At 73.7% G+C, this 57,671-nt stretch carries 43 protein-coding genes, 1 rRNA gene and 1 pseudogene (1 of these 45 running past the window's edge); 25 read left to right on the top strand and 20 right to left on the bottom strand.

Features of this window, described 5'->3' with window-relative positions:
- A 16S ribosomal RNA gene (locus ACZ4Z1_RS00005) occupies positions 1-90 on the bottom strand; the annotation flags it as partial.
- 594 nt (positions 91-684) lie between these two features.
- Between ACZ4Z1_RS00005 and ACZ4Z1_RS00010 the strand changes: the two genes are divergently transcribed.
- A complete protein-coding gene (locus ACZ4Z1_RS00010; protein ID WP_468484276.1) occupies positions 685-1,134 on the top strand; it encodes a PTS sugar transporter subunit IIA in 450 nt (149 codons plus the stop codon).
- A 77-nt stretch (positions 1,135-1,211) separates the two neighbouring features.
- Entirely contained in the window at positions 1,212-2,882 is a 1,671-nt protein-coding gene (gene ptsP / locus ACZ4Z1_RS00015) for a phosphoenolpyruvate--protein phosphotransferase (RefSeq protein ID WP_468484277.1), read from the top strand.
- A 183-nt stretch (positions 2,883-3,065) separates the two neighbouring features.
- On the opposite strand, the gene ACZ4Z1_RS00020 is transcribed toward ptsP, so the two are convergent.
- The gene (locus tag ACZ4Z1_RS00020) at positions 3,066-3,998 is read right to left on the bottom strand and encodes a hypothetical protein (RefSeq protein ID WP_468484278.1); all 933 of its coding nucleotides are present in this window, start codon (positions 3,996-3,998) and stop codon (positions 3,066-3,068) included.
- Between the two features lie 176 nt (positions 3,999-4,174).
- Entirely contained in the window at positions 4,175-6,199 is a 2,025-nt protein-coding gene (locus tag ACZ4Z1_RS00025; protein ID WP_468484279.1) for an acetoacetate--CoA ligase, read from the bottom strand.
- Between ACZ4Z1_RS00025 and ACZ4Z1_RS00030 the strand changes: the two genes are divergently transcribed.
- The 10 genes from ACZ4Z1_RS00030 to glpK all read left to right on the top strand — a co-directional run bounded on the left by ACZ4Z1_RS00030 (position 6,198) and on the right by glpK (position 18,569).
- Positions 6,198-6,320 (top strand): hypothetical protein, encoded by a 123-nt coding sequence (locus ACZ4Z1_RS00030; protein WP_468484280.1) that lies wholly within the window; start codon positions 6,198-6,200, stop codon positions 6,318-6,320. The genes ACZ4Z1_RS00025 and ACZ4Z1_RS00030 overlap by 2 nt on opposite strands.
- Before the next feature lie 228 nt (positions 6,321-6,548).
- Entirely contained in the window at positions 6,549-9,014 is a 2,466-nt protein-coding gene (locus ACZ4Z1_RS00035; RefSeq protein ID WP_468484281.1) for a glycoside hydrolase family 31 protein, read from the top strand.
- A gap of 78 nt (positions 9,015-9,092) precedes the next feature.
- Complete coding sequence (locus ACZ4Z1_RS00040) at positions 9,093-10,097, top strand: methyltransferase (protein WP_468484282.1); 1,005 nt, start codon at positions 9,093-9,095, stop codon at positions 10,095-10,097.
- Between the two features lie 384 nt (positions 10,098-10,481).
- Complete coding sequence (locus ACZ4Z1_RS00045) at positions 10,482-11,234, top strand: bacteriocin fulvocin C-related protein (protein WP_468484283.1); 753 nt, start codon at positions 10,482-10,484, stop codon at positions 11,232-11,234.
- Between the two features lie 67 nt (positions 11,235-11,301).
- On the top strand, positions 11,302-12,162 hold the full coding sequence (locus ACZ4Z1_RS00050) for a M15 family metallopeptidase (RefSeq protein WP_468484284.1): 861 nt from the start codon (positions 11,302-11,304) through the stop codon (positions 12,160-12,162).
- A 282-nt stretch (positions 12,163-12,444) separates the two neighbouring features.
- Positions 12,445-12,927: a Zn-ribbon domain-containing OB-fold protein gene (locus tag ACZ4Z1_RS00055; protein ID WP_468484285.1), complete on the top strand. Its 483-nt coding sequence runs from the start codon at positions 12,445-12,447 to the stop codon at positions 12,925-12,927.
- Positions 12,917-14,143, top strand: a complete 1,227-nt coding sequence (locus ACZ4Z1_RS00060) for a lipid-transfer protein (protein ID WP_468484286.1) — start codon at positions 12,917-12,919, stop codon at positions 14,141-14,143. Before ACZ4Z1_RS00055 ends, ACZ4Z1_RS00060 begins: the two co-directional genes overlap by 11 nt.
- 108 nt (positions 14,144-14,251) lie before the next feature.
- Positions 14,252-15,937: an EAL domain-containing protein gene (locus tag ACZ4Z1_RS00065; protein WP_468484287.1), complete on the top strand. Its 1,686-nt coding sequence runs from the start codon at positions 14,252-14,254 to the stop codon at positions 15,935-15,937.
- Between the two features lie 274 nt (positions 15,938-16,211).
- Positions 16,212-16,979, top strand: a complete 768-nt coding sequence (locus tag ACZ4Z1_RS00070) for an MIP/aquaporin family protein (protein WP_468484288.1) — start codon at positions 16,212-16,214, stop codon at positions 16,977-16,979.
- Positions 16,980-17,036: 57 nt separating this feature from the next.
- Positions 17,037-18,569, top strand: a complete 1,533-nt coding sequence (gene glpK, locus ACZ4Z1_RS00075) for a glycerol kinase GlpK (protein ID WP_468484289.1) — start codon at positions 17,037-17,039, stop codon at positions 18,567-18,569.
- A gap of 124 nt (positions 18,570-18,693) precedes the next feature.
- Here glpK and ACZ4Z1_RS00080 read toward each other — a convergent pair whose 3' ends face one another.
- From ACZ4Z1_RS00080 to ACZ4Z1_RS00095, 4 genes are all read right to left on the bottom strand, one after another.
- Positions 18,694-19,305, bottom strand: coding sequence for a GTP-binding protein (locus ACZ4Z1_RS00080; protein ID WP_468484290.1), 612 nt, complete (start codon positions 19,303-19,305; stop codon positions 18,694-18,696).
- A gap of 116 nt (positions 19,306-19,421) precedes the next feature.
- A complete protein-coding gene (locus ACZ4Z1_RS00085) occupies positions 19,422-19,832 on the bottom strand; it encodes a DUF742 domain-containing protein (protein ID WP_468484291.1) in 411 nt (136 codons plus the stop codon).
- Between the two features lie 26 nt (positions 19,833-19,858).
- Entirely contained in the window at positions 19,859-20,308 is a 450-nt protein-coding gene (locus ACZ4Z1_RS00090) for a roadblock/LC7 domain-containing protein (protein WP_365847488.1), read from the bottom strand.
- The gene (locus ACZ4Z1_RS00095) at positions 20,305-23,049 is read right to left on the bottom strand and encodes a sensor histidine kinase (RefSeq protein WP_468484292.1); all 2,745 of its coding nucleotides are present in this window, start codon (positions 23,047-23,049) and stop codon (positions 20,305-20,307) included. The genes ACZ4Z1_RS00090 and ACZ4Z1_RS00095 overlap by 4 nt, the downstream gene beginning before the upstream one ends.
- A gap of 299 nt (positions 23,050-23,348) precedes the next feature.
- Between ACZ4Z1_RS00095 and ACZ4Z1_RS00100 the strand changes: the two genes are divergently transcribed.
- A complete protein-coding gene (locus tag ACZ4Z1_RS00100) occupies positions 23,349-23,837 on the top strand; it encodes a hypothetical protein (RefSeq protein WP_468484293.1) in 489 nt (162 codons plus the stop codon).
- Here ACZ4Z1_RS00100 and ACZ4Z1_RS00105 read toward each other — a convergent pair.
- Together ACZ4Z1_RS00105 and ACZ4Z1_RS00110 are read right to left on the bottom strand one after the other, a co-directional pair.
- Positions 23,746-24,972: an NAD(P)/FAD-dependent oxidoreductase gene (locus tag ACZ4Z1_RS00105; protein WP_468484294.1), complete on the bottom strand. Its 1,227-nt coding sequence runs from the start codon at positions 24,970-24,972 to the stop codon at positions 23,746-23,748. The genes ACZ4Z1_RS00100 and ACZ4Z1_RS00105 overlap by 92 nt on opposite strands.
- On the bottom strand, positions 24,969-25,313 hold the full coding sequence (locus tag ACZ4Z1_RS00110) for a bifunctional 3-phenylpropionate/cinnamic acid dioxygenase ferredoxin subunit (RefSeq protein WP_468484295.1): 345 nt from the start codon (positions 25,311-25,313) through the stop codon (positions 24,969-24,971). The genes ACZ4Z1_RS00105 and ACZ4Z1_RS00110 overlap by 4 nt, the downstream gene beginning before the upstream one ends.
- Positions 25,314-25,485: 172 nt before the next feature.
- Between ACZ4Z1_RS00110 and ACZ4Z1_RS00115 the strand changes: the two genes are divergently transcribed.
- From ACZ4Z1_RS00115 to ACZ4Z1_RS00135, 5 genes and pseudogenes are all read left to right on the top strand, one after another.
- Entirely contained in the window at positions 25,486-26,292 is an 807-nt protein-coding gene (locus tag ACZ4Z1_RS00115; RefSeq protein ID WP_468484296.1) for an IclR family transcriptional regulator, read from the top strand.
- Positions 26,293-26,563: 271 nt separating this feature from the next.
- Positions 26,564-27,649: an S-(hydroxymethyl)mycothiol dehydrogenase gene (locus ACZ4Z1_RS00120; protein WP_468484297.1), complete on the top strand. Its 1,086-nt coding sequence runs from the start codon at positions 26,564-26,566 to the stop codon at positions 27,647-27,649.
- Positions 27,646-30,117, top strand: coding sequence for a GcvT family protein (locus ACZ4Z1_RS00125; protein WP_468484298.1), 2,472 nt, complete (start codon positions 27,646-27,648; stop codon positions 30,115-30,117). The genes ACZ4Z1_RS00120 and ACZ4Z1_RS00125 overlap by 4 nt, the downstream gene beginning before the upstream one ends.
- Before the next feature lie 46 nt (positions 30,118-30,163).
- Positions 30,164-31,369 (top strand): N-methyl-L-tryptophan oxidase, encoded by a 1,206-nt coding sequence (gene solA / locus ACZ4Z1_RS00130; protein WP_468484299.1) that lies wholly within the window; start codon positions 30,164-30,166, stop codon positions 31,367-31,369.
- Positions 31,366-32,514, top strand: a pseudogene (locus ACZ4Z1_RS00135) (aromatic ring-hydroxylating oxygenase subunit alpha); the annotation flags it as partial. The gene solA and the pseudogene ACZ4Z1_RS00135, both read left to right, overlap by 4 nt.
- Here the strand turns inward: ACZ4Z1_RS00135 and ACZ4Z1_RS00140 are convergent.
- From ACZ4Z1_RS00140 to ACZ4Z1_RS00170, 7 genes are all read right to left on the bottom strand, one after another.
- The gene (locus ACZ4Z1_RS00140; protein WP_468484300.1) at positions 32,501-37,252 is read right to left on the bottom strand and encodes a coiled-coil domain-containing protein; all 4,752 of its coding nucleotides are present in this window, start codon (positions 37,250-37,252) and stop codon (positions 32,501-32,503) included. The pseudogene ACZ4Z1_RS00135 and the gene ACZ4Z1_RS00140 sit on opposite strands and share 14 nt — an antisense overlap.
- Before the next feature lie 89 nt (positions 37,253-37,341).
- The gene (locus tag ACZ4Z1_RS00145) at positions 37,342-38,295 is read right to left on the bottom strand and encodes a hypothetical protein (RefSeq protein WP_468484301.1); all 954 of its coding nucleotides are present in this window, start codon (positions 38,293-38,295) and stop codon (positions 37,342-37,344) included.
- A gap of 76 nt (positions 38,296-38,371) precedes the next feature.
- Positions 38,372-39,916 (bottom strand): hypothetical protein, encoded by a 1,545-nt coding sequence (locus ACZ4Z1_RS00150; protein ID WP_468484302.1) that lies wholly within the window; start codon positions 39,914-39,916, stop codon positions 38,372-38,374.
- Positions 39,917-39,972: 56 nt separating this feature from the next.
- Positions 39,973-40,626, bottom strand: a complete 654-nt coding sequence (gene pcp, locus ACZ4Z1_RS00155) for a pyroglutamyl-peptidase I (protein ID WP_468484303.1) — start codon at positions 40,624-40,626, stop codon at positions 39,973-39,975.
- 76 nt (positions 40,627-40,702) lie between these two features.
- A complete protein-coding gene (locus ACZ4Z1_RS00160; protein ID WP_468484304.1) occupies positions 40,703-41,671 on the bottom strand; it encodes a DUF979 domain-containing protein in 969 nt (322 codons plus the stop codon).
- On the bottom strand, positions 41,668-42,375 hold the full coding sequence (locus ACZ4Z1_RS00165; protein WP_468484305.1) for a DUF969 domain-containing protein: 708 nt from the start codon (positions 42,373-42,375) through the stop codon (positions 41,668-41,670). Before ACZ4Z1_RS00165 ends, ACZ4Z1_RS00160 begins: the two co-directional genes overlap by 4 nt.
- Positions 42,376-42,497: 122 nt before the next feature.
- The gene (locus tag ACZ4Z1_RS00170; RefSeq protein ID WP_468484306.1) at positions 42,498-43,223 is read right to left on the bottom strand and encodes a GntR family transcriptional regulator; all 726 of its coding nucleotides are present in this window, start codon (positions 43,221-43,223) and stop codon (positions 42,498-42,500) included.
- Positions 43,224-43,489: 266 nt separating this feature from the next.
- Between ACZ4Z1_RS00170 and ACZ4Z1_RS00175 the strand changes: the two genes are divergently transcribed.
- From ACZ4Z1_RS00175 to ACZ4Z1_RS00185, 3 genes are read left to right on the top strand one after another with little or no spacing between them, the layout of a single operon-like run.
- Positions 43,490-44,266 carry a LamB/YcsF family protein gene (locus tag ACZ4Z1_RS00175; RefSeq protein ID WP_468484307.1) on the top strand — a complete coding sequence of 259 codons (777 nt, stop codon included), beginning with the start codon at positions 43,490-43,492 and terminating at the stop codon, positions 44,264-44,266.
- 50 nt (positions 44,267-44,316) lie between these two features.
- Entirely contained in the window at positions 44,317-44,952 is a 636-nt protein-coding gene (gene pxpB, locus ACZ4Z1_RS00180; RefSeq protein ID WP_468484831.1) for a 5-oxoprolinase subunit PxpB, read from the top strand.
- Positions 44,949-45,839: a 5-oxoprolinase subunit C family protein gene (locus ACZ4Z1_RS00185; RefSeq protein ID WP_468484308.1), complete on the top strand. Its 891-nt coding sequence runs from the start codon at positions 44,949-44,951 to the stop codon at positions 45,837-45,839. The genes pxpB and ACZ4Z1_RS00185 overlap by 4 nt, the downstream gene beginning before the upstream one ends.
- Here ACZ4Z1_RS00185 and ACZ4Z1_RS00190 read toward each other — a convergent pair.
- Positions 45,813-49,451: a hydantoinase B/oxoprolinase family protein gene (locus ACZ4Z1_RS00190; RefSeq protein WP_468484309.1), complete on the bottom strand. Its 3,639-nt coding sequence runs from the start codon at positions 49,449-49,451 to the stop codon at positions 45,813-45,815. The two genes, ACZ4Z1_RS00185 and ACZ4Z1_RS00190, sit on opposite strands and share 27 nt — an antisense overlap.
- Before the next feature lie 333 nt (positions 49,452-49,784).
- Between ACZ4Z1_RS00190 and ACZ4Z1_RS00195 the strand changes: the two genes are divergently transcribed.
- From ACZ4Z1_RS00195 to ACZ4Z1_RS00205, 3 genes are read left to right on the top strand one after another with little or no spacing between them, the layout of a single operon-like run.
- Positions 49,785-50,648 (top strand): isocitrate lyase/PEP mutase family protein, encoded by an 864-nt coding sequence (locus ACZ4Z1_RS00195; protein WP_468484310.1) that lies wholly within the window; start codon positions 49,785-49,787, stop codon positions 50,646-50,648.
- A 14-nt stretch (positions 50,649-50,662) separates the two neighbouring features.
- On the top strand, positions 50,663-51,112 hold the full coding sequence (locus ACZ4Z1_RS00200) for a hypothetical protein (protein WP_468484311.1): 450 nt from the start codon (positions 50,663-50,665) through the stop codon (positions 51,110-51,112).
- Positions 51,105-52,160: a bile acid:sodium symporter family protein gene (locus ACZ4Z1_RS00205; RefSeq protein ID WP_468484312.1), complete on the top strand. Its 1,056-nt coding sequence runs from the start codon at positions 51,105-51,107 to the stop codon at positions 52,158-52,160. The genes ACZ4Z1_RS00200 and ACZ4Z1_RS00205 overlap by 8 nt, the downstream gene beginning before the upstream one ends.
- Here ACZ4Z1_RS00205 and ACZ4Z1_RS00210 read toward each other — a convergent pair.
- From ACZ4Z1_RS00210 to ACZ4Z1_RS00220, 3 genes are all read right to left on the bottom strand, one after another.
- Positions 52,079-53,356, bottom strand: a complete 1,278-nt coding sequence (locus ACZ4Z1_RS00210; RefSeq protein ID WP_468484313.1) for a glycosyltransferase — start codon at positions 53,354-53,356, stop codon at positions 52,079-52,081. The genes ACZ4Z1_RS00205 and ACZ4Z1_RS00210 overlap by 82 nt on opposite strands.
- Positions 53,353-54,480, bottom strand: coding sequence for a glycosyltransferase family 4 protein (locus ACZ4Z1_RS00215; RefSeq protein WP_468484314.1), 1,128 nt, complete (start codon positions 54,478-54,480; stop codon positions 53,353-53,355). Before ACZ4Z1_RS00215 ends, ACZ4Z1_RS00210 begins: the two co-directional genes overlap by 4 nt.
- A 135-nt stretch (positions 54,481-54,615) precedes the next feature.
- Positions 54,616-56,040, bottom strand: coding sequence for a HEAT repeat domain-containing protein (locus ACZ4Z1_RS00220; protein ID WP_468484315.1), 1,425 nt, complete (start codon positions 56,038-56,040; stop codon positions 54,616-54,618).
- Positions 56,041-56,363: 323 nt separating this feature from the next.
- Between ACZ4Z1_RS00220 and ACZ4Z1_RS00225 the strand changes: the two genes are divergently transcribed.
- Positions 56,364-57,671, top strand: the 5' portion of a protein-coding gene (locus ACZ4Z1_RS00225) for a PP2C family protein-serine/threonine phosphatase (RefSeq protein WP_468484316.1). It continues 165 nt past the right edge of the window; only the first 1,308 of its 1,473 coding nucleotides appear in the window; its start codon is at positions 56,364-56,366; its stop codon lies off the right edge, out of view.

Genomic DNA, 57,671 nt, shown 5'->3' on the forward strand with positions numbered 1-57,671 from the left:
TCCCCTCCCGAAGGAGGTTCATCGTTCGACTTGCATGTGTTAAGCACGCCGCCAGCGTTCGTCCTGAGCCAGGATCAAACTCTCCGTGAATGTTTACCCGTGATCGGGTCAACACACACGAGAGCGGAACAGGAAGCGGAATAGGCTTCCCGTTCACAGCGTCCTCGCTGTGTGTGCCACCCGCACCGTGGTGCTGGTGGGCTTTTCAAAGGAACCTCATCCTCCGGCGTGGTGCCGGTGGACGGGGTATCAACATATCTGGCGTTGACTTTTGGCACGCTGTTGAGTTCTCAAGGAACGGACGCTTCCTTTGTGCCTGTTTCACCAGGCTCTCCGGGCGCTTCCCTTCGGTGTTCCACCACTCTATCAGGCCTTTTCGGGCTTCCGGACCACCGTGTTTTCCGCAGACATGCAGAAACGAGGTCGAAAATCTCGATCAGTTCTGAAGGAGTGCCACCCGCCGTCCGCACCGCGATGTGATCGCGTTCTGTTGAACCGGGGCAGGTGTCAGACAGTACAGGGCCCGCCCGGGCGGGGCAAATCGATTCCCCCGGGGCGGCTGCTCCGGGGGTGGTGTTGCGCGTGCGGAACCCTCACTTCTTATGACTTACGCTCTGATCGGCACGCCGTCCAGGACAGGTAGTGACGGCGGCCTGAAAGATCTCCACCCCTGGGAGGACTCCCATGACCACCGTGACGTCCCCGCTTGCTGGACGCGCCATCGGACTCGCGGCCGTGCCCGACCCGGTGTTCTCCGGCGCGATGGTGGGTCCCGGTACCGCCATCGACCCGATCCGCGAGCCCTCCGAGGCCGTTTCGCCCGTTGACGGTGTCATCGTCTCGCTGCACCCGCACGCGTTCGTCGTCGTCGACGGCGAGGGCCACGGCGTGCTGACGCACCTCGGTATCGACACCGTGCAGCTCAACGGCGAGGGCTTCGAGCTGCTCGTCAACAAGGGCGACACCGTCACCCGCGGCCAGGCCGTCGTGCGCTGGAACCCGGCCGCCGTCGAGGAGGCCGGCAAGTCGCCGGTCTGCCCCGTCGTCGCGCTGGAGGCGACCGCCGACTCCCTCGGCGAGGTCGTCGAGGACGGCGAGGTCAAGGCCGGCGGGCAGCTCTTCAGCTGGCAGTAGCCGCGCCGCCGTCCTGACGGCACGTACGACAACCACCGCGGCGGCAGTGACCGCCGCACCAATCGGAGACGGGTGAGATGGAGACAACGCTGCGAGGCGTCGGCGTGAGCCACGGTGTGGCGATCGGCGAGGTGCGGCACATGGGTACGGCGGTCCTGGAACCGCCGGCCAAGCAGATTCCGGCCGAGGAAGCGGAGCGCGAACAGGGGCGTGCCCGCAAGGCCGTGGAAGCTGTGGCCGCCGACCTGATCGCGCGGGGCAACCTGGCGGGCGGCGAGGCGCAGGCCGTGCTGGAGGCCCAGGCCATGATGGCCCAGGACCCCGAGCTGATGGCCGACGTCGAACGGCGCATCGCCGTGGGCAGCACCGCCGAGCGCGGGGTGTACGACGCGTTCGCCGCCTACCGGGCGCTGCTCGCGGGGGCCGGCGAGTACCTGGCCGGGCGGGTCGCGGACCTCGACGACGTGCGGAACCGTATCGTCGCGCGGCTGCTGGGCGTACCGATGCCGGGTGTGCCGGACAGCGACGAGCCGTACGTGCTGATCGCGCGGGACCTGGCGCCGGCCGACACGGCGCTGCTGGACCCGACGCTGGTGCTCGGCTTCGTGACCGAGGAGGGCGGGCCGACCAGCCACAGCGCGATCCTCGCGCGGGCGCTGGGCGTACCGGCTGTGGTCGCGCTGCCGGGCGCGGGCGAGCTGGTCGAGGGCACGGTCGTCGCCGTCGACGGCAGCACCGGCGAGATCTTCGTGAACCCGAGCGCCGAGAAGCGCGCCGAGCTGGAGCAGGCCGCCGAGGCCCGTAAGGCCGCGCTGGCGGCCTCGACCGGTCCGGGTGCCACGTCGGACGGGCACAAGGTGCCGCTGCTCGCGAACGTCGGCGGTCCTTCGGACGTGCCGGCGGCCGTGGAGGCGGGCGCCGAGGGCGTCGGGCTGTTCCGCACCGAGTTCCTCTTCCTGGACGACAGCAAGAAGGCGCCGTCGCAGGAGAAGCAGGCCGAGGCGTACCGCAAGGTGCTGGAGGCCTTCCCCGAGGGCCGGGTCGTCGTGCGGGTCCTGGACGCGGGCGCGGACAAGCCGCTGGACTTCCTGACGCCGGGCGACGAGCCGAACCCGGCGCTGGGCGTGCGGGGTCTGCGGACGCTGCTGGACCACCCCGAGGTGCTCCGTACGCAGCTGGCCGCGCTGGCCCAGGCCGCCGAAGGGCTGCCGGTCTACCTTGAGGTCATGGCGCCGATGGTGGCCGACCGAACGGACGCCAAGGCGTTCGCGGACGCGTGCCGCGAGGCGGGGCTGCAGGCCAAGTTCGGCGCGATGGTGGAGATTCCGTCCGCCGCGCTGCGCGCCCGGTCGATCCTGCAGGAGGTCGAGTTCCTGTCGCTGGGGACCAACGACCTGGCGCAGTACACCTTCGCCGCCGACCGGCAGGTCGGTGCGGTCTCGCGCCTGCAGGACCCGTGGCAGCCGGCGCTGCTCGACCTGGTGGCGCTGTCGGCCGAGTCGGCGAAGGCCGAGGGCAAGAGCTGTGGTGTCTGTGGTGAGGCGGCCTCCGATCCGCTGCTGGCCTGTGTGCTGACGGGTCTGGGTGTGACGAGCCTGTCCATGGGCGCGGCGTCGATTCCGTACGTGCGCGCGACGCTGGCGAAGCACACGCTCGCTCAGTGTGAGCGTGCCGCCGCCGCGGCGCGGGCCGCGGACACCGCCGAGGACGCGCGCGCCGCCGCGCAGGCGGTGCTCTCCGGGGAGTGATCCCCGGTGGGGTCCGGCCCGGGAGTGACCGGCCGGACCTCGCCGAGCGGACAGGACGACGCTGGTACGGACGGCCGTCCCGCCCTTGTGGCGGGACGGCCGTCCGGCGTTTGCGGCGGAGCGGTCGCTTCGGCGTCCGCGGCCGAGCGGCCGTCCTGCCTTTGCCGCGGGGCGGCCGCCGTGTCAGTGGTGGCTGTGGTCGTGCCCGTCCGTCGGTGGCGGGTCGGGCAGGGCGAGGCCCGAGTGGTAGTCGACGCCGGGCTCGGGTGGGACGGGCTCGCCGGTGTCGGCGTCCGTGCAGTAGGCCGTGAAGACTTCCGCGGCGCTGAGCGGGTGCAGCCAGGCGTCCCGCAGGACCCAGCCGCGGACCGTGTCACGCCCGGCGGTCTCGGCCGTACGCGAGACGATGCCGCCGGGGCTGCGCAGGGCGACGCCGGCGGCGAGGACCGTGCAGAAGACGAGGGTGGCGGCCTCGGACAGCTCCAGCCGCCCGTCGTCACGGGAGTCGGCGTGCAGCACGGCGAGGAGCGGGGTGCCGCTCGCCGGGACGCTGCACACCAGGTGGTGGGTGCCGTCGCCGAGGGTGTCCAGCAGGCTGGTGACCGCGCGGGAGGCGCGGGCGAAGGCGGCCCGCGCGAGGTCCTCGCCGCAGTCCGCGCAGGCTCCCGTACGGGCGAGGAGTGCCGTGGCGCGGTCCCAGGTCGCCTGGCGTTCCGCCTCGTCGATGAGCACGGGCAGCAGCCGGGACAGGGATTCGCCCGTGTACGGCAGGGTGGCGCCGGTGCAGGCCAGCTCGGCCGTGTAGCGGGAGCGGCTGTCGGGGCGGTCGGGGTCCAGGTCGGTGTCCGTGCAGAACGTCTCGTACGCGACGGGGTCGAAGAGGGCGACGGTGGTGTGGATGCCCTGGGCGGTCAGTGAGCGCAGCAGGGTCTCCATCTGCTGGAGGTAGGCGGTGTGGTCGTCGAACGGGAAGGTGCGGTAGCGGCGCATGGCCGCGAAGTCCTGGGCGTCCGCCAGGACGGCGGCGGTGCTCGGGATCTCGCGGCGCAGCATGCGGCGTGCGGCGGCGGGCCCGCTCGGGGCGGTGTGCGCGGTGCGTCGGGACGGTGTGGTCATGATTCCCCCTCGGTCGGTGTGCTGCTCGCTGCACGAGCTGCACTTGTGACTGAGAGTAATCGGAGGGTCTGACAACGGCCGTCCGCGACGGACCGCCCCGCTACCTCACACCGCTGCCCCGCCCGTCAGCTGCGCCTCCCACCGCCACCTCGCTCCGTCGCCTCCCCCTCCCGCCGCTACCGCGCGCGCTCGGCCGCGGCGCGCTCGGCCGCGATCCGCTCATAGAACCGCAGGAGTCCGAGGTCGTCGACCGAGCCCGGGTTGACGGCCTTCTCCAGCGGCGTGCCCTGGAGGAGGCGCTTGACCGGGACCTCGATCCGCTTGCCCGTGAGGGTGTGCGGTACGCCGGGGGCTTCGATGATCTCGTCGGGGACGTGGCGCGGGGAGCACTGTGTCCGGATGGTCCGCTTGATGCGGTCGCGCAGCGCGTCGTCGAGGGTCGCGCCGGGGGCGAGATGGACGAAGAGCGGCATCCAGTAGCCGCCGTCGGGCAGTTCGAGGCCGATGACGAGGGATTCCCGGATCTCCGGGAGGCGTTCGACGGCCTCGTAGATGTCCGCGGAGCCCATCCGTACGCCCTGGCGGTTGAGGGTGGAGTCGGAGCGGCCGTGGATGACGACGGTGCCGCGCGCGGTACGGGTGATCCAGTCGCCGTGCCGCCAGACGCCGGGGTAGGTGTCGAAGTAGCTGTCGTGGTAGCGGCTGCCGTCGGGGTCGTTCCAGAAGCGGATGGGCATGGACGGCATGGGGTTGGTGACGACGAGTTCGCCGACCTCGTCGGTCAGCGGCTTGCCCTGCGGGTCCCATGCCTGGAGGTCGGTGCCGAGGCAGGGGGCCTGGAGTTCGCCGATGTGGACGGGCAGGGTCGGCGCGGCGCCGGCGAAGCAGCTGCAGACGTCCGTGCCGCCGCTGACGGAGGCGATCCACAGGTCGGCGGCGACCTCGTCGTGCAGCCAGCGGAAGCCGTCGGGCGGCAGCGGGGAGCCGGTGGTCGCGACGCATGTGACGGTGGACAGGTCGAGGTCGCGTCCGGGGTGCACGCCGGCCTTGCGGCAGGCCATCACGTACGCGGCGGAGGTGCCGAAGAGGGTGGTGCCGGTGCGTTCGGCGATCCGCCACTGGGCGGCGGTGTCCGGGTGTCCCGGGCTGCCGTCGTAGAGCACGATCGTGGAGCCCGCGAGGAGGCCGGCGACGAGGAAGTTCCACATCATCCAGCCGGTGGAGGTGTACCAGAAGAAGCGGTCGTCGGGGCCGAGGTCGCAGTGCAGGCCGGTCTGCTTGAGGTGTTCGAGGAGGATGCCGCCCTGGGACTGGACGATGGCCTTGGGCAGGCCGGTCGTACCGGAGGAGTACAGGACCCACAGGGGGTGGTCGAACGGGACCTGTTCGAAGACCGGTTCGGTTGCGGCGGAGATCAGGTCGGACCATTCCAGGGCGCCTTCGGGGGCGGGGGTGCCCAGGAGGGGGATGTGGACGACGGCCCGGAGGGTGGGCAGTTCGCGGCGGAGTTCGGCGACGGTGTCGCGCCGGTCGTGTTCCTTGCCGCCGTAGCGGTATCCGTCGACCGTGAACAGCACGACCGGTTCGACCTGCTGGAAGCGGTCCAGGACGCTGCGGGCGCCGAAGTCGGGGGCGCAGGACGTCCAGACGGCGCCGACGGCGGCGGTGGCCAGGAGGGCGACGACGGCCTGCGGGACGTTGGGGACGTAGCCGCTGACGCGGTCGCCGGGGCGTACGCCGAGGTGGCGCAGTTCGGCGGCCAGCGAGCCGACCTGGGCGCGCAGCGCGGCCCAGGTGACGGGGGTGGGGTCGTGGGTCTCGTCGACGTACAGCAGGGCGGGCGCGTCGGCGCGGGCCGGGTCCTCGGCGGCGCGCAGCGCGTGTTCCGCGTAGTTGAGGGTGGCGCCGGGGAACCAGCGGGCGCCGGGCATCGCGGGGTCGGCGAGGACGGTCTCGTACGGCGTGCTGAAGCGGACGTCGAACCAGGCGGCGACGGCCTGCCAGAAGCGGGGCAGGTCGGTCACGGACCAGTGGTGCAGCGCGGCGTAGTCCGCCACCGGGTCGCCTGCGGTGCGGGCGGGGGCGCCGTGGTGGGCGGCCGCCCAGTCGTGGAACCGGGTGAGCTGGGCGCCGGCGATGCGGTCCGGGCCGGGCTGCCACAGGGGTTCCGGGTGCGGGACGGACTGCGGTGCGGTGGTCATGATCGGCTCCCGGCTGGACGCGGCGTTGCGTGGACGCGGTGTGGGCGTGCGGTACGCGGTGTGCGTGGTCCCCGTACGGCTGGGGGTCGCCCCGGCGCAGCGCGGGGGCGCGTGCGTGTGACACGGCTGGGCAGGACGATGCCACGTGATCGACTTGTGCGCCAGGGTCGGCCCCACATTCGGGACGGGTGGGGGCGCCGGGGCGGGCCTCGTGTCCACAGCGGACGCGGTCTCCGGAGCGGTGGCGCGGCCGCCACCGGTGTGCCGCGTGTGAGGTCCTGGTTCTCCCCAAGTGAACGGCGGCTGAACGGCGCCCCCGCCGCGGGCCGTCGATGGCAGGCTGAGCAGCATGGACGGGCGTGATCAAGAGCGGTCGGCGCGGTGGCCGCGGTGGGACGGGGCGGCCGGTGCGGTCCGGGCCGTCAGAGCACTCGGATCGGTACGGGGGCTGCGGACGTGGCGGTGGGCGTGGCGGCGGCGCCGCGCGGACGCGCTGGGGCTGCCGCGGGGCGGTCGGGAGCGGGCGCGGACACCGGGGGCGGCGGTGCGCGCGGAGCCGCAGCCGGGCGGCGGGGTGGTGCATTTCGCGCGCTCGTCGCTGCGGGTGCGGGTGGCGTCGGGCGGCGCGGTGTTCTGCGGCTGGGACGGTGCGGCGCCGGAGCCGTCGTACGCGCTGGCCGGGGCGTGCCCGGAGCCGGACGCGCGTGCGGTGCTGGAGCCCGCCACGGAGGGCGGCTGGCGGGTGGTCTCGGAGCGGGTGACGGTGACGGTGTCCCGGCACGGTGCGGTGGAGGTACGCACACCGGGCGGCGTGATGCTGCGGCGGGAGCTGCCACCGCGGTGGTGGGACCGGGCGCCCGGGGACGGGAGCGGGGCGTCCGGGGGCGGGGCGCCTGGTGGTGAAGGCGGTGGGCCCGGGGAGCGGGCCGGGGACTCGCGCTGGGTGCAGCGTTCCGAGGTGGCGGCCGACGCGCGGTTCTTCGGGCTGGGCGGCCGGTCGGCCGGGCCGCGGCTGCGCGCGGGCACGTACCGGCTGTGGAACACCGATCCGGGCGGCGCGTTCGTGCCGGGCGACGACCCGCTGTCGGTCACGATGCCGGTGCAGTTCGTGGTGGCGGACGCCGGTACGCACCTGGTCTTCCACGACAACTCGTGGGACGGCGCGGTGACCTTGCGCGAAGGTGCGGAGGGCGCGGGTTCCGGGCACGACCGGCCGGGCTGCTCCGAACTGCGCGTGGACGGCGGCCCGTTGCGGTACTGGGTTCTGGTCGGCACGCCCGCCCGCGTCCTGCTCGGCTGGACGGCGCTGACCGGGGCCCCCGCGCTGCCGCCCCGCTGGGCGCTGGGCCCGCAGCACGCCCGGTGGGGTTTCGGCAGCCAGGCGGAGGTGCGGCGGGTCGTCTCCGGCTATCAGGAGCGCGGGCTGCCGTTGTCCGCCGTGCATCTGGACATCGACCATTACGACGGCCACCGCGTCTTCACCGTCGACCGTACGGCCTTTCCCGACCTGCCCGGCCTGGCCCGGGAGCTGCGCGAGGAGGGGGTGCGGCTGGTGTCGATCGTCGATCCGGGGGTGAAGGCCGAGCCGGGCAACGCGGTGTACGAGGGCGGGGCCGCGGCGGACGCGTACGTACGGGATGTGCGGGGCCGGGAGGTGCGCGGGGTGGTGTGGCCGGGCGAGGCGGTGTTCCCGGACTTCACGGACGCGCGGGTGCGCAAGTGGTGGGGCGGCCTGTACGCGGAGCGGCTGGCGCAGGGCTTCTCCGGGGTGTGGCACGACATGAACGAGCCGGTGTCCTTCGCGGCGTTCGGCGACCCGTCGCTGCCGCGTTCGGCGCGGCACGCGCTGGAGGGCCGGGGCGGCGACCACCGGGAGGCGCACAACGTGTACGGGCTGGCGATGGCGCGCGCCGGATACGACGGGCTGCTGGAACTCCGCCCCGAGGAGCGTCCTTTCCTGTTCTCGCGCTCGGGGTGGGCGGGGATGCAGCGGTACGGGGGGACGTGGTCGGGGGACGTGGCGACCGGGTGGCCGGGCCTGCGGGCCTCGTTGTCGCTGGTGGTGGGCATGGGGCTGTGCGGCGTCCCGTACAGCGGGCCGGACGTCGGCGGGTTCTCCGGGGTGCCGTCGCCGGAGCTGTATCTGCGCTGGTTCCAGACGGCCGCTTATCTGCCGCTGTTCCGTACGCACTCGGCGATGACCGCGGGACGGCGGGAGCCGTGGGAGTACGGGCCCGACGTGCTGGAGCACGCGCGGGCGGCGCTGCTGGAACGGGCACGCCTGCTGCCCTACTTCGTGACGCTCGCCCAGTTGGCGTGCCTCTCCGGGGCGCCGTACGTGCGCCCCGTCTGGTGGAACACCCCCTGCGACCGGAAGCTGCGCGACTGCGAGGACGCCTTCCTCCTGGGCGACGCGCTGCTGGTGGCGCCCGTACTGGGCCCCGGAGTGACGCGGCGGGCGGTACGGCTGCCGCGCGGGCGCTGGTACGACACGGCGGACGGGCGGGCGTACGACGGTCCGGGGCAGGTGCTGATCGACGCGCCGCTGTCGCGGATCCCGGTACTGGCGCGGGCCGGTGCGGTACTGCCGGTGGCGGGCGCGGACGGCACGACGGAGTTGGAGGTCTGGGCACCGAAGGACGGCCGCAGCGGTGGCGGCCTGGTCGTACCGGACGCAGGCGACGGCTGGCAGCGCCCGGCGGTCGAGCGCTTCGAGACGCGGCTGGAGGACGGGCGGGTGGTCGTGGAGCGGCAAGGGGGCGGGGACGTCGGGTACCGGGTGCGGGTGCGTGGACTGCCGGGCGGCGACATATAGGCGGGTGGCAGCGGATTGCGTAGATTGGCCCGTTCGTGCAGCGGCAGCGGGATACGACGCGCAGAGAGGACGGACGCGATGGCAGACGGGGACGGTACGGGGATCTGGGCGATCGCGGATCTGGTGACGCCGATGGCGGTGCGGGTCGTGGCGACGCTGCGGGTGGCCGATCATCTCGCGGACGGCGTGCGGACCGCGCGGGAACTGGCCGCGGCCACGGGGGCCGACGCCGGAGTGCTGGAGCGGGTGCTGCGGCACCTGGTGACGGTGGAGGTCTTCAGCCGTGACGAGGAGGGCCGCTACGGGCTGCTGCCGCGCGGCGAGGAACTGCGCGACGGCCATCCGTCCGGCGCGCGGCGGATGCTGGACGTGGAGAGCGCCATCGGCCGGGCCGACCTGGCGTTCGTGGCGCTCCCCCACTCCGTACGGACGGGCGAGGCGGCCTTTCCGCGGCAGTTCGGGCAGCCCTTCTGGGAGGACTTGAAGGCGTCGCCGGAACGGACCGCCGATTACGACGCGCAGATGGGCGTCGACGTCACACGGTGGGCCGAGGCCGTCGTACCCGCCTTCGACTGGGGCTCGCTGGGGCGGATCGTGGACGTCGGCGGGGGCAACGGCACGTTCCTCGCGGCGTTGCTCGCCGCGCATCCCGGGCTGCGGGGCACCGTGTTCGACCAGCCGGGGACCGTACGGGCGGCACGTGCCACGCTGGCGGCGGCCGGGCTGGCCGACCGTGCGGACGCGGTGGCGGGCGACTTCTTCGAGGCGCTGCCCGCCGGGGCGGACGGCTATGTCCTCTGCGCGGTCCTGCACGACTGGGACGACGACGCGGCACGGGCGATCCTGCGCCGGTGCGCCGAGGCGGCGGGCGCCCGGGGCCGGGTGCTGGTCATCGAGCGGGTCGGCACGGACGGCGAGTCGGTGCACACGGGCATGGACCTGCGGGTGCTGGTGTACTTCGGGGCGCGTGAGCGCGGCGTGGCCGAGTTGACGGCACTGGCGGACGGGGCCGGGCTGCGGGTGGCGAGGGTGCACCGGGCGCGGGACCTGGCGGTGGTGGAGATGGTGGCTGCCCGAGGGTGAACGCGCGCGGCCGGCAACCCGGTTCGTTCGGGTCACCGTTCGACGCCGGGCGGCGGAAAGCCGGGTCGCTCTTCTCTTCGTGTTCTATTGCCGCCCATTTTCCCGGTGCGCTACTTTTGCCGGAGATTCCTTCCGTAAAAAAGCGGATGAGGGGCGAAATGAGCGATCCGGCGACGCGGTGGGTGTTGGCCTTCGACGCCTCGTGCGAGCGGTGCAGGAAAGTCTCCGAAGCGGTCGAGCACGCTTGCGGGGGAAAAGTCGAACTGTTGTCGCTCATGAACCGGGATGTGCATCGATGGCGCACGGAAAGCCTCGGTGAACAAGCCCCTTGGGCGCCGACGCTTTTGCGGGTAGGGCCGGGTACGTGCCTGGGTCGGCCCGGGGATGGCCGTGGCCCTCGTCCGCAGGCTGGGGCTGCGTGCGACGCTCCGTACGGTCGGCGCCCTCGACGGCCTGCGCCGGGCGCCCCGGACGGACGGCGATCCGGGGCGCAAGCAGTTCCTCCGGCTCGCCGGCGGCGCCGCGGTCACGGCAGGTCTGCTCATCGGGGCGGGGAGGGCGACGGCGAGCGCGGCGTCCACCGCCGGGAGCGACGAGGCCCAGTTGTGGGTCGAGGCGCATCGCGGCAGCCTCCCGCAGGACTACGACGCGCTGATCGCCCGTCCCATGCACTACCGTCAGGCCATCTGGGCCGCTCTGCCGCCCGCGGCCCGCAGCCGGCTCTGGGTGGAACAACTCGCGCGCTACCGCCGGGCCCACCCCGGCCTCTCCCCCGAGCAGAGCGACGTACTCGAAAAGGTGCACCGCATCGCCGAACAGGAAGCCAGTTTCGCTTTCGGCCGGGTCGAGGACCCGGGGCCGGGCGAACGGCCCCTCCGCGAGTCCGCCGTACGGCATTTCGGGCACGAGGAGGCGAATTCACTGTTCGCGACCCTCGGGCCTGCCGAGCCTGCCGGCCGGCGCGGAGCCAAGGCCCTGAACTGCAATTGCAGCGTCGAATCCAACTACTGTTCCAGCAGCGCCTGCCACGACAACCAGTGCATGAAGGGCCGGTGCAGTTGCCGGGTCTTCCAGCGGTCGTGCGGTTACCTCTGGCGCTATCCCTGCGACGGCTTCTGCGCTTGCAGTTCCTGCTGAGCTTCCTGTCCGGCATTCGGCACCGGAGCCCTTACGCGTGACGCGGCGGCGGTGATAGACGAGTGCCATGCCGAGACTCGCTGCCGCACTGCGCGGCCTCGCCGTGGCCGCCGCTGCCCTCGCCCTGACCACTGCCGCCGCCCCGCCCGGAGGAGCCGCCGAGCCGCGGCCCTCCGGCGGCACCACTGCCACGACCGGTACGACGGCAGCAGGAACGGCGACGGCGCCCAGGGAATTCGTCGCGTTGCGCGACGTCGACCCGACGATCCGCCAGGAGATGCGCTACTTCACGCCGCACAACTTCATGGGCGTACCGGTCACCGGCTACCGGCAGCCGGTGTGCATCCTGACCCGGGACGCGGCGCGGGCGCTGCACCGGGCCCAGCTCTCCTTCCTGCGGCGCGGCTACACGCTCAAGGTTTATGACTGCTACCGGCCGCAGCGCGCCGTGAACCACTTCGTGGACTGGGCCGAGGACCTGGGCGACCAGCGGATGAAGGGCGAGTTCTATCCACGGATCGACAAGTCGACACTCTTCCGTGACGGCTACATCGCCGAGAAGTCGGGCCACAGCCGGGGCAGCACCGTCGACCTGACGCTCGTACGGCTGCCGGGTCTGCCCACCCGGCCGTACATCCCCGGGGAGCCCCTGACGAAGTGCTACGCGCCGAAGGCGGAGCGCTTCCCGGACAACTCGCTCGACATGGGGACGGGGTTCGACTGCTTCGACACCCTCGCGCACACTCTCGATCCGCGGGTGCAGGGACAGCAGCGGGCGAACCGGTTGCGGCTGAAGGAGGGGCTGGAGCGGGCCGGGTTCCGCAACTACGACAAGGAGTGGTGGCACTACACCTTCACGCCGGAGACGTTCCCGGACACGTACTTCGACTTTCCGGTGTCGCGGCGGACGCTGAGCGGCGGACGCTGAGCGGCGGACGCTGAGCGGCCGCGGCTGAGCACCCGCCGCCGCACGGCCGCGGACCGGAGCGCGGAACCACCCCCGTGGATCCCGCGCCCCGGTCCTGCCTTGGTGGACGCCGTGCGGCCGTATCCGGTTCAGCCGGTTTCGCGGAGAACCGCGTGATCCTTTCCGTTCGGCGGGAGCGGTCGCGCCGTGCGGGGTTCCGCCGGGTGCTTGTCGCGTGCCAGACTCCTGACGGGTCGTCAGGTGGCGGCCCGGGCTCGTCTGTTGCGGGTTTCGGGAGGGGGCGTGGCGCGTACGCGTAAGCCGGTGGTGCCGGGGTGGTTCACCGATCCGGACACCGGTGCGGACTTCCGGCTCCTGGGGACCCGGTGCGGTGCCTGCGGGGCCGTCTTCTTTCCGCGTGAGGACTTCTTCTGCCGCGATCCCGGTTGTGACGGGACCGAGCTGGCGGAGGTGCCGCTGTCGTCGCGCGGCACGGTGTGGTCGTACACGGACGGGCGCTACCGGCCGCCGCCGCCCTACGTCTCGGACCCCGGGGTGCCGTGGCAGCCGCGCACCCTGGTCGCGGTGGAGCTGGCGACGGAGCGGATGGTGGTGCTGGGGCAGGCCGCGCCGGGGGTGACCGTTGCCGGTCTGCGGGTCGGTATGGCCGTCGAGCTGGTGCCCGGGGTGCTGGGTGAGGACGCGGAGACCGTGTGGACGACGTGGTGGTGGCGGCCCGTGGAACCGGCCGGGACGAACGGGGCGGGAGGCGGACATGGCCGGTGACATCGCCGTGCTGGGGGCCGGGATGCACGCCTGGGGGAAGTGGGGGCGCGGCTTCGTCGAGTACGGGACGGTCGCGGCGCGGGCGGCGCTGGCCGACGCGGGGCTCAAGTGGGCCGACGTCCGGTCGGTGGTCGGTGCGGACACCGTGCGCGGCGGGTACCCGGGGTACGTGACGGGCGCGACGTTCGCGCGGGCGCTGGGGTGGCAGGGCGCGCAGGTGACGAGCGTCTACGCGGCCTGTGCCTCCGGGGCGCAGGCCATCGCGACGGCGCGTGCGCAGATCCTCGCGGGGCTGGCGGAGGTGGTGCTGGTGGTGGGTGCGGACGCGGCGCCGAAAGGGTTCTTCGCCCCGGCGGGCGGTGACCGGCCCGACGATCCGGACTGGCTGCGGTTCCGGCTGCTGGGTGCGACCAATCCCGCCTACTTCGGGCTGTACGCGCGGCGCCGGATGGCCTTGTACGGGGACACCGCCGACGACTTCGCGCAGGTCAAGGTGAAGAACGCGGCGGCGGGCGCGCTCAATCCGTACGCGCGCTACCGCAAGCCGGTGACGGCGGCGGAGGTCGCCGCGTCGCCCGTGGTCGCCGATCCGCTGCGGCTGCTGGACATCTGCGCGACGTCCGACGGCGCGGCGGCGCTGGTCCTGTGCGGCCTGGAGTACGCGCGCCGGCGTGGCGTACCGGACCCCGTCCGTATCCGGGCGGTCTCCACCGCGACGCCCCGGTATCCCCGTACGGAACTGGACCTGCCGGACATCGCGACCGACTCCGCGGCGGGCATGACCGAACCGCCGGCCGCACCGGAACCGTCAGCCGCACCGGAACCACCGGTCGCCTTCCGGCCTTCCCTCGCCGCGGCCGCCTACGAGGAGGCGGGGCTGGGGCCGGAGGAGCTGTCGCTGGCGGAGGTGTACGACCTGTCCACCGCGCTGGAGCTCCAGTGGTACGAGGATCTCGGCCTGTGCGCAGCGGGCGGGGGCGCGAAGCTGCTGCGCGACGGGACGACAGCGCTCGGCGGGCGGCTGCCGGTGAACGCGAGCGGCGGGCTGGCGTCGTTCGGGGAGGCGGTGCCCGCGCAGGCGATCGCGCAGGTCTGCGAACTGACCTGGCAGTTGCGCGGGCGGGCCGGGGCGCGACAGGTGCCGGGCGCCCGCGCGGGGATCGCCGCGAACCAGGGGCTGTTCGGACACGGCTCGGCGGTGGTCGCGGTGCGGTGAGGCTCGCCCGGAACGCTTGCGCGGGCACCCGTTCGAGTGCGCCGGAAGGGTGCGTGAACAGTGCGTGAATCACGCACCGTCCGTGCTCCGAGTGGGCATTCTGCTGCCGTGCCTGCCTGGACGGACCAGCTCCGATTCGCCTTCCAGCCCGTCGTGAACCTGGCGACCGGTTCGGTCGCCGCCCTGGAGATACTCGCCCGCCCCGAACGCGGCGACGTGCTGACGGCGGCGCGGCGCTCCGCCGACCTGGACGCCGAGCTGGCCGGGCTCGCCGTGCGGTCCGCCGCGCGACGGGAGACGCTGCTGCCGCTGCACGTGAACGTGTTCGCGGCGACACTCGCCGAGCTGCCGGGCCTGACCGCGCTGCGCAAGGCCGTGCACGACGTGGGCCGCCGGCCGTGGGAGATCACCATCGATGTCGGCGGACCCTTCACGCACGTACCGCGGCGGGCGCTGCTGGAGGCGGTGGCGGGGCTGCGGCAGGACGGGTACCGCGTCGGCGCCGACGGGGTCGGCGACGGGGACCTGCCGTTGCGGCTGCTCGGTGACCTCGCCCCCGACCTGGTGAAGCTGGACGCCTCGCTGTGCGCGGGGCTGGACGACGACCGGGGCGGGCGGGCCGCCGTGGCCGCGATGCGGCAGCTGTGCGAGGTGCTGGGCAGCGTGCTGGCGGTGGAGGGCGTGGAGACGGAGCGGCAGTACGCGGCGGTGCGGGCGGCGGGGGCGCAGCTGGCGCAGGGGTTCCTGTTCGCGCCGCCCGCGCGGCGTCCGGCGGCCGACGTGTATCTGCCGGAGCCGCGCGACGGATACGGGCCGGTGGCGAGCGGTTACGCCGGGGGCGTCCCGTCCGGTACGGGGCTGCCGCCGGCCGGGCCGCCCGTGACGCGGTTCCTGCAGCCCGCCGCGCTGCTGCCGATGTCCGCTTCGGCGGGCTCCGTACGCAGTCATCTGACGGGGTTCCCGGGGGTCTCGGGGGTGCTGCTGGTGGATCCGGACGGCGTTCCCGTACGGGCCATCGACCGGGATCGCTTCCTGCTGTCGCTGTCCGGCCGGTACGGGCACGCGCTGTACGCCGACCGCCCGGCGCTGCGGCTGGCCGACCGGCCGCTGACGGTGAGCGCCGACGCCACCGCCTGGGAGGTGCTGGACGTGGTCACCGGCGGCGACCGGGACCGGACCGGCGACGATGTGGCGGTGGTGGACGAGCAGGGCCGCTGCATGGGTGTCGTCCACCTGGCCGACATCCTGCGGGCGCTGGCCGAGAGCCGGGTGGAGGAGGCGGCGCGGCTCAATCCGCTGACCCGGCTGCCGGGTTCGGACGCGGTCAACGCCGAGGTGGACCGGTGGATCGCGGACGGCCGGGCGTTCGCGCTGTGCTGGCTGGACGTGGACGGGTTCAAGCAGGTCAACGACGGGGCGGGTTTCGCGGCGGGGGATGTGCTGATCCGTGCCGTGGGGCAGGCGCTGGCCCGTACGGCGGCGGGGCTGCCCGCGGCGCGGGTGGGGCACATCGGCGGGGACGACTTCCTGGTGCTGGCCGCGCCGGACGATCTGGAGCCGTTCGCCGCGGCCTTGCTGGACACGCCGTGGTCGGCGGGCGGGCTGCCGGTGACGCTGTCGCTGGCGACGGTGGTGTGCGCGCCGGGCAGCGTGACCGGTCACGCGCAGGCCGCGGCGGCGCTGGCACCGTTGAAGAAGGCGGCAAAGTCGCTTACCGGCGCCAGCAGTTGGGTGCTGGGGGTGCCCGGCAGCCCGGGGCACGAGGTGCGCCGGGGGCGGCGGCGCGGGGACTGAGCGCCGTACCCTCCTGGCACCTTGACGCCCCGTCACCTGCGGTGAACACTTCCGGGTGTCCGTCGGCACCGCCACAGCCGGGCGACCCGGCCGCGTGGCAGCGGTAGACGCTGCCCGACTCCCCAGGGGCGGTTCCGGCGCACCGGCACGCTCGACGCGGACGCCGCGCGGGGCGCGGCGGCCGAGCTCCCGCCGCCCTCCTTGTGGCACGGGAAGCACGCACCCTGCACGGAGGACCGGGGCCACTCCCCCGGGCCAGGGACAAGGAGCCGCCATGTATTCCAACGGGGACATTTTCGTCGGTGAGGTCATCGGCACCGCCCTGCTGATCCTCTTCGGTGCCGGCGTGTGCGCCGCCGTCACCCTGCACCACTCCAAGGCGAAGGCAGCGGGCTGGGTCGTCGTCGCGTTCGGCTGGGGTCTGGGCGTGCTCGCCGGGGCCTACACCGCCGCGCCGCTGTCCGGCGGGCACCTGAACCCGGCGGTGACGCTGGGGTCGGCGGTCGCGGACGGCACGCCGTGGCCGAAGGTGCCGCTGTACTTCGCCGCGCAGATGGTGGGGGCGCTGCTCGGCGCCGTACTGGCGTGGGCGCTGTACCACGCGCAGTTCGCGGCCAACAAGGAGGCCGACAAGGCGCAGCCGACGCTGACGATCTTCTCGACCGCTCCCGAGGTCCGCAGCCCGGCGGCGAACCTCGTCACCGAGATCATCGCCACCGTGGCGCTGGTGCTGCCGCTGCTGTTCTTCGGCAAGAACGAGGGCATCGGGATCGGGCAGGTGCCGGGCGCCGACGCCGGTGTCTACGGGTCCGGGATCAACGTCCTGCTCGTCGCGCTGCTGGTCGTCGGCATCGGTCTCTCCCTCGGCGGGCCCACCGGTTACGCCATCAACCCGGCCCGCGACCTGGGGCCGCGCATCGCCCACGCACTGCTTCCCATCCCCAACAAGGGCACCTCCGACTGGTCCTACGCCTGGATTCCGGTGGCCGGCCCGCTGATCGGCGCGGTCCTCTCCGGCCTGGTGTTCACCGCGGTCTTCTGACCGGCGGCGACGGTACGGCAGCCGGACCCGACCAGTTACGAGGAGTCAGGAGACGTCATGACGGACGGCACCACGGACAGGTATGTCGCCGCGATCGACCAGGGCACCACCTCCAGCCGCTGCATCATCTTCAACCAGGACGGCGCGACCGTCGCCGTGGACCAGCGCGAGCACCGGCAGATCTTCCCGAAGCCGGGCTGGGTGGAGCACGACGCCGAGGAGATCTGGGCCAAGGTGCAGGCGGTGGTGGCGGGCGCGCTCGCCAAGGCGGGGCTGCGCGCCGACCAGCTCGCCGCGCTGGGCATCACCAACCAGCGCGAGACCACGGTGCTGTGGGACCGCTCCACCGGCAAGCCGGTGCACAACGCGGTCGTCTGGCAGGACACCCGTACCGCGCAACTCTGCCACGAGCTGGGCGGCGCGGACGGCCAGGACCGCTTCCGGGAGGCCACCGGGCTGCCGCTGGCCAGCTACTTCTCGGGGCCGAAGGTGGCCTGGCTGCTGGACAACGTGCCGGGGCTGCGGGCGCGGGCCGAGGGCGGGGAGATCGCCTTCGGGACGGTCGACTCGTGGCTGATCTGGAAGCTGACGGGCGGTACGGACGGCGGGGTGCACGTCACGGACGTCACCAATGCCGGGCGCACGATGCTGATGAATCTGCACACGCTCCAGTGGGACACCGCGATCCTGTCGGCGATGCGGGTGCCGGAGGCGATGCTGCCGGAGATCCGGTCCTCGGCGGAGGTGTACGGGACGGCGGTGGGCCAGTTGCGCGGGGTGCCGGTGGCCGCGGCGCTGGGTGACCAGCAGGCGGCGGTGTTCGGGCAGACCTGCTACCGGGTCGGCGAGGCCAAGAACACGTACGGCACCGGCTCGTTCCTGCTGCTCAACACCGGGCAGCGGCCGGTGCCCTCCAAGAGCGGGCTGCTGACGACGCTGGGCTACCAGCTCGGCGGGGAGGCGCCGGTCTACTGCCTGGAGGGCTCGATCGCCATCACCGGCGCGCTGGTGCAGTGGTTCCGGGATCAGCTGGGCATCATCGACTCGGCCGACGAGATAGAGGAGCTGGCGGCGCGGGTCCCGGACAACGGCGGCGCGTACATCGTCCCGGCGTTCTCCGGGCTGTTCGCGCCGTACTGGCGCTCGGACGCGCGCGGCGTGATCACGGGCCTGACGGGTTACGTCACCAAGGCGCACCTGGCGCGTGCGGTGCTGGAGGCCACCAGCTGGCAGACGCGCGAGGTGGTGGACGCGATGTACCAGGACTCCGGTGTGCAGATCACCGCGCTGAAGGTGGACGGCGGCATGACCGCCAACAATCTGCTGATGCAGCACCAGGCGGACGTGCTGGGCGTTCCGGTGATCCGGCCGGTGGTCGCGGAGACGACGTGCCTGGGCGCGGCGTACGCGGCCGGGCTGGCGACGGGCGTGTGGCAGGACCTGGACGAGCTGACGGCGCACTGGAAGCGGGACACCGAGTGGACGCCGCGGATGGACGGGGCGACGCGGGAGCGCGAGTACGGCAACTGGCGCCGGGCGGTGGAGCGGAGCTTCGGGTGGCACGAGGCAGGGGACGGCGGCGGCGCGTAGGCGCACCCGGCGGACGGCAGGCGTACGGGCCCGGCGTTCCGGAGAAGACGGCCTGACCGCCCCGGCAGGCGTACGGCCCGCACCCCGGACGGCGGGGTGCGGGCCGTACTTCCGTCCGCGCGCCTCAGGGGAGCGCGGGCTCCCGTCGCCGGGCGCTGACGTGCATCGCGTGTTCGACGACCGCGATCAGTACGTCCCTGGCGGAGTCCTTCTCGCGTGCGTCGCAGAGCATCACCGGTACCTCGGGGTCCAGGTCCAGCGCGTCGCGAACCGTTTCCGCAGGGTAGCGGTCCGCGCCGTCGAAGCAGTTGACGGCCACCATGAACGGGATGCCGCGGCGCTCGAAGTAGTCGACGGCGGCGAAGGAGTCCTCCAGGCGCCGGGTGTCGGCCAGCACGACCGAGCCGAGCGCGCCGCGGGCCAGCTCGTCCCACAGGAACCAGAAGCGGTCCTGCCCCGGCGTGCCGAAGAGGTAGAGGACCAGGTCCTCGCGGAGCGTGATCCTCCCGAAATCCATGGCGACGGTGGTGGTCCGCTTGCCCTCCACACCGGCGAGGTCGTCGACCGGCCGGCCCGCCTCGGTCAGCCGTTCCTCGGTACGCAGCGGTTTGATCTCGCTGACCGCGCCCACCAGGGTCGTCTTGCCCACCCCGAAGCCGCCCGCCACCAGGATCTTGAGGGTGACGGGGTCGGGGGCGTCCTGCTTGCGGCGGCGTTCAGAGCGCCCGAAGACCATGGCCGTCTTCTCCCGGTCCGCCGCTGGTGCTGTTCTCTCGCATTCCTCGGTCCTCGCAGTTCATGGGGGGTGCCGACCACGGGTGTACCGCTGCTCGGCGGTGCGCCCGCGCGGGGTCACAGCGCCCGGAGCCCGTCGATCACCTCGCGGAGGATCTGCTCGTCGGGCAGCTCCGCCGGGGGCACGGGCCGGCTCACATGGACCAGCTCCGCGTCCAGCAGGTCACCGATCAGGACCCGTACGACGCCGAGCGGCAGGTCCAGCTCGGCGGCCAGTTCCGCGACGGACAGCGGCGCGTCGCGGCACAGGCCGACGATGTCCACGTGCTCCGGCGACAGGGTCTGGTCGTCGAGCGGGTCGCCGTGGCGGTCCTCGGCGATCACCAGGGCGATCAGGTCGAGATGCGGTTCGGCCTCGGTGCTGGTCCGGCCGCGGGTCATCGCGTAGGGGCGCACCACGGGGCCCGCCTCGTCGTCGTACCAACTGGCGTCCCCCTGCCCGGTCCTGGCCGGGCCGTCTGTGGTCATGGCGTCACCGTGCCGTCATCCTCCGGTCAGCCGCCGGCGGGCTGCCCGGCCCTGGGCGCGGTGCCCAGGTGGGCGCCCACCCGCTTGACGAGCAGCGTCATCTCGTACGCGACCAGTCCCACGTCGGAGTCCGCGTCGGCGAGGACGGCCAGGCAGCTGCCGTCGCCCGCGGCGCTGACGAAGAGAAACGCTTCCTCCAGCTCGACCAGGGTCTGCCGCACCCGGCCCGCCTCGAAGTGCCGGCCGACGCCCTTGGCGAGGCTGTGGAAGCCGGAGGCGACCGCCGCGAGGTGTTCGCTGTCCTCCCGGGTGAGGTCGGCGGACGCCCCGGTGGCCAGACCGTCGCTGGAGAGGATGAGCGCCTTGCGGATGCTGCCCACCCGGTCCACCAGCTCGTCGAGGAGCCAGCTCAGCTCACCCGACCCCTGCGGGCCCTTCGATTCGGCACTGGCCGCTGCTGCCTTCGGTGCGGTCATCGACCGTCCCCTCCCGATGTCATTCCTGGTGCTGTGCTTGGGTCGCCGTCCCGCCCGCCGTCCTCGCCGTTGTCCCGGCGGCCGCGCTGCCAGCCGCGCTGGAGCGAGGCCATGCGGGCGCGGACCTCCTCGGCGTCGCGGTCGTCCGCCGCGCCGGCGGGTTCGGTGCCCGGCTCGTCCGGTGCGGCGGGCTCGGCCTTGAGCTGGGGGGCGAGGCTGGCCTGCCGTACGCGGCGGGGCAGGCCTCCTGCCGTCGTGGCGGGCCGGCCGGACGGGGCAGGGCCCGTTTCCGTTGTCGTACCGGTGTCCATGTCCGCATCCGTGTCGCCGTCGGTTTCCGCGTCGGAGCGTACGTCGGCGCGGGCCGCCGCGTCGACCGGCCGGCCGTGGTCGGAGACCAGCACGGGCGCGCGGTGCCGGCGCGGCAGCGGCGCGGGTCCGTCGCCGGCCGGTGCCTGGTCACGGGTCTGCTGGTGCTGCTCGGAGGTGCCGGCGGGCCGGACGGGGGCGACGGGCGGGGTGCTGCCGTCGCGGTGGGTCCGTGCGCGGTGCAGGGTGCCCGGCTCCCGGCCGGCGCCGCGAGCGGGGTCGCGCGGGCCGCGGTGCGCGGTCCGGCCGCGGAAGAGGCTGTCCTCGTCGTCCGCCGCCGCCCGTTGCGCGAGTTCCGCGCGGGTGAGCGGGGGTTCCAGTTCGACCGGCCCGTCGATGACGTCCGGGGTGCGGTCCGGCGGGTCGGGCAGCGGTACGGGCACCTGGGCCAGCGCGGCCAGCTTGCCGCCGGGGGCCTCCAGCTCCCCGGTCCGGCCGCCGTCGATCCGCCGGCCGCCGGTGTCGTCGTCGCGGCCGGTATCCTCGGTGAGGAGCGTGGCGGGCAGGAAGACGACGGCGGTGGTGCCGCCGTACGGGGAGGGCTGGAGCGAGACGCGGACGCCCTGGCGCTGGGCGAGGCGGCTGACCACGAACAGGCCGAGCCGGTCGGTGTCGGAGAGTTCGAACTCGGGGGTCTCGGCGAGCCGCAGGTTGGCGTCGAGGAGGACGTCGGGGGCCATGCCCAGTCCGCGGTCGTGGATCTCCAGGGTGAAGCCGTTGGAGACCCGCTCGCCGACCACCTGCACCGCGGTGTGCGGGGGCGAGAAGACGGTGGCGTTCTCCAGGAGTTCGGCGATCAGGTGGGTGAGGTCGGAGACCGCGGGGCCCTGGACGGCCAGCCGCGGCAGCCGGCGCACCTCGATGCGCTCGTAGTCCTCGACCTCGGCGACGGCGGCGCGCACCACGTCCATCAGCTGGATGGGTTTGCGCCACTGCCTTGAGGGCGCCGCGCCGGAGAGGATGACCAGGCCCTCGGCGTGCCGGCGCATACGGGTGGTGAGGTGGTCCAGGCGGAAGAGGTCGGCGAGTTCGTCGGCGTTCTCGGTACGCCGTTCCATCGCGTCCAGGAGGGTCAGCTGGCGGTGCAGCAGGACCTGGCTGCGGCGGGCGAGGTTGACGAAGACCTCGGAGACGCCGCGGCGCATGTCGGCCTGTTTGACGGCGGCCTCGACGGCGGCCCGCTGGAGGGTGTTCAGCGCCTGCCCGACCTGTTCGGTCTCGCTCTGGCCGAACTCCAGGCGGGGTGCCTCGGTCTCCACGTCGACCTGTTCGCCGGCGGCCAGCCGCCGCATGACGCTGGGCAGCCGGACGCCGGAGACCTCGTGGGCGGCCTTGCGCAGCCGGATCAGGTCCTTGACGTGCTTGCTGCCGATGCGCACGGAGACGATGACGGAGACCAGCAGGGCGACGAAGCCGAGGACGCCCGCGACACCGGCCTTGAGCAGGACGGCCATGGCGACCGGCTCGACGCGCTCCTTGTAGCGGTCGCCGGCCTCCCGGCCCATCCGCTGGAGGTCGCCGAGGACCTTGCCCGCGGCGGTGTTCCATCGTTCGGCGTTGACGGCGCGGGGGGCGGCGGACGGGCCGCCGTAGATGATGCGGTCCTCGTAGGAGGTCAGTTCGCGGGTGGGTGCGGACTGCCAGTAGTCGGTGAAGACGGCGCGGTCGTCGCCGGGCAGTACGGGCAGGCTGGTCGCGTACAGCACGCGGCGTTCGGCGACGCGGTCGGCGAAGGCGCGCAGGTCGCGCTGGGTCATGGTGCCGGAGACGATCGCCGCGGACATCAGCGCGTCCTCGCGGGAGACGGCCTCGCGGGCGCGGGTCACGTTGACCAGGGCGCGGCCCTGCTTGTCCATCTCGACGTTCTCCAGCGCGTGCAGCGCCGCGAGGAACTCGTAGTTGGGGTCGACGAGGTCGTTGTACGCCTCGAAGGCCGCGTCGCGGGAGATGGTGTTGTCCTCGACCTGGGTGCGCAGCGTGGACAGGCGGCCGAGGCCCTTGAGGATGTCGTCCATGCGCTCGCCGGCGACGCCGTTGAGGTCGTCGCGTACGGCGGGGTCGGCGGCGTTGCCGCGCAGCTTGTCGACGATCTTGTCGGTCTCGCGGGTGCGGTCGCGCAGCTCGGCCAGGGAGTCGGCGCCGCGCCGGTCGGCCAGGTAGAGCAGGCTCTGCCGCCGTTCCTGCTGGAGCGCCTGGACGGCGTCCTCGGCGGGGTAGCCGAGTTTGGCGACGACGTTGCCGACGCCGAGCAGCTGGTCGGCCTCGCGTCCGGTGATGTACGTGGCGAACGCCCACATGGCCGTGAGGGACACCAGCGGCACCAGCAGCAGCGCTGCGATCTTCCGAGTGATCGTCTTCCCTCGAAAGCGCATGGCCTCCCCTACGTCAACCCCGGCGCACGGGGATGGTGTTCCGTCAACAAACGGCGCGAGCCTACTACTGACGAGGGACCTGACCGAAGCCCCGCCCAGGCGCCGGATCCGCAGGTCAGGGGAGGATCGTCCGCAGTTGTCGGCTGATTACCGGACAACCCGCCCACACATGTGGCCTCGAATACCTCTCCGACACCCGCCCGTACGCCGGAGCGGTTGGCCGAAAATCACATCGGCCGGGAACCCGGCGCCGTTCCCGTTCGTGACCATGGTGGGCGGTGGTGTGTGCCGGTACGGACATGCAACGGGTGAAAGCCGGGCAGGCACCCGGAAGGCGGGGCAGGCGGGTACGTGCGGGTACGGGGAGAGTGACGCCGAAGATGGTTCTCGAAGACGGTGGCGCGCACCTGAGCGGCGACAGGCGCGCGTTGTGGCAGGAGGAGCCGGCGGCCCGGCCCCGGATGGCCGACCCGGTGCGTACGGCCGCGGTGCGGGCCGTCATCATCGCGGCGGTGACGCTCGTTCAGGCCATGGTGGCGTTCTTCTGCACGATGGCGGGCGCCTGGTTCGCCTTCCCGGCCGTGCTCAGTACGGTCGCGAGCACGGTGGTCGCGACCTGGGCGGTGCTGGACGTCTGGGTGACGCGCCAGGTGTGGGTGCAGCGCAACGGGGTGCGCTCGCAGCCGAGCAGTACGGCTAGGGCGCTGCGCCGGGAGCGCCGGCAGGCGCGGCGGGAGGCCCGCAAGGCGCGGCGGCGTCCGCCGCGAGTCGGCGGCGCAGCCGCATGAAGGGCCGGGGGCGGTTGACGGCGAGCGCCGCGGTGGGGTGCCCGTCGCGTTCGTAGACGGCCAGGAAGCTGCGGTCCGCGGGGTCGCCCTCGACGATGCGTACGGCATCCCGTGGTCCGCGCCGGCCGGCCAGCTGGATGCGTGTGCCGTACTGGTCCGACCAGAAGTAGGGCAGGGCGGTGTGCCGGGTGACGGTGGTGCCGGCGAGCAGGTTGCGTACGGCCGTGCCGGGCTGTTCGGTGGCGCTGGTCCAGTGTTCCTCGCGGACCCCGGCGCAGCGGGCCACGTCGCCCGCGGCGACGACCTGCGGCACCGGCGTCACGCCGCCCGCGTCGCACACCACCCCGTCGTCCAGGCGCAGCCCGGACCCGCTCAGCCAGCCGGTGGCGGGGCGCACCCCGATCCCGATGATCACGACGTCGGCGTCCAGGAGCCGCCCGTCGGCGAGTTCGACGGCCCGCACCCGGCCCGTACCGTCGTCGCGCAGCCCTTTGACGCCCGTACCGCACAGCAGCCGCACCCCGTGGCCGGCGGGCAGCTCCGCGCAGATCCGCGCCAGGTCCGGGCCGAGCTGGGGCACCAGCGGCAGTGGCGCGGCTTCGACCACCGTCACCGGCAGTCCGAGCGCGACGCAGGAGGAAGCGGCCTCGGCGCCGATGAAGCCGCCGCCGATGACGATCACGCGGGGCGTCCCGTCGTGGAGGGCGGCGCGCAGCGCGTGGGCGTCGTCGTAGGTGCGCAGTACGTGCACGCCGGCGAGCGGCGGGCCCGGCAGGGTGCACGGGGTGGCTCCGGTGGCGATGACGACGCCGTCGGTGCGCAGGGTGCGGGATGTGCGGCCGTCGTCGAGGGTCACCGCGCGTCCTGCGGTGTCCAGTGCGGTGGCCCGGGTGCCGAGGTGCCATTCGGCGGCCAGCTCATCCTCCTCGTCCCGGTCGCACAGCCGGAGCCCGTCCAGCTCCGTTGCCTCCGACGGGCGTTGGGCGAGGAAGGTCTTGGACAGCGGTGGCCGGTCGTACGGGCGGTGGCGCTCGGCGCCGACGATCACCAGCCGGCCGTCGAACCCTTCGGAGCGCAGCGCCCGGGCCGCGTGGAGTCCGGCCAGCGAGGCACCGACGACGGTGACGGTCCTCATGCGTAGGCGTCTTCCCGTACGGTGGACTCCCGTGCGGCGGGCCGGACGTGGATCATGCCGTCCGCCTCGGTGACCTCGTGGGTACGGACGGGACGGCGGGCCGGGAGGCAGCTGGGCATGCCGGTGCGCAGGTCGAACAGGGCGGCGTGCAGCGGGCATTCGACCTGGCAGCCCTCCACCCAGCCTTCGGAGAGCGAGGCGTCCTGGTGGCTGCAGGTGTCGTCGAGGGCGTAGAGCCCGCCTTCGCTGCGGAAGACGGCGATGGCGGGTGTGGTGGCGTCGATCTCGATCCGTACGGCCCCGCCTTCGGGCAGGTCCTCGGTGCGGCAGACGGGAATCATCTGGCCCCCTCAGCGCTGATCGGTATCATGTCGTTCTGAATAACGCATCGCGTAGCGCATTGCGCAACAGAATCCAGTCCGGGGAGTGAGCCGTCAAGGGGCCGCCGACGCTTCTTGGCCGGGCCCCTTCGACGTGCCCCGCCGGGGCCGACGGGTGGTGACGTCAGAACCCATGGCGAAGACGAGCGAGGCGGCCGACGACCGGTCCGAGGAGAAGCGGGGAGCGGCCGGATCCGTCCAGTCCGTGGACCGCGCGGTGAGTGTGCTGGAGATCCTGGCCCGCCTCGGCGAGGCCGGGGTCACCGAGATCGCCGAGGAGCTGGGGGTGCACAAGTCCACCGCCTTCCGCATCCTGGGCGTCCTGGAGCGCCGCGGACTCGTGGAGCAGGAGCACGAGCGCGGCAAGTACTACCTGGGCGCGGGGGTGTTGCGGCTGGCCGGTGCCGCTGCCATCCGGCTGGACATCTCGCAGGAGGGCCAGCCGGTGTGCCGGGCGCTCGCCGACGCGACCGGGGAGACCGCCAACATCGCGGTCCTGGACGGGGACGCGGCGGTCAACATCATGCAGGCGCGCGGCGCGGCGGCGGTCACCGCGTACAACTGGCTGGGCCGGCGTACGCCCCTGCACGCCACCGCGAGCGGCAAGGTGCTGCTCGCGCACCTGCCCAGGGAGCGGCGCGAGCGCCTGGCGGAACGCAAACTGGCCCGGTTCACCGCCAACACCCTCACCGCGCCCGGCGAGCTGCGCCGGCAGCTGACCGCCGCGGCCGACGAGGGGTACGCCTGCTCCTGCGAGGAGCTGGAGATCGGGCTGAACGCGGTGGCGGCGCCGGTACGGGCCCACGACGGGGCCGTGATCGGCGCGATCGGCGTCTCGGGACCGGCGTACCGGATGGCGGAACCGCTCCTCCCGGAGCTGGCCGGGCAGGCGGTGAAGGCGGCCGCCGACCTGTCCCGCCGGATGGGTTTCGCGGGCTGAGGGGCGGCCACCCGGTCACCCCTTGACGGATCGCTCACGGACTTCCAGCATGTTCCTCATGGCGCAACATAGCGCGTCATGAGCAACACAAGGGATTCCACCGGGCGTTCGTCCGGCTGCACGGTTTCCTGCGCCGCTTCCGGTTCCCCCGAGTCCCGTGCGGTTACCCACGTCCCGTGGCCCCCGCGCGCCTTTGCGATCCCCCATAACGGCATCCGTGCCAGCTCCACGCACCCGCCCCTGCCCCGCAGGCGCTGTTTAGGAGTGAGTCATGCCGCACGAAGCCCGCGCCGCCGTCGCCGCCAAGAAGGGCGCCCCCGTCGAGGTGCTGCCGATCCTCGTCCCCGACCCCGGGCCGGGCGAAGTCCTCGTCACCGTGCAGGCGTGCGGGGTGTGCCACACCGACCTGCACTACCGCGAGGGCGCGGTCGGTGACGAATTCCCCTACCTGCTCGGCCACGAGGCCGCCGGCGTCGTCGAGGCCACCGGCGTGGGCGTCACCGGACTCACGCCGGGCGACTATGTGGTGCTCGCCTGGCGTGCGCCCTGCGGCCGGTGCCGGTCCTGCCGCCGCGGCCGCCCCTGGTACTGCTTCGACTCCCGAAATGCCGCCCAGCCGATGACCCTGCTGGACGGCACCCCGCTGACCCCGGCCCTGGGCATCGGCGCCTTCGCCGAGAAGACGCTGGTCGCCGCCGGGCAGGCGGTGCGCACCGACCCGGCGGCCCGCCCCGAGGCGGCGGGGCTGATCGGCTGCGGGGTGATGGCGGGTTACGGCGCCGCGGTGCACACCGGAGGCGTGGGCAGCGGCGACACGGTGGCGGTGATCGGCTGCGGCGGTGTCGGCAACGCCGCCATCGCCGGGGCCTCCCGTGCCGGTGCGCGCCGGGTCATCGCGGTGGACATCGACGACGGCAAGCTGGACGCCGCCGAGCGGTTCGGCGCCACCGACACCGTCAACTCCCGTGGCACCGACCCCGTCGAGGCGGTTCGGGCGCTGACCGGCGGGCACGGAGCCGATGTCGTGATCGACGCGGTGGGCCGCCCCGAGACGTTCCGGCAGGGCTTCTACATGCGGGATCTCGCGGGCACGCTGGTGCAGGTCGGCGTCCCGGAGCCGGACATGCGCATCGAGCTGCCGCTGCTCGACGTGTTCGCGCACGGCGGGTCCCTGAAGTCCTCCTGGTACGGCGACTGCCTGCCCAGCCGGGACTTCCCGGTCCTGATCGACCTGTATCTGAGCGGCAAGCTGGACCTGGAGGCGTTCGTCTCGGAGACGGTGGGCCTGGCGGACGTGGAGGCGGCGTTCGCGCGGATGCGGCGCGGTGAGGTGCTGCGTTCGGTGGTGGTCCTGTGAACTCCCCGGCCGGTACGGGCGGTACGGCGCCGCCGCGCATCGTGATCATCGGCGCGGGCATCGTCGGCTGCTCCCTCGCCGACGAGCTGACCGCACGCGGCGCACGCGACGTGACCGTACTGGAGCAGGGCCCGCTGCACGCGCCCGGCGGCTCCACCTCGCACGCGCCCGGACTCGTCTTCCGTACCAACGCCTCCAAAACGCTGAGCGACTTTGCCATGTACACGGTCGAGAAGTTCGCCGCCCTCACCGAGGACGGACGGCCGTGCTTCGACGCCGTCGGGGGGCTGGAGATCGCCACCACCGAGGAGCAGTGGGCCGAACTGCACCGCAAAGCCGGGCTCGCCGCCTCCTGGGGCATCGGGGGCGAGCTGGTCGACGCCCGGCGGTGCGCCGGACTGTGGCCGATGCTGGACGCGGCGAAGGTGCTGGGCGGCTTTTACACACCCGGCGACGGAATGGCCAGGGCCCTGCCCGCCGCCCGCGCCCAGACCGTACGCGCCCGGGCCCGCGGCGCCCGCTTCCTGGACCGGCACACCGTCACGGGCATCGAGCGGGAAGCGGGCCGGGTCACCGCCGTCGTCACCGACCGGGGCACCTTCCCCGCGGACGTGGTGGTCTCGGCGGCGGGCTTCTGGGGCCCGGTGATCGGGGCCATGGCGGGCGTGTCCGTACCGCTGCTGCCGCTGGCGCACCAGTACGCGAAGACGTCCGCGTTCGCCGGTCCGGACGGCCGGCGGCCGATCCTGCGCTTCCAGGAACGCGACCTGTACTTCCGCGAGCACGTCGAAGAGGGTGCCGAAGAGCCCGGTACGGGCCGGCTCGGCATCGGCTCGTACGCGCACCGCCCGATGCCCGTCGACCCCTTCGCCGTACCCGCCTTCGACGACACGCCCGTGATGCCCTCCTCGCTCCCCTTCACGGCCGAGGACTTCGCCCCGAGCTGGGACGACAGCCGCCGGCTGCTGCCCACCCTGGACGGGACGCGGGTCGAGGAGGGCTTCAACGGCGTCTTCTCCTTCACCCCCGACGGGATGCCGCTGCTCGGCGAGGCGCCCGGACTGCGCGGCTTCTGGCTGGCCGAAGCGGTGTGGGTGACCCACTCCGCGGGCGTCGCCAAGGCCGTGGCCGAGTGGCTCACCGAAGGCCGCCCCGCCACCGACGTGCACGAGTGCGAAATCTCCCGCTTCGAGGAGGCCCAGCTCTCCCCCGCCTACACCGCCGAGCGCGGACAGCAGCAATTCGCCGAGGTGTACGACGTCATCCACCCGCTCCAGCCACTGCGCCACCCGCGTCCGCTGCGCGTCAGCCCCTGGTACGAGCGGCAGCGGGAGCTCGGCGCGTACTTCCTCGAAGGCACCGGCTGGGAGCGCCCGCACTGGTACGAGGCCAACGCCCCGCTGGCGGACGGCATCGCGCTGCCGGAGCGGGACGCCTGGTCGGCCCGCCACTGGTCGCCGGCCGCCGCGGCCGAGGCGCGCGCCACCCGAGAACGGGTCGCGCTGTACGACATGACGCCGCTCAAGCGCCTTGAGGTCAGCGGGCCGGGCGCGCTGGACTTCCTCCAGTACCTGACCACCAACCAGCTCGCGAAGAAGCCCGGCTCGGTCACGTACACGCTGCTGCTGGACGACGCGGGCGGTATCCGCAGCGACCTGACCGTGGCCCGCCTGGCGGCCGACCGCTTCCAGGTCGGCGTCAACAGCGGCATGGACCTCGACCACCTGACCCGGCACGCCCCCGACGGCGTACAGGTCCGCGATATCACCCCCGGCACCTGCTGCATCGGCGTCTGGGGCCCGCGCGCCCGCGACCTCGTACAGCCGCTGACCCGCACCGACTTCGGGCACCGCGCGTTCGGCTACTTCAAGGCGAAGCAGGCGTACATCGGCGAGGTGCCGGTGACCGCGATGCGGCTCTCGTACGTCGGTGAGCTGGGCTGGGAGCTGTACACGAGCGCGGACCTGGGGCTGCGCCTGTGGGACACCCTCTGGGCGGCCGGGCAGCCGTACGGCGTGGTCGCGGCCGGACGCAGCGCGTTCACCAGCCTCCGCCTGGAGAAGGGGTACCGCGCCTGGGGGCAGGACATGACCACCGAGCACGACCCGTACGAAGCGGGGCTCGGCTGGGCCGTCCGCATGGACAAGGGCGGCTTCGTGGGGCGCGCGGCCCTGGAAGGGCGGTCGGCCGACAACGTGCGGCGCAGGCTGGCGTGCCTGACGCTCGACGACCCGGCGGCGGTCGTCATGGGCAAGGAGCCGGTGTACGTGGACGGCGCGCCCGCGGGTCACGTGACCAGCGCGGCGTACGGCTACTCGATCGGGCGCACGGTCGCGTACGCGTGGCTCCCGGCGCGGGCCGCGGTGCCCGGGACCGCCGTGCACATCGAGTATTTCGGGGAGAAGGCAGCGGCCACCGTCGCCGCCGAGCCGCTGTTCGACCCCGCGATGGAACGTATCCGCAGATAGCGTCAGGCCCTGTCGCCACGCGTCCGCGCCGACCCGGGAGGTCCGCTTGTTCCCCACCTATGACGTGATCGTGCTCGGCCTCGGCGGCATGGGCAGCGCCGCGGCCCACCAACTGGCCGCGCGTGGTGCCCGCGTGCTGGGGCTGGAGAAGTTCGGCCCGGTGCACGCCCGCGGCTCCAGCCACGGCGGTTCGCGCATCACCCGTCAGTCGTACTTCGAGGACCCGGCGTACGTGCCGCTGCTGCTGCGCGCCTACGAGCTGTACGAGGAACTGGAACGTGCCACCGGACGGCGGATCGCCACGCTGTGCGGCGGGGTGATGCTCGGCCGGCCGGAGAGCCGTACCGTCGCCGGGTCGCTGCGCTCGGCCCGTACCTGGGACCTGCCCCACGAGATGCTCGACGCGCGGGAGGTCCGGCGCCGCTTCCCCACGCTCACTCCCGCCGTCGGCGAGGTCGCCCTGTACGAGGCCCGTGCCGGGTTCCTGCGCCCGGAGAACACCGTTGCCGCCCAGCTCCAGCTCGCCACCCAGGGCGGCGCCGAACTGCGCTTCCAGGAGCCGGTCACCCGGTGGGAAGCACTGCCCGGCGGCCGCGGCGTGCGGGTACACACACCCGAGGACACCTACACCGCGGGACAGTTGGTGATCTGTCCCGGCGCCTGGGCGCCGGAGCTGCTGTCCGATCTCGGGGTGGCGTTCACCGTCGAACGGCAGATCATGCACTGGTTCGAGCCCACGGGCGGCACCGGCCCGTACCTCCCGGAGCGGCATCCCATCTACATCTGGGAGGACAACGGCGGCGTACAGGTCTACGGCTTTCCCGCCATCGACGGTCCGGGGCGCGGCGCGAAGGTGGCGTTCTTCCGCCGGGGTGCCGTCTGCACACCGGAGACCATCGACCGGACCGTGCACGAGGACGAGGTACGGGCCATGGCCGGGCAGACGGGCCGGCTGCTGCCGTCGCTGCCCGGCCGCCACCTGAAGTCCGTCACCTGTATGTACACCAACACCCCCGACGAGCACTTCGTCATCGCTCGGCACCCCGCGCACCCCGACGCCGTGACCGTGGCCTGCGGCTTCTCCGGTCACGGCTTCAAATTCGTCCCGGTGGTGGGCGAGATCCTCGCCGACCTGGCGCTGACCGGGCGGACCGCGCATCCCGTCGAACTGTTCACGCCCGAGCGCCCGGCCGCGGCCGCCCCGGCCGCCATCACCCCGCCTGCCCCGTACGCCTCAGGAGGCGTCCGATGACCCTCGCTCCCCAGACCCCGGAGACCACCGAGACCACCGGGACCACCCCGGCCTCCAGCCTCACCACCACCCTGCCCGGCTCCAGTTACACCGACCCCGAGACCTTCCGCCAGGAACAGCGGCACATCTTCGAGTCCCGGTGGTTCTGCGCGGTGCGCGCCGCCGACCTGCCGCGGCCGGGCGCCTTCCGTACGGTGCAGGTCGGCCGGGAGAGCGTACTGATCGTCCGCACCCGGCGCGGCGGCTTCGGCGCCTACCTCAACGTGTGCCGCCACCGGGGCGCCCGGCTGTGCACCGAGGAGACCGGCGAGGTGCGGCGCAACCTCCAGTGCCCGTACCACGCCTGGACGTACGACCTGGACGGGCGGCTGGTGGCCGCGCCCAACCTCCGGCGGATGCCGGACGTGGACCGCTCCGAGCGCGGGCTGCTGCCGGTCCGGCTGCGGGAGTGGCTGGGCTATGTGTGGGTGTGCCTGACCGACGAGCCGCCGTCGTTCGAGGAGACGGTGACCGGCACGGTCAGCGAACGGCTGGGCGGCGCCGAAGCCATCGAGCGGTACGGGATGGCGGGACTGGACCTCGGGCGGCGCATCACCTACGACGTACGCGCCAACTGGAAGCTGATCGTCGAGAACTTCATGGAGTGCTACCACTGCGCCACCATCCACCCCGAACTGACCGACGTACTGCCGGAGTTCGCGGAGGGTTACGCCGCGCAGTACTACGTCGGGCACGGCGCGGCGTTCGCGGAGGAGGCCGAGGGCTTCACCGTCGACGGCAGCGGCGGCTTCGCCCGGATCGCGGGCATCGAGGAGAGCCAGGACCGCCGCTACTACGCCATCACCGTCCGCCCGCAGGTCTTCCTCAACCTCGTGCCCGACCACGTCATCGTGCACCGGATGTTCCCGCTGGCCGCGGACCGCACCGTCGTGGAGTGCGACTGGCTGTACGCCCCCGAGGTGGTGGCCTCGGGGGCGGACCTGTCGCGGTCGGTGGAGCTCTTCCACCGGGTCAACGCGCAGGACTTCGCCGCCTGCGAGCGGACCCAGCCCGCGATGGACTCGCGGGCCTACCGGGCCGGCGGAGTGCTCGTCCCGAGCGAGCACCACATCGGCGACTTCCACCGGTGGGTCACTCGGCTGCTGCCTCAGGCTCCTCAGGCTCCTGGTGCTCCTGAGCCTGTCGAGGTTCCGGTCGGCCCTCCGGAGCCGGCTCCGGCTGCTCGTCCTCGGGACGGCGGTACATCCGCGTCGCCGTGATCTTCCCGTGCACCGGCTCCGACTCGGGGTCCTGCAGCGGCAGGCCGGGCCGCAGATGCTCCTCGACGCTGATGTACTTCAGCCCGGCTCTCAGGTCCGCGTCGTTGCGCAGGCGGATGACCAGCGGGAACTCGGCGAGCGCTGTGGTGTCGAAGAGGCCGGTGGTGTAGAGCAGCTGGACGCCCAGCGCGTCGGCGACGGCGCGCTGGAGCTCCAGCAGATACGTCGCGTTGGCGCGGCCGATGGGGTTGTCCAGGAACAGCGTGCCGGCGTGCCGCTGCTTGTCGCGGCCGCGGTCGTTGCTGCGCAGCGCGGCCATCGTGCAGTACAGGGCGATGGCTGCGGTCAGCAGCTGGCCGCCGGAGAACACGTCGCCCATCTGCCCGACCGGGACACGCTCGGCGCGCAGCACCGCGTCCGGCTTGAGGATCTCCACGGCCACGCCGCGCGGCTGGAGCGCCGCGCTGACACCGCGCAGCAGCAGGGACATGCCGTCCCGCCGCAGGTCGCTGTTCTTCTTGACCGCCGAGCTCGTCGCCTCGTCGATCACCTCGCCCAGCCGCTCGGTGAGGGTGGCCTGGTCCGGGTCGTCGAAGCGGATGCGCAAGAACTCCTGCCCGGACCACTCCCCCAGGCCCTCGGGGAGGCGGGACAGCCGCTGGGCGGAGCGCAGGGTGGTCAGCGACGACTCGACCAGACCGCGCAGCCGGTCCACGATGCTGTCGCGGTTGCGTTCCAGCTGGGCGAGTTCGTCGGTGAGCACCCGCAGCCGGGGCGCGAAGGCGTCGGCCCACTTGGCGGCGTGGTCGGGCAGCGCCGCCGCGGGCAGTTCGCGGATCTGCTGCCGGGCGGGCGTGCGGACCTGCTCGTACTTGCTGGAGTTGGCGTGCCGTACGAGCACGTCGCCGGCCTCGCGGACCGCCGCCTCGGCCGCGGAGAGGTCGCTCGCGCAGCCGCGCAGCGAGCGGCGGGACTCGGCGGCGGCCTGCCGCGCGTCCTCCAGGCGCCCGGCGTACGGCTCGGGGCGCTCACCCTCGTCCTCCTGCGTGTCGCGCAGCAGGTCACGCAGCATGGCCGCGGTCTCGTCGAAGCCGCCGGCGGCGTCCTCGGCGGCGCGGTGGGCGCGCAGCAGCTCGGTGTGGGTGGCGCGGGCGGTCTCCAGCGCGTCGTCGGCGGTGGTCAGTTCGGCGTTCGCGGTGCGCAGCAGTTCCTTGGCGCGGTCCGCGTCGGCGGGGATCAGGTCCTCGGGCAGCTCGGTGTGCGCCTCGCCGTCGGCCGGTGCGAGCCGTTCGGCCTCGCCGCGCAGCCGGCCGAGCTGCTCACTGGCGGCCGAGGCGCGGGCCTCCAGCCGGGTCACCAGGGCCTCGGCGCGGGCGGACGCGGCCTGCCGGGACGGGCCGTCGGCGGCGTCCGGGCTGTCCAGGAGCTGTTCGGCGCGGGTGCGGACCTTGTTGGTGAGGCGGTTCAGCTCGGCGAGCGCGGCGCTCTCGTCGCCTTCGGCGCGGGCCTGTTCGGCGCGCAGGTCGGCGCCGACGCCCACCTTCTCGTACAGCTGGGAGGCGGCACGGTACGCCTCGCGCAGGGACGGCAGCGAGCCGGTCGCGGGCTCGGTGCCGTCCTCGCCCACGTCGTCCGGCACGCCGGCGATCTCGGCGCGCTCGGCGCGCAGCGCGTGGGCGGTGCGCCGGGCGTCGTCGGCGGCGCGCTGGGCGGTGCGGCGGTCCTCGTCGGCGGCGCGCGCCCGGTCCACGCACTCCTCGGCATGGGCCTCCAACTCGGCGCTCTCGTCGGCCAGTTCACGCAGCCGGGCCTGCCAGGAGGCGCGCTCGCGCAGCCGGTGGGCGAGCCCGGCGAGGGCGTCGGCGACCCGGCGGGCGCGCTGCGCGGCCTCCTGCCGTTCGTCGCGCACCCGCGCGGTCTCGGCGGCCTCCTCGTCGGCCTCGGCCCGTGCCGTGCGCAGTTCGGCCAGTTCACCGGCGGCGCTGTCGGCGGCCGTACGGGCTTCCCCGGCGGCGGTGGCCAGCTCGGCGAGGCGTCCGGGCGGGCAGCCCGTACGCCAGGAGGAGAGGCGGGCGGCCAGCGCGCGGTCGCCGGCCAGCCGCGCGGCCAGCGCGCGGATCTCGTCGTCCCGCTCTATGGCGCGGGCCCGCAGCGCCTGGCGCTCCTCGTCGGCGGCGGACTCGTCGTGCATGGCCGGGTTCGGCGGGACGAGGAAGACGCCGCTGTCCTGGGCGTCGGGCGCGGGGGTGGGCGCGAGCAGGGCCGCGGCGGTGCCGACGGCGACGGTGGAGCGCGGCAGCAGCGCGGCCTGCGCGAGCACGTCGCGGGCGCGGGCGTGGGTCTCCGGGTCGGTGATGATGACGCCGTCGACCAGCTCGGGGCGGGCGGCCAGGACGCGGGTGTGGTCGGCGGGGTCGACGGACTGGGCGAGGTAGCGCCAGCCGGGCAGCGCGGGGACGCCGTGCTCGCCCAGGTACTCGACGGCGGCGAGCACGTCGGGTCCGGGCGGCAGCAGGCCGCCGTCGCCCAGCGCGCCGAGGATGCGGGCGTCGTCGGCGGCGGCGGTGCGCAGGTCGAAGAGCTGACGCTCGGCGGAGGCGACGCTCTCGTCGAGGAGTTCTTGCAGGTCGTCGGCGTTGCGGTCCAGTTCCTCGGCGCTCAGGGGGCCTTCGGAGGCGGGGCGGCGGGCGCGGCGCGGGCCGTCGTCCTCCGGGGAGTCGGCGTCCGGCTGCCCCGTACGCGGTCCGGGCACACCCGCCTTGGGCGCTGCCTGCGGCAGTCCGAGCAGGTCGGCGAGGCGCTGTTCGGCGCCGATCGACTCGGCGGCCTGCCGCTCCGCCTCGTACGCACGCTCCGCGGCCTGGGCGGCGTCCTCGGCGCGGGCCGCGGCCAGTTCGGCGGCGGCGAGGCGGGTGGCGGCCTCCCGGGCCCGGTCGGCGGAGCGGGTGGCGGCCTCGCGTGCCGCGTCCCAGCCCTCGACCGTGGACTTCTCCGCGTCGGAGGCGGCGAGCGCGGCGCGGGCCGGGTCGGCGTCCGGCGCGGAGTCGTCGAGCCAGCCGGCCCGTACGGCCTCGGCGGTCTCCTGCTCGACCTCGGCCAGCCGCTGCTTGAGGTGTTCGGCCTCGCTGCGGGCGCGCTGGGCGTGGGTGGCGGCGGCGGTGGCGTCGCGGTGCGCGGTGTCGCTGGTGTCCTGGAGGGCGGCGGAGCGCTCCTCCTGCTCGTTGGCGATGCCCTCGCTGATGTCGGCGGCGGCCTCAAGGGCGCGCACCAGCTCGGTGGCGGCCTTCGTACGGGCGGCGAGCGCGGGCGCGGCGTCCCGCTCGGCCTCGCGGATCGCGGCGGCGACGCGGGTGGCGCGGTCGGCGGCGGCGCGGTGACGCAGCACGGTCTCGGCGGCCTGCCAGGCGGAGTGCAGCGTACGGGCGTCGTTCAGCTCGCGGCGCTGGGCGGCGGCGCCCTTCTCGGCGGCGGCCAGCGCCAGGGAAGCGTGCCGGTAGGCGAGCTCGGCGGAGATCAGCGCGCGGCGTTCGCGCACCCGCTCGGCGTCGGTGACCGCGTGCGCGGCGGTGGCGACCTGCTCGGCGAACTCGGCGGCGCGGCCGCGCTCCTCGGTGCCGCGGGCGTGCAGCCGCTGGGCGAGGGTACGGGTGCGGCGTTCGGCACCGGCGTGCACGTCACGGGCGGTCTCGCGCTGCTCGGCGGCGTCCGCGATCCGCGACAGCAGGTCCAGCGAGCCGGCGGTGAAGTCGCGTTCGGCGGTCAGTTCGGCGCGGCGGCCCAGCTTGTGCGCGAAGCCGTGCACGAGGTCGGCGAGCCCGTCGGTGTCGCGGGTGTCGGTGACCGCGCGCAGCAGCAGGTCGGTGAAGTCGGAGTCGTTCTTGACCGCGAAGAGGCCGGCGGCCTCGCCCTCGTCGGCGTTCATCTCCCGCTGGTAGCGGAAGAGTTCGGGGTCCAGGCCCAGTTCGCCGAGGTGCTCGTTCCACCGCTCGTGGATCTCGACCCAGGAGACGTCCAGGTTGGGGTAGTTCTTGCCGGCCTCCACCAGGGCGTCGCGGAAGCCCTTCATCGTACGGCGGCGGCCCCTGGCCCCGGAGAAGCCCTCGGCCTGCTCGCCGCGCGGCCGGACGACGGTGGCCTCGGCGACCGGCAGCGAGTCCAGGCTCATGCCGGGCCCGGGCCGGAAGCTGTACCACGCCTCGGCGAACTTGCGCGGGTCGTTGGAGACCTGCCGGCCCCGCCACTCGCTGACCTTGCCGACCACGATGGACTCGCCGGTGAGGGTGTGCTGCCACTCCAGGGCGACGTGGCCGCAGTCGTCGGCGAGCAGGAACTTGCGCAGCACGCCGGAGCTGGCGCCGCCCAGGGTGTTGCGGTGGCCGGGCAGCATCACCGAGAAGATCAGCTTGAGCAGGACGGACTTGCCGCCGCCGTTCTCCAGGAAGAGGACGCCCGCGGGGGCGGGGCGGCGCGGCGGGCCGACCGGCTCGTCCTCGAAGAAGTCCGCCTGCGCCGGCGCCGGGTCGGGCACCGGCGCGCCGACTCCGCGCAGGTCCAGCACGGTGTCGGCGTAGCGCGCACCGGCGGGCCCGATGGAGTAGAGGCGGACCCGGGACAGCTCGTACATGGCGGCGGACTCTCGTTGTGTGGGCGGACGGTGGTCGGTGGACCGGCGGTCGGTGGGAACGGGGCCGGGGCGTGCCCGGCCCCGGGCGGTCAGGAGGAGTGGAAGGGCAGTCCCGCGTCGGAGACCAGGTCGAGGTCGTCGGTGTCCTCGGCGGGCAGCAGGCTGGGACTGCCGTCGCCGACGGGCACGACGCCCAGCTCCAGCAGTTCGGCCATGGCGGCGCTGCCCGCCATGTCGCGCACCTGGAGCTGGTAGCGGGCGGTGGTGCGGTAGGCGCCGCCGGAGTCGTCGCCGGTGCGCTGGAGGAAGCCGGAGTCGACGAGGAAGGCGACGGCCTTGGCGATGATGCCGGTGGTCGAACCGGCCAGCCGCCGCGCGTCCTTGGTGGCGCCGGTGGCGCTGCGGCGCGCGTAGGTCCGCCAGGCGGCTTCGAGGCCGGGCGTGTCGGTGGCCGGGTCGGTGTTCTCGCCCTGCTCCTCGGCGCGCTCCTCCAGGCGGCGGCACGCCTGCCGGACGAAGGCGTCCACGCCGTTGACGGTGATGCGGCCGATGTAGCCGTCGTCGGCGAGGTCCTCGGGGCGCGGGAAGGCCATCGCGGCGACGGCGAGGTGGGCGAGGCCGTGCAGGAAGCGGTCGGCGGAGTCGGCGGCGGCGCGGCGGGCGTAGTCGCCCATCCGTACGGCGAAGACGGAGTCCTCGTCGGCGGTGACGGCCATGCCGGCGCGCGGGGAGACCTCCAGGACGACCAGGCCGAGCCCGGTGGCGACGGCGTCGGCCAGGCGTGCGAACGCGGGCTCGTCGCGGTAGCGGCGGAGCAGTTCGCCGTACTCGGCGTCCCGGGCGGGCAGCAGCTTGGGCTGGAGCCCGAAGGAGACCAGCCGCGCGGCGTCCGCGGCGTCGGCGGGCGTCACGGGCGCGGGCCCCGAAGGTGCGGCCGTGCCGGGGCCGGGCGCTGACCAGGACGGCTGCTCCGCCGCGGCGGTCAGGTCCCCCCGCGCCGGTTCCTCGACGCCGTCCTCGACGCCCGTTCCGTACTCACTCACGCCCGTACCTCCATGCGAACTTCCTTCTGCCGCCCCGCTGACGGCGTTCTGCGCGCGCCCTGCCCGGCCGCCGGCATCACGCCACCTCCGAGCGGTCGGCCGCCATGCCCGCCGCGTCCAGCAGGGCCTTGCCGACGATGAGGTCGGCGCCGCCGAACTCCGGGTCGTCGAGCACGGTGCCGTCGTCGACGGCGAAGAGCAGGTGCTGTTCGCCCTGGCGGTAGGCCGTGCCGACCGGCGGGCTGGCCGCGTGCACCGCCAGCAGGGCGACCAGGTACGCCAGATCCGGGTCGCCGCTGTCACGGGCCTCGGCCAGCAGGCCGGACAGCCGGCGGGGCGCGTCGGCGGGCAGGTCGAGCAGGGCTTGGGCGGCCTCCAGCTGCTCCTCGGAGAAGCGGCTGTCGTCCGGGGTGGCGATCAGGTCCGGCTCGGGCATCTCGGCGCCGAGGTGCTCGCGCTCGACGGGCGGTGTGAACAGCAGGCCGACGAGGTCGCCGAGCCGTACGGAGGTGCCCGTACGAAAGCCCGTGCCGCGCGCGAAGAAGGCGTCGGTGACCCGGGTCGCCTGCTCGACGGGGAGCGGCAGGACCGGGGCGACGAGCTGGCCGTACAGGTCGAGGCCGGAGCGTCCGGCGGGCGGCGCGAACGCCTGGCGGTCCTGCTCGGCGCGGAAGAGCGGGCCGGCCTCCAGCAGCCGGGACTGGAGCTGGGTGTGCCGGCGGATGCAGTCCTTGACGATGTCGACCAGCTCGGCGGCGCGCCGCTTGTGCTCCTGGTCCTCGGCCTCGTCGCGGGCCTTGCGGATGTTGGTGAGGATGGCGTTCTCGTGGCGGTAGCGCTCGGCGACGTGGTCGAGGGCTTCGGCGATCATGTCGGGGACGGCGCGCAGCCAGTCCACCGCGCGGACGTTGCGGCGGGTGGCGTCGAGGGTGCGGCGCAGCGTCTCGGCGTACTGCACGGTGCGGTAGCGGGCCTGCTCGGCGGCGAGCTGGGCGTCCGCCAGCCGGCCGCGGCTGATGAGCACCTCCAGCTTGACCTCGGCGGCGATCTGGGCGCTGGTCACGTCCGTGTCGAGGGCGCCGACCAGGACGTTGACGGCCTCGTCGGTCGTACGGAGGTAGACACCGCCGCCGGGGCCGGGGACCTCCTCGATGAGCTTGAAGTCGTAGTCCCGGCGGACGTACTCGCCCTCGGGGCCGAAGGTGCCGTACACGGCGCGGAAGCCGCGGTCGACGCTGCCGACGTTGATGAGGTTCTCCAGCACCCAGCGGGCGACGCGCTCGTGCTCGGCGGCGGGGCGGTGCGGGGTCTGCGCGGCGATCCGCGGCAGCAGCCTGGCCACTATCTGCTCGTGGTCGGCGCCGGTGTCGAAGTCCATGTGCAGGGTGACCAGGTCGATGGCGGCGAGCGCCACCTCCGCCATCGCATACACCCCGTACTCACCGGCGAGGTTGGCCTTGCGTGCGTCCAGGTCGTGCAGCGGCGCGGTGCACGCGAGGGCGCGCAGTCGGCGGGCCAGGCCCTCGTCGGCGGCCGGGCCCGGCGCGGGCCGGGAGGGCCCTTCGGGCCGGGCCACGCCGTTGAGCTGGGACGCAGCGGTCCCCGGGGCAGGAAAAGTCACGTCGCACAGCGTAGGCGCTCGCACTGACAACGGACGAAACGGCACGGGTCCCGAGGTCAGTGTGTGGCGCCTCCCACGGCCTTGATGTCCGTATTTGTACGCGCCGCGGTGGCGGCGATCACACGCAGCCCCTCGGCGACGGCGCTCACCGCGAGTGAGGGCAGCGACCGGCCGGCGACCTGCCCGGGCGCGTACGGCACGTGCACGAAGCCGCCGCGCAGCGCGGGCCGCTCGGTCGCGATCAGGTGCATCAGGTCGTAGAAGACGTGGTTGCAGACGAAGGTGCCCGCGGTGTTGGAGACGGAGGCCGGCACCCCGGCCTCGCGCACGGCGGCCACACAGGCCTTGACCGGCAGCGCGGCGAAGTACGCCGCGGGGCCGCCGGGCACGATGGTCTCGTCGATGGGCTGGGCGCCCGAGACGTCGGGGATGCGGGCGTCGTCGATGTTGACGGCGATCCGTTCCACGGTCAGGTCGGGGCGGCCGCCCGCCTGACCGACGCACAGGACGAGGTCGGGGTCGTGGGCCGCGACGGCGTCGCGCAGCGCGGTGCGCGAGCGCCCGTAGACGCAGGGCAGTTCGACGGCCGTCATCTCCAGCCCGGCGGGCGGCGCGGCGGCGGCCTCCCTCACCGCCTCCCAGGAGGGGTTGGAGCTCTCGCCGTCGAAGGGCTCGAATCCGGTGAGCAGGATGCGTGTCGTCCGCGTCATGGCGTTCCCTGTGGTTCGTGAGCCGCGCGGTGCCCCCGGTCCGTGTGCGGTTCGTGTCGTGCGGTGGTGGGGGTGGTCAGAAGGCGAACAGGGCCATGACCACGATGTTGCAGCCGAGCAGCACGCCGGCGGTGGGCAGTTGGGCCTTGATCGGGCCGTACTGGTCCTTCAGTTCCAGCAGCGCGGCCGGGACGATGTTGAAGTTGGCCGCCATCGGGGTGACCAGCGTCCCGCAGAACCCGGCGAGCATGCCGATGGCCAGGACGGCGGGCGCGTCGCCGTGGAAGTGCTCGATGAGCACCGGCCAGCCGACCGCCGCGGTCATCACCGGGAAGGCGGCGAAGGCGTTGCCCATGATCACGGTGAACAGGGCCATGCCGACGCAGTAGACGATCACCGCGACGTACAGGGAGTCCTCCGGCAGGACCGAGGTGGCCAGCTTGCCGACCTGGGTGCCGACGCCGGAGAGCTGGAAGATGGTGCCGAGGGTGGCGAGCAGCTGGGGCAGCAGCATCGCCCAGCCCATCGCCTCCAGCATGGAGCGCCCGGCCCGCACGGGTACGGATATCCGCTTCTCGCGCAGCATGATCATGCCGACGACGAGGGCGACGACGGCGCCGATGCCGAGTCCCAGGATGGTCTCGCTGCCCTCCTGGAGGATCGGTTCACCGCCGATCGAGAGCTCCTTGACGACGACCGCGCACAGCAGCGCGACGACCGGGATGGCCAGGGCGGGCACGAACAGCTTGTTGCCCAGTTTCAGGGCGCTCGCCTCGCGCTGTTCGGGTGTGGTGGTGCGCGGCGTACCGCGTCCGGTGAACCCGGAACCGGCCAGCACGATCATGATCAGGACAGCCGCGCCCAGCGGTTCGGCCGGTGCTTTCTTCTCGACCACCCAGCTGCTGTAGACGAAGCCGGCGCCGAGCAGGCCCCAGAAGGCGGTGGTGCCCAGGCGCTTGGGGTTGCTGCGGTCGGTGAGCATCTGGGAGGCCATCACCAGGAAGCTCAGGCCGACGAGCCAGTAGAACCACTCTGCCTTGATCACTTGGCTGCTCCCTCGGCGACGGGCTCGATGTTGGCGGCGACCAGTTCGCGTTCCAGGTACCGGTCCAGGCGCAGCAGCCGCCAGCCGTGCACGGCCAGGGCGCACAATGCGGTGGGGATCGCCCACAGCGCCAGGTGCAGCGGCTCCAGGTGGGTGTTGTACGTGGTGTTGACGAAGCTGGTGATCAGCAGGATCGAGCCGACGGCGAGGAAGACGTCCTCACCGAAGAACAGCCCCACGTTGTCGGCGCTCGCGGAGAACGAACGGACCTTCTCCCGGCCCTTCTCGGTCAGCCGCCCGTGCTTGCGCTCGGCGGCGCCCTCGGCCATCGGCACGGCCAGCGGGCGCACGGTCTGCGCGTGCCCGAAGACGTGCGTCAGCCCGACGGCCGCGCCGATCTGGCGCATGCCCAGGTAGAGGGCGAGGAAGCGGCCGGTGGTCAGCTTGGCGAAGCGGGCGATCAGCCGCCGGGCCTGCTCCTGGAGGCCGTAGCGCTCCAGCAGGCCGATCACCGGGAGGGTGATCGCGAAGATCGTCACCGCCCGGCTGCTCGCGAAGCCGGTGCCGAAGGCCGCCAGGACCTCCTGCGGCGACAGGCCGCCGAGCAGGCCGGTGACGATGCCCGCCACGCCCACGACCAGCAGGGCATTGCGTTTGGTGGCGAAGCCGACCACGACCACGAGCACGCCGAGAAGCACGATCATGGGTCCGCCTTCCGCATACGGGACCCCACGCGGACCGTGAGGAGGATGCGAGGAGGTTAGGCGATTGTTCAACGATCCGACAAGGGGTTGGCGGAAGCGAAACCCCAGGGCCCCAACGCGCCCTATTGCGCCGCGATGCGCTGGGCGTACGCCCCGGAAAGCTGCGCCCTGGAGTCCTCCAGATACGACTCCAGCAGCCGCTCGGCAGCGGCTCCGTCCCCGGCCTGCAACTCCTCCAGGATCTGCCGGTTGCGGGTCAGGTACGGCGCGTGGAAGCGGCGCGGATCGTCCATCACGTGGAAGACCAGCCGCAGCTCCGCGAGGACCCCGCGCATCAGCTCGTCGGTGCGCGGGCTGCCCGCCAGCCCCACCACCGCCTGGTGGAAGCGGAGGTTCGCGGTGCCCAGGTCGCGCCAGGCGCGCTCCTCGTAGGCGGTCTCGCCGGCCACCACGGCCGCCTCCATCGCCCCCACCGGGTGCGGCGGCTCGCCCAGGCTGCGTACCGCGGCGCACTCCACGAGCGTACGGACCCGGTAGATGTCGTCCAGGTCCGCGACCGTCACGATGCGCACGAAGACCCCGCGGTTGAGCTGGTGCACCAGCAGGCGCTCGTGCGTGAGCAGGCGGAACGCCTCCCGCAGGGTGTTGCGCGAGACCCCCAGAGCTCCGCCGATGCTCTCCTCGGACAGCCGCGCGCCGGGCGGGAAGTAGCCCTCGGTGATGCGGTCCCGGAGAATGTCGGCGACCCGCTCCGCAGTGCTGGAGCGTCCCAGCAGCACCCGGTCGCCCGCCAGCTCCGAGACCTCGGCGAGCCTGTGCCGATCGCCCCGTGTCGTGCCGCCCGCCATCGTCGTCCCCGCTTTCGCCCCGTACCTGCACCTCGTACGCGCACCCCATGTGCTGTGAGCGGAAGTCAATCCCAGATGGCAGAACGAGACAACACACCTCTTGTCGGATCGTTGAACGATCGCTTACGTTGGGCTGACCACCGGCCGGCCCGAGTGCCCTCAGGGGGAGAGCCACTACGGATACGGGCCGGCCGGTTCAGAACCAGTGATCTGCTGCCCGTGGGCCCACCCGCGTGGGCCACTTCCGGAACGGACTTGCGACTTCTATGAGCGACCCGGTGACCACCCCCCTCGTCGACCTCAACGCCGACCTCGGGGAAGGCTTCGGGCGCTGGGAGCTCACCGACGACGAGGCCCTGCTGTCCATCGTCACCAGCGCCAACGTGGCCTGCGGATTCCACGCCGGGGACCCCAGCACCATGCGCCGGGTCTGCGAGCTGGCCGCCGAGCGCGGCGTGGTGATCGGCGCCCAGGTCTCCTACCGCGACCTCGCGGGCTTCGGGCGCCGCGCCATGGACGTGCCGCCACGCGAGCTGGCCGACGAGATCGCGTACCAGATCGGCGCGTTGGAGGTCTTCGCCCGCGCCGCCGGCACCCGGATCGGCTACGTGAAGCCGCACGGCGCGCTCTACAACCGCTGCGTCCACGACGAGGCGCAGTCCGCCGCCGTCCTGGAAGGCGTACGGACCGCCGGCACCCCGCTGCCCATCCTCGGCCTGCCCGGCTCCCAGCTCCACGAGGCGGCCCGCCGCGTCGGCCTGCCCGTCGTCGGCGAGGCCTTCGCCGACCGCGCCTACACCCCCGAAGGCACCCTGGTGCCGCGCCGCGAGCCGGGCGCCGTCATCCACGACCCGGACGCGGTCGTCAAGCGCGCGCTGGGCATGGCGACGGAGGGCACCGTCACCGCCATCGACGGCAGCACGGTACGTGTGGGAGCGCGCTCGCTGTGCCTGCACGGCGACACCCCCGGCGCCGCGGACCTCGCACGGCGGGTGCGCGACGAGCTGACCGCGGCCGGCGTGCGGATCGGCAGCTTCGCGTGAGCACCGGTACGCCCGGCGGCCGCGTCCCGGCCGGCCGGTCACGGCTGCCCCTGCGCCCCCTGCCGGTCGGCGACCACGGGCTGCTCGTCGAGCTGGACGACGCCGCGGCCGTCGAGGCGTTCCACGCCGAGCTGCTGCGCCGGGCCGCCGCGGGCACCCTGCCCGCGGTCCGCGAGATCGTCCCGGCCGCCCGCACGGTCCTGCTCGACGGCCTGGCCGAACCAGACCGGCTGGCTGCCGAACTGCCCGGCTGGGACGTCCCCCCGGCCACCGCCGACGACCGGCCCGCCATCGAGATCCCGGTGCGCTACGACGGCCCCGACCTCGCCGACGTGGCCGCCCTGTGGGACACCACGCCCGAGGACGTGGTCCGCATCCACTCCGGTACGGAATTCCACGTGGCCTTCTGCGGGTTCGCCCCCGGCTTCGGCTACCTGACGGGTCTGCCGGAGCGCCACCACGTGCCGCGCCGCGCCACGCCACGCACCAAGGTCCCGGTCGGCTCGGTCGCCCTGGCGGGCCCGTACACCGGTGTCTATCCTCGCTCGTCGCCCGGCGGCTGGCAGCTCATCGGCACCAGCGACGTCGAGCTGTGGGATCCCGACCGCGACCCGGCGGCCCTGTTCTCCCCCGGCACACGCGTCCGCTTCATACCGGTTTCGAATGATTTCCAGGAGGCACGATGACCGACCGCGCCTGCTGCGTCGTACGTGCCGGAGCCCTGACCACCGTCCAGGACCTCGGCCGCGCGGGCCACGCCCACCTCGGCGTACCGCGCGCCGGAGCCCTGGACGAGCCCGCCCACCGGCTCGCCAACCGCCTCGTGGGCAACCCCGAAACGTGCGCCACCCTGGAGACCACCCTCACCGGCTGTGCCGTACGGGTCCGCACGGACACCGTGGCCGCGGTGACCGGCGCGCCCTGCCCGGTCACGGTCGACGGCCGCCCCGCCCCCTGGGGCGCGCCGCTCCGCGTCGCGGCGGGCGCGGTACTGGACGCCGGCCCGGCCACCGCCGGCCTCCGCTCGTACCTCGCCTTCGCCGGCGGCGTCGACGCGGAGCCGGTGCTCGGCAGCCGCGCCGCCGACCTGCTCTCCGGCCTCGGGCCTGCGCCGCTGTCCGACGGCGGCGTGCTGCCGATCGGCACCCCGCACGGCCCGCCCGCCTCCGTGGACGCCGTCCCGCGCACGGGGCTGCCGCTCACGGAACTGGTGCTGCCGTACGTGCTCGGACCACGCGACGACTGGTTCACCGAGGCGGGCCTGCGCACCCTCGCCACCGGCCGCTTCCGCGTCTCCTCGGCGAGCAACCGCATCGGCCTGCGCACGGAGGGCCCGCCCCTGGAACGCCACCGGGACGGCGAACTCCCCAGCGAGGGCATGCCCCTGGGCGCCCTCCAGGTCCCCCCGAACGGCCTGCCCGTCCTGTTCCTCAACGACCACCCGACGACGGGCGGCTACCCGGTCGTCGGAGTGGTCCCGGAGCGCTTCCTCGTCGCGGCGGCGCAGGCGGCCCCGGGGACGCCGGTCCGGTTCGTCCCCAGGCGCTCACGCGCCGCCGGCCGAGCCGGGTGATCCGTACCCGCCACCCCCCGGCGTACGGATCACCAGCACGTCCCCCGCGCCGACCTCCGCCACGTCGCACCCCTCCAGCGCCTCTTCCCTGCCGTCCGCCCGCCGGATCAGGTTGGCGCCGGTCGCGCCCGGCTCACCGCCTGCCATGCCGTACGGCGGCACCCGGCGGTGCCCGGTGAGCAGGGCCACCGTCACCGGTTCCAGGAAGCGCAGGCGGCGTTCGGCGCCCCGGCCGCCCCGCCAGCGGCCGTCGCCGCCACTGCCCTCCCGTACGGCGAAGCTCTCCACCCGTACGGGGTAGCGCCATTCCAGCACCTCGGGGTCGGTCAGCCGGGAGTTGGTCATGTGGGTCTGCACGGCGTCCGCGCCGTCGAAGCCGTCGCCCGCGCCGGAGCCGCCGGCGACGGTCTCGTAGTACTGCACCCGGTCGTTGCCGAAGGTCAGGTTGTTCATCGTGCCGGAGCCCTCGGCCTGGACGCCGAGCGCGGCGTAGAGCGCGCCGGTGACCGCCTGCGAGGTTTCCACGTTGCCCGCGACCGTGGCCGCGGGGAACTCCGGCGCCAGCATCGAGCCGGGCGGGATGCGGACCTCGACCGGCTTCAGGCAGCCGCTGTTGAGCGGGATGTCCTCGGCGACCAGCGTGCGGAAGACGTAGAGCACCGCGGCCATCACCACCGAACTGGGGGCGTTGGCGTTGCCGGGCAGCTGCGGCGAGGTCCCGGCGAAGTCCAGCACCGCGCTGCGCGCGGCCCGGTCCACGGTCAGCGCGACCTGGATCACCGCGCCGCCGTCGGTCTCGTAGCGGTACGAACCGTCCTCCATGTGCGCGATGATCCGGCGTACCGATTCCTCGGCGTTGTCCTGGACGTGTCCCATGTAGGCGCGCACCACGTCCAGGCCGAACTGCTCGATCATCTTGCGCAGTTCGCGGATGCCCTTCTCGTTGGCGGCGATCTGCGCCCGCAGGTCCGCGATGTTGGTGTCCGGGGCCCGCGAGGGGTAGGGCCCGGCGGCAAGCAGGGCGCGTGTCTCCTCCTCGCGCAGCTTCCCGTCCCGCACCAGCAGCCAGTTGTCGAAGAGGATGCCCTCCTCCTGGATGGTGCGGCTGAAGGCGGGCATCGAGCCCGGGGTGATGCCGCCGATCTCGGCGTGGTGGCCGCGCGAGGCGACCAGGAACAGCAGCTCCTCGCCGGCGTCGTCGAAGACGGGGGTGACGACGGTGACGTCGGGCAGGTGCGTACCGCCGTGGTACGGGTCGTTGATCGCGTACACGTCGCCGGGACGCATGTCGCCCGTGCCGCGCCGCCGTTTCAGAACTTCCTTGATGGACTCCCCCATCGACCCCAGGTGCACGGGAATGTGCGGGGCGTTGGCGATGAGGTTGCCATCGTGATCGAAGAGGGCACAGGAGAAGTCCAGGCGCTCCTTGATGTTGACCGAGTGGGCGGTGTTCTCCAGGCGGACGCCCATCTGCTCGGCGATGGCCATGAAGAGGCTGTTGAACACCTCCAGCATGACCGGGTCGGCGTCCGTGCCGACCGCGGGACCGCCCGCGCGGGGCCGCGCCCGGGTCAGCAGCAGATGGCCGCGCTCCCCCGCGCGGGCCTGCCAGCCTGGGTCGAGGACCGTCGTCGCGTCGTCCTCCGCGATGATCGCGGGGCCGGTGAGGGTGTCTCCGGGGCGCAGGTCGCCGCGGGCGAACAGTTCCGTGTCCTGCCAGCGCCGCTGTGCGAACATCCGTACCGTCGCGACCGGCCGCAGCCTCCCCGCCCGCTCCCCCGTCGGCACCCGGTGCCCGGCCGTGCCGCCCGCCGCGCCGACCGCCTCGACCGAGACGGCCTCGGCGATCAGCGGTTTGTCCATCGTGAACGCGTAGCGCGCGCGATGTGCCTCGACGAATTCCGCGGCCATCGCGCGCGGCGTGTCCAGCGCCACACCGATCGCGGCGTCCGTCCCGGCGTAGCGGAGCATCACCCGCGCCCTGGTGGTCACGCTCTCCTCCGGGACACCGTCGTCGAGCAGTTCGCGGCGGGTCCGTCCGGCCAGCCGGTCACAGGCGCCGTGCACCGCGGCGACGGCGCTCTCGTCCGACTCCGGGTCGATCTCCACCTCGACGGCCTGTTCCCGCATGGCCGTCGCGTCGGCCACCCCGATGCCGTACGCGGACAGCACACCGGCCAGCGGCGGTACGACGACCGTGCCGATGCCCAGCGCGTCGGCGACCGCGCAGGCGTGCTGGCCGCCCGCGCCGCCGAAGCTGGTGAGGGCGTAGCGCGTGACGTCGTAACCGCGCTGGACGGAGATCTTCTTGACCGCGTTGGCCATGTTCAGCACGGCGATGTCCAGGAACCCGGCGGCCACCTCCTCCGGGCCCCGCCGGTCGCCGGTGGCCTCGGCCGCCTCCTCGGCCAGCCGGACGAAACGCTCCCGTACCGTCGCGGCGTCCAGCGGCTGGTCGCCGTCCGGGCCGAACATCGCAGGGAAGTGCGCCGGCTGGACGCGGCCCAGCATCACGTTGGCGTCCGTGACGGTCAGCGGGCCGCCGCGCCGGTAGCAGGCGGGTCCCGGTACGGCGCCGGCCGAGTCGGGGCCGACGCGGTAGCGCCGCCCGTCGAAGTGCAGCACCGAGCCGCCGCCCGCCGCGACGGTGTGGATGTTCATCATGGGCGCCCGCATCCGTACGCCCGCGACCTCGTTGCCGAAGATCCGCTCGAAGGAGCCCGCGTAGTGCGACACGTCGGTGGAGGTGCCGCCCATGTCGAAGCCGATCACCCGGTCGTACCCGTCTCCCGCCTCGGCCGAGGCCCGGGCCATTCCCACGACGCCGCCCGCCGGCCCGGAGAGCACCGCGTCCTTGCCGCGGAAGTGCGCGGCCTCCCGCAGCCCGCCGTTGGACTGCATGAACATCAGCCGTACGCCCGGCAGTCGGGCCGCCACCTCGTCGACGTACCGGCCGAGGACCGGCGAGAGGTAGGCGTCCACGACGGTGGTGTCGCCGCGCGGCACCAGCTTCATCAGCGGGCTGACCTCGTGCGAGCAGCTGACCTGCGCGAAGCCCGCCTCCTTCGCCAGGGCGGCCACCGCCTTCTCGTGGTCCGCGCAGCGGTAGCCGTGCAGCAGCACCACCGCCGCGCTGCGCAGCCCGTCGTCGTACGCCCGCGCCAGCCCGGCCCGTACCGCGTCCGTCTCCAGCGGCCGGACGACCGCGCCCCGCGCGTCCACCCGCTCCGGGACCTCGATCACCCGCTCGTACAGCGCCTCGGGCAGCACGATCCGCCGGTCGAAGATCCGCGGCCGGTTCTGGTAGGCGATGCGCAGCGCGTCCCGGAAGCCCTCGGTGGTCACCAGGACGGTCGGCTCGCCGGTGCGCTCCAGCAGGGCGTTGGTCGCCACGGTCGTCCCCATCTTGACGACGGCGATCCGCTCGGCGGGCACCGGTTCGCCGGGCGCCAGGCCCAGCATCGCCCGGATGCCGGCGACGGCGGCGTCCTCGGTGCTTCCGGGGCGGTGCGAGAGCAGTTTGCCGGTGACCAGCCGCCCGTCCGGCCGCCGCCCCACCACGTCCGTGAACGTGCCGCCCCGGTCGATCCAGAACTCCCAGCGTCCCGTCATACCGCCATTGTGGCAGCGGGCTTGGCGGATCCGGTGTTTTCCGCCCCGGCGTCCGTCCGGCGGTCGCGGCAGGCCCTCCGCGAGTGGCCCGGCGACCTCCGGCGCATTTCAGCTCATCGCCTTTACGCCCCCGCGGACCCCCCGCCGAAACGTCACTTCCGCGGTACGTCCATCACCTTGTCATAATTCCCGAATTACCGCCGCGACCAGCGGCGTTTCCTCAAACGGGTGTTGCTTCCCGGAATCCTTTTACTAGCTCTTTGTTTCCTGGGACCGTCGGGTCAAGAACACCCCAAGGACCCGCGACCGGCGGGTCCGGGAGGCGGGAGAAACATGCAGTACGGCAGCGCCCTGCGCGAGGCGGTCCGGTCGCCTCGCACGACACCGCTCATCGGCATCTACGACATGTATTCGGCTTCCATCGCGGCCCAGCACTACGACGGCATGTTCGTCTCCGGATTCGGATTCGCCGCATCGTATTACGGCCTGCCCGACATCGGGTTCATCGCCTGGCCGGACATGGTGCAGTTCACCGAACGGCTGCGGCTGGCCTTCCCGTCCCACCACCTGCTGGTGGACATCGACGACGGCTACGTGGACCCGGAGGTCGCCTGCCACGTCGTCCAGAGCCTGGAGCGCGCCGGGGCCTCGGGCGTGATCCTGGAGGACCAGAAGAGACCCCGCCGGTGCGGTCACGCGGACGGCAAGCTGATCCTCCCGCTGGAGGAGTACCTGGACAAGCTCAACCTGGTGCTCAGCAGCCGCAAGGACCTGGTCGTGGTGGCGCGCACGGACGCCACGGAAGAGGCGGAGATCGTCCGGCGGGCGGCGGCGCTCGCCGAGACGGACGCGGACGTCGTCCTGGTGGACGGGGTGCGCAGCGTGCAGTGGATCGAACGCATCCGGTCCGTCGTGGGCAGTAAACCGCTGCTGTTCAACCAGATCGCGGGCGGCAAGTCGCCACGCCTGTCGCTGAGCGAACTGACCGACCTCGGCGTGGACGTGGCGATCTACAGCACCCCCTGTCTGTTCGCGGCGCACGGCGCCATCGACGGGGCGCTGGCCGACCTGAAGAACGCCGACGGCCGGCTGCCCGTGACGGGCCAGACCGGCAGCGTCGAACTGCGGTGCGCCACCGAGCTGCTGGAGAAGAACATCAGCAGGCGGCATCCGCACCGCGAACCGGCCCCCGTCTGAGAGAGGTTGACTGCATGGCACCGAACCCCTTGCGGGGCGGCGCCGGGCGGCTCCGGGACCGCGGCACGCGGTCCCGGGCCGTGCGCCCGTCCGTGCTGTCCGTCGCCGTCGCGACGGTGCTGGGCGTGCTGTGGGGCGGCGGCACCGCCCAGGCCGCGACACCGTCACCCCCGGTACCGCCACCGGCCCCGCCGTGCGAGTCCCAGGACGACGAGGACGAGACGCCGCCACCACCCCGCGCGGGAACGGCCATCGGCCTGCTGGTGGTCGACAACTCCTCGGCCGACTCCTGGCTGGAGGTCGACCGGACGCTCAACACCATCCTCGCCGGCAAGGGCACGGCGGGCAGCGACCACGACGGGGGCGGCGGCGCCATCGACGTACGGACCCGGGACGCGAACGGCCCCGGCGCCGACCCGTCGCGCGTCGGGCACCCGCCCTGGCAGACCGGCGACGATGAGTGAGCCGGTACCGGCCGCCCGGGCGGCGCGCCGGCTGAAGCAGGCGGTCGACCCGTACGTGGTGGCCCTCCTCGGCACGGTCCTGTTCGCCACCCTGCTGCCCGCCACCGGGCAGGGCGCCGTGGCCGCGGACACCGCCGCCGACCTCGCCATCGGCCTGCTCTTCCTCCTCTACGGAGCGCGGCTGTCCACCCGCGAGGCGCTGCACGGACTACGGCAGTGGAAGCTCCACCTGCTGACCGGGGCGAGCACCTTCGCGCTGTTCCCGCTGCTGGGCCTGGCGGCCGGCGGCCTCGTCCCGTTCCTGCTCACCGACCGGCTGTACACGGGGCTGCTCTTCCTGTGCGTCGTCCCCTCGACCGTCCAGTCCTCGATCGCCCTGACCTCCACGGCCCGCGGCAACGTCCCGGCCGCCATCTGCGCCGGCACGTACTCCAGCCTGTTCGGCATGGCCGCCACCCCGCTGCTCGCGGCCTGGCTGATCGGCTCCGCCCTCAGCTTCTCGGTGGCGGGCCTGCTCTCGATCGCCACCCACCTGCTGCTGCCCTTCCTCGCCGGGCAGGTGCTGCGCCGCTGGGTCGGCGCCTTCCTCGCCCGCCACAAGAGACCACTCGGCCTCCTGGACCGCTGCTCGATCCTCCTCGTCGTCTACACGGCCTTCAGCAAGGGCATGGAGGAGGGGATCTGGCACCAGGTCACCCCGGCGCGGCTGCTCGCCCTGTTGCTCCTGGCCGCCGGTCTGCTGGCCACGGCCCTCCTCACGACCTCGCTGGCCGCCCGACGGCTGGGGTTCTGCCGGGAGGACCGCATCACCATCGTGTTCTGCGGGTCCAACAAGAGCCTCGCCACGGGACTGCCGATGGCGGCGGTGCTCTTCGGCGGCGCGGCCGGCCTGGTCATCCTGCCGCTGATGCTCTACCACCAGCTCCAGCTGATGGTCTGCGCGGTCCTCGCCGCCCGCTGGGCCCGTCAGCCGGAGCGCGCTCCGGCCGCACCGGAGCCGCCGCTGCGCCTGGGGCCCCGGCCGGTCGGAGGAGAACCGTCGGCCTGACCCTCGCATACGGGCGTCACGGCGGCGTCGTGGGCCGCGAGGAAGGCGTCCACCGCCGGCTGCCAGCCGTACCCTTCCGCGCGCTGCCGGGCCGCCGCACGACGGTGCGCTTCGGGGCGCCCGAGGACGCGCAGCACCGCGTCGGCGAAGGAAGCGCCGTCGTCGAGGGCGGTGTCGCCGCCGGGGCCGACCAGCCAGGCCGGCGCCGACGCGGCACTCGCCACGACCGGCGTGCCGCAGGCCAGGGCCTCCAGGGCCGCCGGCCCTAACGTCTGCGCCGGTCCGGGCGCCAGGGCCACGTCCGCGCCGGCCTGGAGGGCGGCCAGCTCGCCCGGGTCGGCGACGTGTCCCAGGAACGCCACCGGCAGCCGCTCCGCACGCGCCCGGGCCGTCAGCCGGGACCGCAGCGGCCCGTCCCCCGCGACCACCAGCGCCGCGTCGACACCGCGCCACCGCAGCTCCGCCAGCGCGTCCAGCGCGCGCCCCGGCCGCCTCTCCGGCGACAGCCGCGAGCACAGGAGCAGCAGTACTCCGGCGCCGCCCGCGCACCGCCGCCGCAGCTCCGGACTGTGCAGGGCGGGGTGCCGGACCGTCAGGTCGACGCCCAGCGGCGCGCGGACGACGTTGCGCGTGCCGATCCGGGCGAATTCGGCCGCCGCCCCTTCCGTCGTGCACACCACGCGGCTGTAGGCGTGCGCGGTCCGGGCGTTGATCCGGTCGGCGGCGGCACGTGCCGGTCCGCGCGGTACGCCCCAGGTCCGCAGCACACCGTCCACGCTCTCGTGGGACACCATCACCGCCGGGACGCGGGACCGCCGTGCCCACTCGCCGGTCCACCGCAGCGTCGTACGGTCGCAGACCTCCAAGCGGTCGGGGGCCAGCGCCTCCAGGACGTGCCGGACACGCCGCCGGTCGGCCAGGACGCGGTAGCCGCCCGTACCGGGCAGGACCGGGCCGGGCAGGGTGATCACCCGCCCCTGGCCGGTCTCCTCGTCCCGGGCGGCCGGTCCTGGCACGATCAGGACCGGGTCGTGCCCGGCGGCGCGGTACCCGGCGCCCAGGGCCCACAGGGCGGTGCGCAGCCCGCCGGACTCCGGCGTGACGAAGTTCGCGAGCCGTACGATGCGCAGCCCGGCACCGACGTACCGGGTCTCGTCGAGGACGAACCGCGCGGACGTGCCGGGCCGCGCCGTCATACGGCCACCGCCGTCCGGTCGGCGAGCACATCCTCGTAGTGGCCCAGCAGCTCGTCGCCGGCCACCTCCCAGGTGCGGTGCGCGACCGCCGTACGGCCCGCCGCGCCCAGCCGTGCCCGCGCGGCCGGGTCGTCCGCGAGCAGCCGGACCGCGTCGCGCAGCGCCGCCCCGTCCCCCGGCGGCACCAGCAGTCCCGTACGGCCGTCTCCGACAAGGTCCAGCGGGCCACCCGCGGCGGGTGCCACGACGGGGACGCCGCCCGCCATCGCCTCCTGGACGGTCTGGCAGAAGGTCTCGTAGCGGCCGGTGTGCACGAACACGTCCAGCGAGGCCATCAGGCGCGCCAGTTCATCGCCCGTGCGGCTGCCCAGGAAGCGCACACCGGGCAGGGCGGCGCGCAGGCCGGAGGCGCTCGGCCCGTCCCCGATCACCACGGTCCGTACGCCGGGCAGCCGCGAGACCGGAGCCAGCAGCCGCACCTCCTTCTCGGGCGCGAGCCGCCCGACGTAGCCCACCAGCAGCTCCCGGCCCGCGGCGAGCGAGCTGCGCAGCACCTGGTCACGGCGGGCCGGGTGGAACCGTACGGAGTCCACTCCGCGCGGCCACAGCCGCAGCCGGGGCACGCCGTGCGCGGCCAGGTCGTGCAGGGCGGAGGTGGAGGGCGCGAGCGTCCGGTCGGCCGCGGTGTGCACCGTCCGCAGGCGCCGCCAGGCCGCGGCGCCTCCGGTGCGCAGGCAGGCGCGGGCGTAGCGGCCCGGGTCGGTCTGGTAGACCGCGACGGCGGGCACGCGCCGCCGCGCGGCGGCGGCCATGGCGCGGGCCCCGAGGACGAAAGGGCCGGCCAGATGCACCACGTCCGGACGGTGCCCGTCCAGCGCGGCGGCCAGCCGGCGGCCGGGCAGGGCCACCCTGACCTGCGGACGGCCCGGCAGCGGCACCGAAGGCACACGGACGACGGGGCAGGGCCCCGCCTGCCCGCCGTCCGGTGTCCGGTCGGCGCCCGCCGGGGTGACGACGAGCACGTCGTGCCCACGCCGCACCAGGTGCCGGGCGGTTTCCAGGGCGCAGTGGGCCACGCCGTTGACGTCGGGCGGGAAGGACTCGGTGACGATGAGGACACGCATACGGCTGTTGTCGGCCCACCGGGCGTGGTTCCGGCCACGTGGATCTGTCCAGCGGGGGAACGTCCCATGAGCGTTGGCGCCCGCGCCGCGACACGGGCGCCGGCGCGCGTGACCGCCCGTGAGCCCCCCGCGCGCTCAGAGCGCCGGCGCGTCCGGCCCGAAGCGGCTGCGTACCGCCGTCTGCACCTCGGCCTCCTCGGCCGGATCGGCGGCCAGCCGGCGCAATTGCTCCACGACCCGGACGTCACCGGTCGCCGCGTGCCGGGCGGCCAGCTCGCGGGTGCTCTCCTCGCAGTCCCACAGGCACTCGACGGCGAAGCCCGCCGGGAACCCGGGGTCGGTGACGGCCAGCGCGCCCGCGGCGCGGCCTCTGAGGTGCGAGGAGGAGGTCTCGCGGTAGATGTGGCGCAGGACCGGTGCCGCGCAGGCCACGCCCAGGCGGCCCGCCCCGTCGACCAGCTCCCACAGCCCGTCCGCGTCCGGGCCCTCGGTCCGTACCGTACGGCGCAGGGCCGCCAGCACGAGCTCGGCGTCGCAGCGGCTGCCGCGGCGGGCCAGCATCGTGGCGCCCGCCGCGCCGAGCGGGTCGGGGCGCGGGGCCCACCGGCGGGCCCGCTCGATGGCGGCCGGGCCGCGCATCCGCTCGAAGGCGGCGAGCGCGGCCTCGGCGAGCGGCCGGCTGGAGAAGGGGTCGGCGGCCGCGGCCTCGATGAGGTCGAGGGCGTCCGGGTCGCCGCGCTCGGCGAGGTGGCGCAGGGCGGCGGCGCGGGCGGCGTCCGGCCCGGTGCGCGCGGCGCGCAGCAGCTCGGGGCGGTCCTCAGGACCCGCGACGGCCGCCAGGCAGCGCGCGGCCGGGACCTGGCGCCACTCCTCGGGGTGCAGTTCCAGGCCCTGCTGGGCCCAGTCGAGGACCTCGGTGACGCTCCAGCCCGGACGGGGCCCACCGGGCCTCATCTGGCGCTGCCAGCGGTCGAAGCAGCCCTGTTCCTGGGCGGCGCGGATGCGCTCGCCGTAGCGGGGGTCCTCGGCCCACAGCCGCCACGGGCGGGGTTCGAAGGCGTCCCGTACGGCGGCGGCCAGCTCGGCGTCGCCCTCGGGGGTGTGCGGGAAGCGGGCGAGGACGGCGGGGGCGAGGGTCGCCAGGCCCGCGTCGTCGTCCCGCAGCGCCAGCTCGTCCAGGGCCCAGCGCCAGTTCGTGCCGGCGGCGGCGTAGCTGCGCAGCAGCAGGAGGGCGGCGTCCCGGCCGTACGCGGCCAGGTGGCCGAGCACGGCGAGCGCGAGGCCGGTGCGCTCCTCGCCCGGGTCGGTGAGGTCGTCGGGGTGGAAAAGATGCCGTTCGATCTCTTCGAGGCCGCCGTCGAGCTGCATGTACAGGCGCGCGTAGTACAGGGAGCGGTTCTCGACCTGCCAGTCGCGGCGGGGGTCGCGCAGCACGCTGTCGTTCAGTGCCGCGAGCGCCTCGGCCCGCGGCGCCGCGAGGGCGTGCAGGGTCCCGTCGCCGCGGCCTCGCTGCAGGAGGCCGAGCAGGGTGCCACTGGGCGCTATGTCTGGATCGAACATGAGGTCAGCATCCGGTGCGGGGGACAGGCTGGCAACGGGATTTCCGCTGACCGGCATTCTTGCCGGTGACCACGGGTCGTATGCGTCGTTCCCACCATGGATCGGTGGGGACGAGCGCGCTACGGCGGCCGAAGCCTAGCCTGGAACGCTCCGTTCCGCTGATTCGGCGGAGGGTTGCCCCAGGGAGGCCGGGGGCATATGCCGAGTGCACCACCGTATCGGGTAATGCCAAATCCCTTACGGGCGGTCGCAGCCTGTGCAACAGTCGTTACCGGCCCTTCCGTCAGACCAGGCCCCGGCGCCGCCTGATATCGGAGTACGTCATGCCGTCCCCTCTCTTCGCGGACCGACCAGCCGCCCAGCCACCCGAGCGCGACGTGGTCGAGGCCCTGATCAGCCAGGCACGCCGGTTGCGGGGCGGCCTGGACGCCGTACGCCGGGAGACCTCGGTCGGCGACGAGGAGCCCGACGACCCCCAGCTGCGCTGGCAGCGGGCGCTGTGCGACCTCGCCGTCCACCACCTCGACGACCTCGGCGGGCACCTGGACCAGCTCCGGGAGGGCCTGCCCGCCGACCCCGGGGCGGCACCGGACGCGGACGAGGAGGACCGGCTGCCGGTGGCGCCGCCCGAGCCCGCGGGACATCCGCGCGGCTCACTGCTCAGCCGGGTCGGCAGCGCCGAGTGGAACCTCCTCACCGACGAGGTGAGCTGGTCGGAGGAGCTGTTCGGGATCTTCGGCCGGGACCCGGCCGAAGGCCCCCTGACGCTGGACGAGCTGCCGTCCCTGGTCTTCAGCGAGGACCAGCAGCTGCTGACCACAATGGTCACGGACTGCCTGGTGGACGGTCGGCCGATCGACGGCGAATTCCGCATCGTACGGAGCGACCAGAGCGTCCGTACGGTGCACATGGTGGGCGAGCCGGTGCTCGAAGCCGACGGCAGCACGGCGTGCATGTGGGCCGTGCTGCGCGACGTCAGCGAGCTGCGCCGCAGCCAGCGGGCGGTGCGCGAGACCCGTGACTCGCTGCAGCGCCAGCGGCACATGGCGCAGACGGAGCACCGGCTTGCGGTCGAGCTGCAGGAAGCCGTGCTGCCGCCGTGGCGCGGCTCCCTGCGGTTCCCGCAGGGCGGGCCCGTCGCACTCGACCTCGCCGCCCGATACCTCCCTTCCGGCACCAGCGCCCTGATCGGCGGCGACTGGTACGACGCCCTGCAACTCCCGGACGGCAAGACGCTGTTGAGCGTCGGCGACCTGACCGGCCACGGCGCCACCGCCACGTCCGGCATGGCCATGGTGCTCGGCGCGCTGCGCGGCATGGCGGTGTCCGGTCAGGAGCCGGGCCCGCTGATGGGCTATCTGAACCAACTGCTCGACACCTCCGCGCAGCCCGCCCTGGGCAGCGCGGTCTGCTGCCGGTTCGACCCGGCCTCCCGTCAGCTCGTCTGGGCCCAGGCCGGCCACCCCGCACCACTGCTGTTCCGCGGCGGCACGGGAAGCCCCCTGAACCCCCCGGACGGCGTCCTCCTCGGCGCCACCACCGGAGCCGCCTACACGCAGCGGTGCGAACAGCTGCAACCCGGCGACCTGCTGGTGCTGCACACGGACGGCCTGGTGCCGCGCCGGGCGTAC

This window comes from Streptomyces sp. NPDC030165, assembly GCF_055573595.1.

Coding starts and splice junctions, on each gene's coding strand:
- ACZ4Z1_RS00010 (WP_468484276.1), top strand. CDS start 685: ATGACCACCGTGACGTCCCCGCTTGCTGGACGCGCCATCGGACTCGCG.
- ptsP (WP_468484277.1), top strand. CDS start 1,212: ATGGAGACAACGCTGCGAGGCGTCGGCGTGAGCCACGGTGTGGCGATC.
- ACZ4Z1_RS00020 (WP_468484278.1), bottom strand. CDS start 3,998: ATGACCACACCGTCCCGACGCACCGCGCACACCGCCCCGAGCGGGCCC.
- ACZ4Z1_RS00030 (WP_468484280.1), top strand. CDS start 6,198: ATGATCGGCTCCCGGCTGGACGCGGCGTTGCGTGGACGCGGTGTGGGC.
- ACZ4Z1_RS00025 (WP_468484279.1), bottom strand. CDS start 6,199: ATGACCACCGCACCGCAGTCCGTCCCGCACCCGGAACCCCTGTGGCAG.
- ACZ4Z1_RS00035 (WP_468484281.1), top strand. CDS start 6,549: ATGGACGGGCGTGATCAAGAGCGGTCGGCGCGGTGGCCGCGGTGGGAC.
- ACZ4Z1_RS00040 (WP_468484282.1), top strand. CDS start 9,093: ATGGCAGACGGGGACGGTACGGGGATCTGGGCGATCGCGGATCTGGTG.
- ACZ4Z1_RS00045 (WP_468484283.1), top strand. CDS start 10,482: ATGGCCGTGGCCCTCGTCCGCAGGCTGGGGCTGCGTGCGACGCTCCGT.
- ACZ4Z1_RS00050 (WP_468484284.1), top strand. CDS start 11,302: ATGCCGAGACTCGCTGCCGCACTGCGCGGCCTCGCCGTGGCCGCCGCT.
- ACZ4Z1_RS00060 (WP_468484286.1), top strand. CDS start 12,917: ATGGCCGGTGACATCGCCGTGCTGGGGGCCGGGATGCACGCCTGGGGG.
- ACZ4Z1_RS00070 (WP_468484288.1), top strand. CDS start 16,212: ATGTATTCCAACGGGGACATTTTCGTCGGTGAGGTCATCGGCACCGCC.
- glpK (WP_468484289.1), top strand. CDS start 17,037: ATGACGGACGGCACCACGGACAGGTATGTCGCCGCGATCGACCAGGGC.
- ACZ4Z1_RS00080 (WP_468484290.1), bottom strand. CDS start 19,305: ATGGTCTTCGGGCGCTCTGAACGCCGCCGCAAGCAGGACGCCCCCGAC.
- ACZ4Z1_RS00085 (WP_468484291.1), bottom strand. CDS start 19,832: ATGACCACAGACGGCCCGGCCAGGACCGGGCAGGGGGACGCCAGTTGG.
- ACZ4Z1_RS00090 (WP_365847488.1), bottom strand. CDS start 20,308: ATGACCGCACCGAAGGCAGCAGCGGCCAGTGCCGAATCGAAGGGCCCG.
- ACZ4Z1_RS00095 (WP_468484292.1), bottom strand. CDS start 23,049: ATGCGCTTTCGAGGGAAGACGATCACTCGGAAGATCGCAGCGCTGCTG.
- ACZ4Z1_RS00100 (WP_468484293.1), top strand. CDS start 23,349: ATGCAACGGGTGAAAGCCGGGCAGGCACCCGGAAGGCGGGGCAGGCGG.
- ACZ4Z1_RS00105 (WP_468484294.1), bottom strand. CDS start 24,972: ATGAGGACCGTCACCGTCGTCGGTGCCTCGCTGGCCGGACTCCACGCG.
- ACZ4Z1_RS00110 (WP_468484295.1), bottom strand. CDS start 25,313: ATGATTCCCGTCTGCCGCACCGAGGACCTGCCCGAAGGCGGGGCCGTA.
- ACZ4Z1_RS00115 (WP_468484296.1), top strand. CDS start 25,486: ATGGCGAAGACGAGCGAGGCGGCCGACGACCGGTCCGAGGAGAAGCGG.
- ACZ4Z1_RS00120 (WP_468484297.1), top strand. CDS start 26,564: ATGCCGCACGAAGCCCGCGCCGCCGTCGCCGCCAAGAAGGGCGCCCCC.
- ACZ4Z1_RS00140 (WP_468484300.1), bottom strand. CDS start 37,252: ATGTACGAGCTGTCCCGGGTCCGCCTCTACTCCATCGGGCCCGCCGGT.
- pcp (WP_468484303.1), bottom strand. CDS start 40,626: ATGACGCGGACGACACGCATCCTGCTCACCGGATTCGAGCCCTTCGAC.
- ACZ4Z1_RS00165 (WP_468484305.1), bottom strand. CDS start 42,375: ATGATCGTGCTTCTCGGCGTGCTCGTGGTCGTGGTCGGCTTCGCCACC.
- ACZ4Z1_RS00170 (WP_468484306.1), bottom strand. CDS start 43,223: ATGGCGGGCGGCACGACACGGGGCGATCGGCACAGGCTCGCCGAGGTC.
- ACZ4Z1_RS00175 (WP_468484307.1), top strand. CDS start 43,490: ATGAGCGACCCGGTGACCACCCCCCTCGTCGACCTCAACGCCGACCTC.
- ACZ4Z1_RS00185 (WP_468484308.1), top strand. CDS start 44,949: ATGACCGACCGCGCCTGCTGCGTCGTACGTGCCGGAGCCCTGACCACC.
- ACZ4Z1_RS00190 (WP_468484309.1), bottom strand. CDS start 49,451: ATGACGGGACGCTGGGAGTTCTGGATCGACCGGGGCGGCACGTTCACG.
- ACZ4Z1_RS00195 (WP_468484310.1), top strand. CDS start 49,785: ATGCAGTACGGCAGCGCCCTGCGCGAGGCGGTCCGGTCGCCTCGCACG.
- ACZ4Z1_RS00200 (WP_468484311.1), top strand. CDS start 50,663: ATGGCACCGAACCCCTTGCGGGGCGGCGCCGGGCGGCTCCGGGACCGC.
- ACZ4Z1_RS00205 (WP_468484312.1), top strand. CDS start 51,105: ATGAGTGAGCCGGTACCGGCCGCCCGGGCGGCGCGCCGGCTGAAGCAG.
- ACZ4Z1_RS00210 (WP_468484313.1), bottom strand. CDS start 53,356: ATGACGGCGCGGCCCGGCACGTCCGCGCGGTTCGTCCTCGACGAGACC.
- ACZ4Z1_RS00215 (WP_468484314.1), bottom strand. CDS start 54,480: ATGCGTGTCCTCATCGTCACCGAGTCCTTCCCGCCCGACGTCAACGGC.
- ACZ4Z1_RS00220 (WP_468484315.1), bottom strand. CDS start 56,040: ATGTTCGATCCAGACATAGCGCCCAGTGGCACCCTGCTCGGCCTCCTG.